This window comes from Rhizobium sp. P1_E1 (assembly GCF_056406015.1).
The window spans coordinates 1-43053 of record NZ_JBFUAY010000044.1 but is presented as its reverse complement, the minus strand read 5'-3'; the positions used below and the strand labels follow the sequence as shown (position 1 = coordinate 43053).

37 protein-coding genes, 1 tRNA gene and 1 pseudogene are annotated in these 43053 nt (G+C 61.9%); 26 read left to right on the top strand and 13 right to left on the bottom strand.

Features of this window, described 5'->3' with window-relative positions; translation table 11 throughout:
* From AC1D1Z_RS16890 to AC1D1Z_RS16830, 13 genes are all read left to right on the top strand, one after another.
* A partial coding sequence (locus AC1D1Z_RS16890) for a hypothetical protein (protein WP_477851305.1) occupies nt 1-285 on the top strand: 285 nt, incomplete at its 5' end.
* A gap of 139 nt (nt 286-424) precedes the next feature.
* Nucleotides 425-631, top strand: a complete 207-nt coding sequence (locus AC1D1Z_RS16885) for a hypothetical protein (RefSeq protein WP_003542611.1) — start codon at nt 425-427, stop codon at nt 629-631.
* 158 nt (nt 632-789) lie between these two features.
* Complete coding sequence (locus AC1D1Z_RS16880; protein ID WP_130652975.1) at nt 790-1596, top strand: pseudouridine synthase; 807 nt, start codon at nt 790-792, stop codon at nt 1594-1596.
* A 14-nt stretch (nt 1597-1610) separates the two neighbouring features.
* Nucleotides 1611-2297: a phosphoribosyltransferase gene (locus tag AC1D1Z_RS16875; RefSeq protein WP_130653565.1), complete on the top strand. Its 687-nt coding sequence runs from the start codon at nt 1611-1613 to the stop codon at nt 2295-2297.
* Between the two features lie 102 nt (nt 2298-2399).
* A complete protein-coding gene (locus AC1D1Z_RS16870) occupies nt 2400-4139 on the top strand; it encodes an SLC13 family permease (RefSeq protein ID WP_130652976.1) in 1740 nt (579 codons plus the stop codon).
* 83 nt (nt 4140-4222) lie between these two features.
* Nucleotides 4223-5167, top strand: coding sequence for a phosphoribosylaminoimidazolesuccinocarboxamide synthase (locus AC1D1Z_RS16865; RefSeq protein WP_018445869.1), 945 nt, complete (start codon nt 4223-4225; stop codon nt 5165-5167).
* Nucleotides 5168-5378: 211 nt separating this feature from the next.
* Nucleotides 5379-5981, top strand: coding sequence for a TetR/AcrR family transcriptional regulator (locus AC1D1Z_RS16860; protein WP_018243395.1), 603 nt, complete (start codon nt 5379-5381; stop codon nt 5979-5981).
* A gap of 169 nt (nt 5982-6150) precedes the next feature.
* On the top strand, nt 6151-7362 hold the full coding sequence (locus AC1D1Z_RS16855) for an efflux RND transporter periplasmic adaptor subunit (protein WP_018445871.1): 1212 nt from the start codon (nt 6151-6153) through the stop codon (nt 7360-7362).
* A 47-nt stretch (nt 7363-7409) separates the two neighbouring features.
* On the top strand, nt 7410-10520 hold the full coding sequence (locus AC1D1Z_RS16850; RefSeq protein ID WP_477851301.1) for an efflux RND transporter permease subunit: 3111 nt from the start codon (nt 7410-7412) through the stop codon (nt 10518-10520).
* Nucleotides 10521-10670: 150 nt separating this feature from the next.
* Nucleotides 10671-12095, top strand: a complete 1425-nt coding sequence (locus AC1D1Z_RS16845) for an efflux transporter outer membrane subunit (protein ID WP_018517646.1) — start codon at nt 10671-10673, stop codon at nt 12093-12095.
* Between the two features lie 171 nt (nt 12096-12266).
* On the top strand, nt 12267-13310 hold the full coding sequence (locus tag AC1D1Z_RS16840) for a LacI family DNA-binding transcriptional regulator (RefSeq protein WP_477851298.1): 1044 nt from the start codon (nt 12267-12269) through the stop codon (nt 13308-13310).
* A 107-nt stretch (nt 13311-13417) separates the two neighbouring features.
* Entirely contained in the window at nt 13418-14338 is a 921-nt protein-coding gene (locus AC1D1Z_RS16835) for a nucleoside hydrolase (protein WP_130652978.1), read from the top strand.
* The gene (locus AC1D1Z_RS16830) at nt 14335-16122 is read left to right on the top strand and encodes an adenine deaminase (protein WP_130652979.1); all 1788 of its coding nucleotides are present in this window, start codon (nt 14335-14337) and stop codon (nt 16120-16122) included. Before AC1D1Z_RS16835 ends, AC1D1Z_RS16830 begins: the two co-directional genes overlap by 4 nt.
* Before the next feature lie 58 nt (nt 16123-16180).
* Here AC1D1Z_RS16830 and AC1D1Z_RS16825 read toward each other — a convergent pair whose 3' ends face one another.
* From AC1D1Z_RS16825 to AC1D1Z_RS16800, 6 genes are all read right to left on the bottom strand, one after another.
* Nucleotides 16181-17350 carry a M20 aminoacylase family protein gene (locus tag AC1D1Z_RS16825; protein WP_130652980.1) on the bottom strand — a complete coding sequence of 390 codons (1170 nt, stop codon included), beginning with the start codon at nt 17348-17350 and terminating at the stop codon, nt 16181-16183.
* Between the two features lie 215 nt (nt 17351-17565).
* Nucleotides 17566-19071 (bottom strand): tripartite tricarboxylate transporter permease, encoded by a 1506-nt coding sequence (locus AC1D1Z_RS16820; protein ID WP_018243405.1) that lies wholly within the window; start codon nt 19069-19071, stop codon nt 17566-17568.
* 9 nt (nt 19072-19080) lie between these two features.
* Nucleotides 19081-19542: a tripartite tricarboxylate transporter TctB family protein gene (locus AC1D1Z_RS16815; protein WP_027683270.1), complete on the bottom strand. Its 462-nt coding sequence runs from the start codon at nt 19540-19542 to the stop codon at nt 19081-19083.
* Nucleotides 19543-19756: 214 nt separating this feature from the next.
* Complete coding sequence (locus AC1D1Z_RS16810) at nt 19757-20740, bottom strand: tripartite tricarboxylate transporter substrate-binding protein (RefSeq protein WP_130652981.1); 984 nt, start codon at nt 20738-20740, stop codon at nt 19757-19759.
* A gap of 325 nt (nt 20741-21065) precedes the next feature.
* The gene (locus tag AC1D1Z_RS16805; protein WP_011653327.1) at nt 21066-22400 is read right to left on the bottom strand and encodes a sigma-54-dependent transcriptional regulator; all 1335 of its coding nucleotides are present in this window, start codon (nt 22398-22400) and stop codon (nt 21066-21068) included.
* Entirely contained in the window at nt 22397-24193 is a 1797-nt protein-coding gene (locus AC1D1Z_RS16800) for a sensor histidine kinase (RefSeq protein ID WP_477851307.1), read from the bottom strand. Before AC1D1Z_RS16800 ends, AC1D1Z_RS16805 begins: the two co-directional genes overlap by 4 nt.
* A gap of 291 nt (nt 24194-24484) precedes the next feature.
* Here AC1D1Z_RS16800 and AC1D1Z_RS16795 point away from each other — a divergent pair, with 291 nt between their 5' ends.
* The gene (locus AC1D1Z_RS16795) at nt 24485-25147 is read left to right on the top strand and encodes a sulfite oxidase-like oxidoreductase (protein ID WP_166480871.1); all 663 of its coding nucleotides are present in this window, start codon (nt 24485-24487) and stop codon (nt 25145-25147) included.
* Here the strand turns inward: AC1D1Z_RS16795 and AC1D1Z_RS16790 are convergent.
* The 3 genes from AC1D1Z_RS16790 to AC1D1Z_RS16780 form a co-directional block, all read right to left on the bottom strand.
* The gene (locus AC1D1Z_RS16790) at nt 25132-25764 is read right to left on the bottom strand and encodes a hypothetical protein (RefSeq protein ID WP_130652982.1); all 633 of its coding nucleotides are present in this window, start codon (nt 25762-25764) and stop codon (nt 25132-25134) included. The genes AC1D1Z_RS16795 and AC1D1Z_RS16790 overlap by 16 nt on opposite strands.
* 69 nt (nt 25765-25833) lie before the next feature.
* On the bottom strand, nt 25834-26580 hold the full coding sequence (locus tag AC1D1Z_RS16785; RefSeq protein ID WP_028733472.1) for a CbtA family protein: 747 nt from the start codon (nt 26578-26580) through the stop codon (nt 25834-25836).
* Between the two features lie 117 nt (nt 26581-26697).
* Nucleotides 26698-26907, bottom strand: a complete 210-nt coding sequence (locus AC1D1Z_RS16780) for a CbtB domain-containing protein (RefSeq protein WP_003542661.1) — start codon at nt 26905-26907, stop codon at nt 26698-26700.
* 337 nt (nt 26908-27244) lie between these two features.
* Here AC1D1Z_RS16780 and AC1D1Z_RS16775 point away from each other — a divergent pair, with 337 nt between their 5' ends.
* Entirely contained in the window at nt 27245-27799 is a 555-nt protein-coding gene (locus AC1D1Z_RS16775; protein WP_130652983.1) for a histidine phosphatase family protein, read from the top strand.
* Between the two features lie 447 nt (nt 27800-28246).
* The gene (locus AC1D1Z_RS16770; RefSeq protein ID WP_130652984.1) at nt 28247-29818 is read left to right on the top strand and encodes a putative bifunctional diguanylate cyclase/phosphodiesterase; all 1572 of its coding nucleotides are present in this window, start codon (nt 28247-28249) and stop codon (nt 29816-29818) included.
* A 9-nt stretch (nt 29819-29827) separates the two neighbouring features.
* Here AC1D1Z_RS16770 and AC1D1Z_RS16765 read toward each other — a convergent pair whose 3' ends face one another.
* A complete protein-coding gene (locus AC1D1Z_RS16765; RefSeq protein ID WP_166480867.1) occupies nt 29828-31429 on the bottom strand; it encodes an inorganic phosphate transporter in 1602 nt (533 codons plus the stop codon).
* A gap of 290 nt (nt 31430-31719) precedes the next feature.
* On the opposite strand from AC1D1Z_RS16765, the gene AC1D1Z_RS16760 reads away from it, so the two are divergent.
* The 3 genes and pseudogenes from AC1D1Z_RS16760 (at nt 31720) to AC1D1Z_RS16750 (ending at nt 33681) form a co-directional block, all read left to right on the top strand.
* Complete coding sequence (locus AC1D1Z_RS16760; protein ID WP_130652986.1) at nt 31720-32898, top strand: acetate/propionate family kinase; 1179 nt, start codon at nt 31720-31722, stop codon at nt 32896-32898.
* Between the two features lie 71 nt (nt 32899-32969).
* Nucleotides 32970-33293: pseudogene (locus AC1D1Z_RS16755) on the top strand (phosphoketolase family protein); the annotation flags it as partial.
* Nucleotides 33294-33495: 202 nt separating this feature from the next.
* Complete coding sequence (locus AC1D1Z_RS16750) at nt 33496-33681, top strand: hypothetical protein (RefSeq protein ID WP_028733477.1); 186 nt, start codon at nt 33496-33498, stop codon at nt 33679-33681.
* Nucleotides 33682-33737: 56 nt separating this feature from the next.
* On the opposite strand, the gene AC1D1Z_RS16745 is transcribed toward AC1D1Z_RS16750, so the two are convergent.
* A complete protein-coding gene (locus AC1D1Z_RS16745) occupies nt 33738-34628 on the bottom strand; it encodes a helix-turn-helix domain-containing protein (protein WP_028733478.1) in 891 nt (296 codons plus the stop codon).
* A 117-nt stretch (nt 34629-34745) separates the two neighbouring features.
* On the opposite strand from AC1D1Z_RS16745, the gene pobA reads away from it, so the two are divergent.
* The 7 genes from pobA to AC1D1Z_RS16710 all read left to right on the top strand — a co-directional run bounded on the left by pobA (nt 34746) and on the right by AC1D1Z_RS16710 (nt 41933).
* Nucleotides 34746-35918, top strand: coding sequence for a 4-hydroxybenzoate 3-monooxygenase (pobA, locus tag AC1D1Z_RS16740; RefSeq protein ID WP_028733479.1), 1173 nt, complete (start codon nt 34746-34748; stop codon nt 35916-35918).
* A 162-nt stretch (nt 35919-36080) separates the two neighbouring features.
* The gene (locus AC1D1Z_RS16735; RefSeq protein ID WP_028733480.1) at nt 36081-37253 is read left to right on the top strand and encodes an ABC transporter substrate-binding protein; all 1173 of its coding nucleotides are present in this window, start codon (nt 36081-36083) and stop codon (nt 37251-37253) included.
* 111 nt (nt 37254-37364) lie between these two features.
* On the top strand, nt 37365-38228 hold the full coding sequence (locus tag AC1D1Z_RS16730; RefSeq protein ID WP_026230593.1) for a branched-chain amino acid ABC transporter permease: 864 nt from the start codon (nt 37365-37367) through the stop codon (nt 38226-38228).
* A gap of 1 nt (nt 38229) precedes the next feature.
* Nucleotides 38230-39234: a branched-chain amino acid ABC transporter permease gene (locus AC1D1Z_RS16725; protein WP_130652987.1), complete on the top strand. Its 1005-nt coding sequence runs from the start codon at nt 38230-38232 to the stop codon at nt 39232-39234.
* Nucleotides 39231-39995, top strand: a complete 765-nt coding sequence (locus tag AC1D1Z_RS16720) for an ABC transporter ATP-binding protein (RefSeq protein ID WP_130652988.1) — start codon at nt 39231-39233, stop codon at nt 39993-39995. The genes AC1D1Z_RS16725 and AC1D1Z_RS16720 overlap by 4 nt, the downstream gene beginning before the upstream one ends.
* Entirely contained in the window at nt 39976-40692 is a 717-nt protein-coding gene (locus AC1D1Z_RS16715; RefSeq protein ID WP_130652989.1) for an ABC transporter ATP-binding protein, read from the top strand. Before AC1D1Z_RS16720 ends, AC1D1Z_RS16715 begins: the two co-directional genes overlap by 20 nt.
* Before the next feature lie 407 nt (nt 40693-41099).
* Nucleotides 41100-41933 (top strand): VCBS domain-containing protein, encoded by an 834-nt coding sequence (locus AC1D1Z_RS16710; RefSeq protein WP_018243426.1) that lies wholly within the window; start codon nt 41100-41102, stop codon nt 41931-41933.
* A 444-nt stretch (nt 41934-42377) separates the two neighbouring features.
* Here the strand turns inward: AC1D1Z_RS16710 and AC1D1Z_RS16705 are convergent.
* Nucleotides 42378-42454, bottom strand: a tRNA-Met gene (locus tag AC1D1Z_RS16705).
* Between the two features lie 135 nt (nt 42455-42589).
* Nucleotides 42590-43053: aminomethyltransferase beta-barrel domain-containing protein (locus AC1D1Z_RS16700; protein ID WP_477851288.1), on the bottom strand; the 464-nt coding region annotated here is incomplete at its 5' end.

Here is a 43053-nt window from a genome sequence, read left to right as displayed (position 1 = left end):
CTCCAGCAGGAAGTCTCGCGCCTGCAGAAGATGATTTCCGCTCAGGGCGCCGAAGCCTATTACGAAGTGCGCGGCCGCGCCGGCAAGGCTTATGATGAAGCCCTGCCCCGGGCAAAGAATGCTGTCGCCCAGATCAGGGCCGAAGGCGTCGCTGCCGCCGACGCCGCCCGCGAGCATCCGGCCGCAACGACCACTGCGCTGGTGCTTGCAGGCGCCATCGGATTCCTCGCCGGATACCTGCTTTCCGGCAGCCCACAGCCCCAGCCACGCCAATGGTGGCGCTGAACACGCTATACCGACCCATAAACTGGTCTTTTACGCACCCGCCGAACGTTTTTCGGCAGGGTGCGTAAATGCTTATGTCTTACAAAAACCAATTTTTAATGTGAGCTATGGGAACATAAAAAACGAAGGGAGGACTACCATGGAAAACAAGCGAGCCAACTGCATAATCGAAGTCAGCGTCGACAGCGCCAATGGCCGCTATGCGGTCGGCATCATGAATATGCGCCAGGCACTCGATTTGCCGGAAATGCCTAGTCTGTCCTACACACATCCGGACCCGGTCAAGGCCGCCGCCGGTATCGTCGTCAGCCGTAAGGAACTGGCCGGCTTCATGGCCTGCCGCTGAGGCCGCGCCACCGTATCAAGCCGTGACGGCGCTTTACCCCAAAGCGCTGAGCCTCTTTTGCGACGCCTGTTATTCCTCCTCGTTTTTAATTTGCCTTGCTGGCATCCTTGCGCCGTTCATGCAAGAAAGCGGCACCAAAAGCAGGACAAGGATGGCAGATGAGGGAGCGGCGCCCACCGCACAAGACGCGTGAGCGGACAAAGCCCGCCGATAACGCCGCGGCTAAGCGGGTTACCCTTCCCCGCGCCCTGTCCAAGCTCGGTTATTGCTCCCGCACGCAGGCCGAACGTCTGATTGCCGAAAATCGCGTTGCGGTCGACGGCCGCACCGTCAGCGATACCTCCGCATGGGTCGATCTTGCCACGGCAAGGATCAGTATCGATGGCCTCGCCATCGCTGCCGAAGCGAAAATCTATCTGATGCTCAACAAGCCCCGCGGTCTCGTCACCACCCGCCACGATCCAGAAGGCAGGCCGACGGTCTATGATTGCCTCAGGGATTTCGACGTCCTGCATCTCTCTCCCGTCGGTCGGCTCGACAAAGCGAGCGAGGGCCTGCTGCTTTTCACCAACGACACCGAATTCGCCCAGATACTGCTCGATCCGGTCACGCATGTGACGAAGACCTATCATGTCCAGATCGACCGCATCATGGACGACGAGGACATTGCCGCCATGACATCGGGCATCCGCCACGACGGCGAGTTGCTGACGGCGACCGCCGCGCGGCACCTGCGCCAGGGCGACAGGAATTCATGGATCGAGGTCGAGCTCGACGAAGGCCGCAACCGCCAGATCCGCCGCATGCTGGAGGCGCTGGGAACCGAATGCCTGCGCCTCGTGCGCGTCGCAATTGGCGGGCTTGAACTCGGCGAACTGCCGAAAGGCGCCGTGCGTGCGCTGACCGAACCGGAATTGCAGGCGCTGCGCCGGAGAACCGGCATGGAAAGGACGAGACGCAATTGACTGCTGTGACGGAGATGGCGCCGCACGATTTCTGGCAGGAGATCCACCCGCCCGGCACCTTTGCCGGCGATGGCGAATTCACCTCTTTCTATGTCGCCGCGCTCGAAGACGGCCGTCAGCTTCGCCTGCCGATCCGTGAGCTGGCGGATGGCGATCACGCCCTCGCCTCGCTGATCGTCAACCAGGCGAGCTTCACCGTCCTCGATACGCTCGCCGAAAGCCTCGCCGAAAAGATCAGGCCCATGCGCATCGATGTCGTCGCCGGCCTGCCGACGCTCGGCCTGACGCTGGCCGCCGCCGTGGCGCAGAAGCTCGGCTATGACCGCTATGTTCCGCTCGGCACCTCACGCAAATTCTGGTATCGCGACGAACTCTCCGTTGCCCTGTCTTCGATCACCACGCCGACACAGCAGAAACGCCTCTATATCGATCCACGCATGCTGCCGCTGCTTCAGGGACGGCGCGTCGCACTCATCGATGACGTCATTTCCAGCGGCGCCTCGATCGTTGCCGGCCTGCATCTGCTGATGGCCTGTGGTATCGAACCCGTCGTCATCGGTGCGGCTATGCTGCAATCGGAGCGGTGGCGCGACAGCCTCGCAGCCGTCGGGCCACAATGGATCGCGCGTACCGTCAGCGTCTTCGCAACGCCCATTCTGGAGCGGAATGCCGCCGGCCGGTGGCAGGCACCACCAGCCTGACGCGAGATGTGAGGATTGTTCAATCCTGACCTGAAGGCGCCTCTGTACAGCGCATGAGGAACGATTACAGTCCGCCTGATCGATGAAACAACGGACCCGCCCATGTTCGAGCAAGCATCCCTGCTGATCCTTCTGCTGGCGATGCTCACTCTCTTCTCGCTCGATCGCATCCGCATCGAGGTGGTCTCGATCGCCGGCCTGCTTGCCGGCTATGCGCTCGGCCTTTATCCCGCCGACCAGATCTTCACGGGCTTCGCCAGTCCCGTCGTCATCACCGTCGTCGAGATCCTGCTGATCGTCCAGGTGCTCGCGCGCGCCAGGCTCTTCGACAGTCTCGCCGCCCGTTTCGTGGCCGCAAGACCCTCCGACTTCACCGTCATCGCCGGCACTTCCGCACTCGCCGGCTTCATGTCCATCTTCATGAACAATATCGGCGCCTTTGCGATCACCTTGCCGGTGGCGCTACGCCTCGGCGCGGCCCTGAAAATCCCCCGCCGCCAGCTCGCCATGCCGGTCTCGTTCGCAGCCCTGCTCGGCGGTCTCGTTTCGCTGATCGGCACCCCGGCCAACCTGCTCGTCAGCGATGGGCTCGCCAAGGCGACCGGAACCGGCTTTCGCTTCTTCGATTTCGCCTATGACGGCCTGCCGGTCGCCATCGCCGGAATTCTGCTCATCGCCTTTCGCGTGCAGCGCCTGTTTCCGGAACCCGACGAAACACCGGTGACGACCTCCCCGGCCGCGCGCCGCGTCGTCGTCGAGCGTTACATCCCTGATATCTCGCCACTGATCGGCGTGCGGCTTTCCGATTGCCCGGTGCGTTTCGGCATCAAGCCGCACGCGCTGATCCGCGGCGATAATTTCGTCTTCGGTCCGCTCGACCAGTCGGTGATCGAACCGGGCGACGTGCTGCTTGCCGAGGGCGCCGATGCGGTCTTTGCCGACCTTGCCGCCACGCAGGCGCTGATGGCCGATGCCCATCCGCATGGCCTGCAGCAGGATTTCACCCATGTCGAAGCCGTCGTCATGCCGGAAAGCACGTTGGTCGGTTCGCGCGTCCGCTCGCTCGAAATCTTCCACCGTCGCGGCATCGCGGTCACCGCCCTTTCCATGCGCGCGCCACGCATCGAGGGCCGCTTCCTCGACCTGCAATTGTCGATCGGCGATATATTGACACTGGAGGGGCCGCGCCCGGCGATTTCAGAAGCGTTGGAGGAAAGCGAGTGCCTGCCGCTCGCCTCGACAGCACCGGCCGAACCGGCGCTCCTTTCCTGGCGGCCCTTCGCGCTCTTTGCCTGTGGCGTCGCCGCCTCCGCGGCCGGCCTGCGTCCCGACGTCGCTTTTGCCGGCGTCGTACTCGTGCTCGCTCTGCTCAATCATCTGAACATCCGTCGGGCGATGGCCGATCTCAATTGGCCGATCATCATCATGCTCGCGGCGATGATCCCGATCGGCCAGGCGGTGGCGAGCACCGGAGCGGCCGAAACCATCGCCAGCTGGCTCAGCCTCGTCGTGCCGATCACCCATCCGCTCATCGGCATCGCCCTCATCCTCTTCCTCGCCATGGCATTGACGCCTTTTGTCAACAACGCGACGGTCGCGATCGTCCTGACCCCGATCGCTCTGGAATTCGCAAGAGCCGGCCGGCATGCGCCGGACGCCTATCTGATCGCGGTCGCCGCCGGCGCCTCCCTCGATTTCCTGACGCCCTTCGGCCATCACAACAACACACTGGCAATGGGCATCGGCGGCTACCGCTTCGGCGATTTCCTGCGCGCCGGCTGGCCGCTTGCCGTCACAAGTTACGGCCTCGCCCTGCTTCTTACCGCTCTGTTCTGGCTGTGATGCATTACCCGATCGGCTTGACTTCCCCAGCAATGAAACTAGAGCAGAAGTCTTCACCCAATAATTAAGGACAGTCGAGCGCCGTGCGAATTCTCTCCGAAGCCCATTTCCCGGAATTGCCGAACTATTATCGCGGCAAGGTGCGCGAGAATTACGATCTTCCGGACGGACGCCGCATCATTATCAGCACCGACCGGCTGAGCGCTTTCGACCGCATTCTCACCTGCATCCCCTATAAAGGCGAGGTACTGACGCAGACGGCGCGCTACTGGTTCGAGGCGACGAAGGACATCTGCCCGAACCACGTTCTCGACTATCCCGATCCGAATGTGGTCATCGGCAAGCGGCTCGACATCCTGCCGGTCGAGATCGTCGTGCGCGGTTATCTCGCCGGCACCACCGGCACCTCGATCCTGACGCTTTATAAAAAGGGCGAGCGCGAGATGTACGGCATGCGTCTGCCCGATGGCATGCGCGACAACCAGATCCTGCCCGAACCTGTCATCACGCCGACCAGCAAGGAATTCGACGGCGGCCACGATGAACCGCTGACGCCGGCCGAAATCGTCACGCGTGGCCTTCTGACGAAAGAGCAATGGCAGACGCTGTCGACATATGCGCTCGCCCTCTTTGCTCGGGGCCAGGAGATGGCGGCGAAAAACGGGCTGATCCTGGTCGATACCAAATACGAGTTCGGCACCGACGGTGACGGCAACATTATCCTCGCCGACGAGATCCATACGCCGGACAGCAGTCGCTACTGGCTTGCCGAAAGCTATCCGGCAAGCTTTGCCGCTGGAAAACGCCCGGAAAGTTTCGACAAGGATTTCGTCCGCGCCTGGGTGGCGGAGCGTTGCGATCCCTATAAGGACGAGATCCCGGAAATCCCCGCCGAACTGATCGAGCAGACCTCGGCCGTCTACATCAAAGCCTACGAGGCGATAACCGGTGAGCGCTTCGTTCCCGACAATAGCGGCGAGACGCCGCTTGCCCGTGTCCGAACCAACCTCGCCCGCTATTTCCCTTGAAATCGCGGCACACGAAAGCCGCCGGGCCGATCATCGGCTTGCAGCATTTCGTCCAATAGCGCTAGAGCGCCGCGCGCCCGAAAGGACGCGCTAAGGACGCTCTATCACTTTGAATCGGCGCATAATCCTTTCCGAAAATCGATTCCGATTTTCGGGCTTATGCGCTAGCATTGGCAAAAAGGGGTATCGGGCTCGGCCCGGCGGGGAACAGATGACAAGAAGGCCAAGACGCAAGGCCGAGGAAACGCGAGAGGACATTCTCTCCATGGCGGAGATGCTGTTTCGCGARCGCGGCTTCGTTGCTGTGTCGATCGCCGATATCGCCGGCGCGCTCCACATGTCGCCCGCCAATGTCTTCAAGCATTTCCGTTCCAAGGTCGCGCTCGTCGATGCGATCGCCGGACGCCATCTCGACGATGCTGCCGAGCGCTTCGCAGCCTTTGATGGGAACCTGCCGCCGAGGGAACAACTGCTCCGCTTCATCCTGCGCCTGCTGGAGAGCCACCTGCAGGACATCCAGAAGAACCCTTATATCTTCGAAATGGTACTCTCGACGATTGAAGCCAAACTCGAGGCCGGTAATCGCTATCGCGCCCGCATCGAAGCGAAGCTCGGCGAGATCATCCACGAAGGCATGGCGGAGGGACGTTATCATTGCCGCGATGCCGGGAGTGCGGCACATACCGTCGCAGACGTCCTGGCCTGCGTGCTGCACCCTGTCCTGATCGCCCGCGACGACAAGGAGACGCTCGTGCGCCGCGCCGAAAAAATCGTGTGTTTCGTCGATGCCGCACTGCAAAATAGCGCTTGCTAAGTGATGATTGCTGAATTACGTCACTTCGTAAAGCTTTTCTTAAATTCGGATAACGGCATTTGGAGCGAACTCAATCCTGACGCTTATATAAGCCTGCGCTTGGTCAAGCCGAGCCCGCAGGCCCGAGCTCGTAGATTGAACGGCGATTGCCACCGCACAGGAATTCAGCATGATACGGCGTGCCCTCCTCATCTCCTCGGCCCTGGCATTCGCAGCCCTTCTCGCCGCCTGCAGCGACAATGGCTCCAAGCCGGCCGGCAATGCGGGCGCAGGCGCGGCACAGCAGGCTGCCCCCGTCGGCGTGATTGCGCTGACGAAGGGCACGTTCCCAATCACCACGATCCTGCCAGGCCGCGCCGAGACATTTCAGACAGCCGATATCCGGCCGCAGGTCAGCGGCCTCATCCGTGAGATCGCCTTTAAGGAAGGCGGCGAAATCAAGAAGGGCGACCTTCTCTACCAGATCGAGGATGCACCCTATATCGCCATCGTCGAGCAGGCCAAGGCGGCTATCTCCAAGGCGCAAGCCAGCGTGCCGAGCGCTGAAAGCAATCTCGACCGTTATCAGCGCCTCGTCGGCAGCGGCGCCACCCAGATCGAATTCGAAACAGCCAAGACGACGCTGCTCCAGGCCAAGGCCGAAGTCGAGTCGGCGAAGGCCGCGCTTTCCGCGGCACAGATCGACCTCGACCACACCAGGATCGTCGCCCCTTTCGATGGCATCATCGACCAGACGGCCGTTAACGTCGGCAACGTCGTCTCTGCCAACCAGACGACGGCGCTGACGACGATCCGCCAGCTCGATCCGATCTACATCTCGCTGACGGAATCGAGCACCAACCTGCTGAAGCTGCGTGATGCGATGACCGCCGGGGACATCAAGGGCGAAGCCAATGTCGTCTTCCACCTGATCCTGGAAAACGGCAAGGAATACAACCAGCAGGGCAAGCTGGACATGTCGAAGCAGGTGGTCAGCGAGACCACAGGTACCTTCATCATCCGCGTGCTCTTTCCCAATCCCGACCGTATTGTCCTGCCCGGCATGTATGTCCGCGCAACCGTCGAGCTTGGCGCCGAGGCCGGTTATGCGCTCCCGCAGCTGGCGACAAGCCGTGACGCCAACGGCCGGCTGACGGCACAGTTCGTTTCCGCCGACGGCAAGGTCGAAACCCGCGCCTTCGAGAACAGCTCGCCCTCCAACAATTCCTGGCTCGTGACCGAAGGCATCAAGGACGGCGATCAGTTGATCGTCAGCGGCCTGCAATCGATCACCTCCGGCATGCCGGTGAAGCCGGTCCCGATGAAGATCAATGACAACGGCGTGGTCGTGCCTGCCGAGCAGCCCGCGGCCGGTGACGCACAGAAGCCTGCAGCGAAGTAATCGCTGAAGCCCCGCATCGTCACCGTCTCGTCGCACAGGAACAACCGATGGCCAAGTTTTTCATCCGACGTCCGATTTTCGCCTGGGTCATTGCGATCACCATCATGCTCGCCGGCCTGCTGGCGATCTTCACGCTGTCGATCTCGCAATATCCCGACATCGCCCCGACGACGGTTCGCATCAACGCCACCTATCGCGGCGCCAGCGCCGAGACTGTCGAGAAATCGGTGACGACGATCATCGAGGATGGCATGACCGGCCTCGACGATCTCACTTATATGACCTCGACCTCATCGACGGGTTCGGCCAGCATCCAGCTCACCTTCGGGACGAGCGCCGACCCCGATATCGCCCAGGTGCAGGTGCAGAACAAGCTGCAGCTGGTTCAGTCGCAGCTCCCAAGCGACGTCATCGATGCCGGCATCAGCGTCACCCGCTCGACCTCGAGCATCCTTCTCGTCGGCTCGCTTGTTTCGACCGACGGCAAACGCAACTCCGTCGACCTCGGCAACATCATGTCGACCTCGATCGAGGATCAGATCCAACGCCTGGAAGGCGTCGGCAGCATCAATGTCTTCGGTTCGGGATACGCCATGCGCGTCTGGCTCGATCCGTTCAAGCTGCTGAAATACCAATTGACGCCGAGCGACGTGACGTCAGCCATCCAGGCGCAGAACACCCAGGTCTCCGTTGGCTCGCTCGGTGCCCAGCCGACGATCCCCGGCCAGCAGATCAACGTCACCATCACCGCTCAAAGCCAGCTGACCACCGTCGCCGATTTCGAGCACATCATCCTGAAGGTCGAAAAGGACGGCGCGACGGTGCGCCTGAGCGACGTCTCGCGCATCGAGATCGGTCAGGAAAGCTACGGCGGTAGTTCGCGGTACAACGGCCAGCCATCGACCGGTTTTGCCGTCAACCTTGCGATCGGCGCCAACGCAATCGATACCGCTGCYCGTGTGCGCTCCGCCCTGGAGGTCATCGGCCGCGGCCTGCCGGCAGGTGTGGAGATCACCTATCCCTACGACACCACGCCCTTCGTGGAACTGTCGATCGAGAAGGTCGTGCACACGCTGATCGAGGCGATCGTGCTCGTCTTCGTGGTGCTGCTCGTCTTCCTGCAGAATCTCCGTGCGACGCTGATCCCGACGATTGCCGTTCCCGTGGTGCTGCTCGGCACCTTCGGGGTGCTGGCGGTCACCGGTTACTCGATCAATACCTTGACGATGTTCGCCATGGTGCTGGCGATCGGTCTTCTCGTCGACGACGCCATCGTCGTCGTCGAAAACGTCGAACGCATCATGTCCGAAGAAAAGCTCTCGCCGCTCGAGGCAACGGAAAAATCGATGGGCGAGATCACCGGCGCCATTGTCGGCATTGCGCTCGTCCTGACTGCCGTCTTCATTCCGATGGCCTTCTTCGGTGGTTCGACCGGCATCATCTATCGCCAGTTCTCGATCACCATCGTCTCGGCCATGCTGCTGTCGGCGCTCGTCGCCCTCGTGCTGACGCCCGCACTTTGCGCCACGATGCTGAAGCCGGTCGGCGAACACAGGAAGCACCGTGTCGGCGACTGGTTCAACCGCAACTTCACGCGCTCGACCAACGGCTATATCAGCGCCATCGGCTATCTGCTGAAGCGGCCGATCCGTGTCATGCTGGTCTTCCTTCTGGTCGGCGCCGGCTGCGCTTATCTCTTCACCCGCCYGCCGAGCTCCTTCCTGCCGCAGGAAGACCAGGGCGTGCTGCTGACCATCGTCACCACGCCGCCGGGTTCGACCACGCAGCAGACCCAGGCGGTCGTCGAGAAGGTCGAGAAATATTATCGTGAAAACGAGAAGGACGCCGTCGATTCCGTCTTCGGTGCGCTCGGCTTCGGCTTCAGCGGTTCCGGCCAGAACAGCGCCATCGTCTTCACCAAACTGAAGGATTTCGCACAGCGCACCGATCCGACGCTGAGCGCCCAATCGGTCGTCAACCGTGCGCTGCGCAGCTTCTTTGCGATCCGCGAGGCGCAGGTCTTCGCGCTGCTCCCGCCGGCGATCCAGGGGCTTGGCGTGTCGAGCGGCTTCTCGATGTATCTCGTCGATACCGGCGGCCACGGCAACGACGCCCTGACGGCAGCCTCCAAGCGGCTGATCCAGATGGGCAACACGTCGGGCAAGATCGTGGCGCTGCGCAGCAGCAACAAGGAAGTCGAGCCGCAGATGCGCATCGTGCTGGATCAGGAGAAGATCGGCGCCATGGGCGTCGACATCGCCTCGGTCAACTCGATGTTGTCGATCATCTTCACCGGCCGCGACGTCAACGACTTCACGCTGAATGGCGAGATCAAGCCGGTCTACGTCGAGGGCGATGCGCCCTTCCGCATGCAGCCGAGCGACCTCAACCACTGGTACGCCCGCAACAATGACGGCGAAATGGTGCCCTTCTCCGCCTTTACCCGCACGGAGTGGGTGAAGGGCGCGCCCTCGCTTGCCCGCTTCAATGCCGTCAGCGCCATTCCGCTCGACGGCGCGTCCGCTCCCGGAGTTTCCTCCGGCGATGCGATGAATGAAATGGAAGCCCTGACCAATGAGCTCGGCGGCGGTTATACGGTCGCCTGGCAGGGCATATCCTATCAGGAGCGCCTTTCCGGTTCGCAGGCACCGATGCTCTATGCGATCTCGGTTCTCGTCGTTTTCCTCTGCCTGGCGGCGCTTTACGAAAGCTGGTCGATCCCCTTCTCGGTGATCATGGCGGTGCCCGTCGGTATTCTCGGGGCGCTGACGGCGGCAACCCTCTTCGGCCAGGCGAACGACGTCTATTTCAAGGTCGGCCTGCTCACCACTATCGGGCTGGCGGCGAAGAACGCGATCCTGATCGTCGAATTCGCCAAGGATCGTATGGAAAGCGGCAAGGGGCTCTACGAGGCGACATTGGAAGCCGCGAGATTACGCCTGCGGCCGATCATCATGACCTCGCTTGCCTTTATTCTGGGCGTCGTGCCGCTGGCGATCGCGACAGGCGCGGGCTCGGCGGCGCAAAACGCCATCGGCATTGGCGTTCTCGGCGGCATGCTGGCGGCGACGATGCTCGGAATTTTCTTCGTGCCGTCGTTTTTCGTCGTCATTCGACGCATCTTTGCCACACGCGGCAAAAATGCGGCAGGACTGTGATATAAATGCACTGTGATAATGCAGTTGCCGTTGCTACATTGCGCCCGACTGCTTCGGAATGGTGTTTTTGGTAGAACGAGGCGCGGCGGCCGATAGTGAAGCATGAAGCTTTGGACAAGAATTGACTTGCTCGAGTACAGGATGAAATGAATGGTATCTCTTCGTTTTGCCACACCGGCATTATTGTTATTATTGTCGGGCTGCGTTGTGGGCCCGGATCATGTTCCTCCTGAGATGCCGCTGCCCGCCAAATTCGGAGAGGGTGGGACCAAGAGTGATGGCGATGTTGCTACTGCAGCATGGTGGACCGCCTTCAAGGATTCAAGACTGAACGGCTACGTCAAGGCCGGCCTCGATCAGAACCTGACAGTTCAGCAGGCGATCGAAAGAATCAATGCAGCTTCCGCAAACGTCACCACCGCCGGCGCCGGCGGCCTGCCGAGCCTGACGGTCGGCGCCTCGCAAACGGTCAGCGGCCAGAAGGGCGAGCTGCGCACGCAGCTCGACACGCGCAACACCAGTGCCGGCGACGTCCAGCTGAGCTGGCTGCTCGATCTATTCGGGCTTTACAAGCGCAATACGGAGAGCGCGCTTGCCTCGCTCGATTCCGCTTACGCATCGGCTGACGTTGCCAGGCTGACCCTCATTCAGGACCTTGTCTCGAGCTATATCGACGTTCGCTTCTATCAGCAGCGCCTGGCGCTTTCTAAGGCCAACTTGAAGTCTCGCCAGGAAACCTACGAACTTACCAAGTTCCAGCTTGAAGCCGGCGCCGCGTCGCGTCTTGATGTCGTTCAGGCCGAAGGTCTCGTCCAGTCGACGCTCGCCGAAATTCCGGGCCTTGAAACCAACATCCGCATATCAGCCCATCACATCGCCACGCTGCTCGGCCTGCCGGCTTCGGCTCTTGTCGATGAATTGCTGAAGGGCTCCGGTCAGCCGGTATTCCGCGGCGGCATCACCTCCGGCATCCCGGCCGACCTGATCCGCAATCGCCCGGACATCCGCGTCGCGGAACGTGATCTTGCCGCCGCAACAGCCAATATCGGCGTTGCCCAGGCGCAGCTTTATCCGAGCATCTCGCTTAGCGGCTCGATCTCGCCGTCCTACATCAATCAGCGTGGCATCCATGGCGGCCTGACGCCCTGGTCCTTCGGCCCGACGCTCAACCTGCCGATCTTCGATGGTGGCCGCCTTCGCGCCAACGTCAAGTCGGCACAGTCCGATGCCGCGACCGCCTATCTCAACTGGAAGTCGACGGTGTTGACCGCGGTCGAGCAGGTCGAAAACGCACTTTCGGCCGTCCGGCGTGACGCTCAAACGGTCGCGGCACTTCAGGCCCAGGTGAAGACCACGCAGGAAACGCTCGAACTTTCCACAGCGTCCTACAAGGACGGCGCCTCCTCGCTGCTCGACGTTCTTGACGCGCAGCGCCAGGTTTCGCTCGCCCAGGCAAGYCTTGCCGCATCCGTCCAGCAGATGGCCAAAGACTATGTCTCGCTGAACATCGCGATCGGCGGCGGTTTCGCCCCCGGCGGCAAAACCACCGCGCCAGTGAAGCCCGCCAAGAGCTGACCGGCGTTTGACCTTTCTGGAAATACTGAGCCCCGCGATCGTCTCGCGGGGCTTTTTCGTAGCCGCTGAATTCCGCCGCCAGATAATTGCGCAGAGGATGAATTTAGAATCGACAAGCAGAAAGAGCTGATGTATGGCCTTGATTAATCGTTTAATCAGAACGCCCCAAATATGCCTCCATCGCGCCCGGGACCGAACCTCAGCAGGATTGCGACGTCGCTCGGCGTCTCCGTCGCGACGGTCTCCAACGCGCTTTCCGGCAAGGGCCGGGTCTCCGGCCAACTGGTCGAACGAATCCGCGAGCACGCAGCCGAATTGGRTTACGTCCCGAGCCAGGCCGGCCGGGCGTTGCGGACCGGCCGCAGCGGCGTTCTCGGCCTGGTGCTGCCCGATATCGCTAACCCGCTATTCCCGAAGATCGCGCAGGCGATCGAATTCGCCGCCTCCGCCGCGGGATACGGCGTGCTGATCGCCGACTCCCGCGGCGATGTCGCCACCCAGACCGAGGCGATCAACCGGCTGGTCGAGCGCGGCGTCGACGGCATGGTCATCATTCCCCGTCGCGCCACCCGCATTTCAGCCGCTGCCTGTCCGGTCGCCATCATTGACACTCCCTCGACACCTGGAAACACCGTTGCTGCCGACCACTGGCAGGGCGGGCTCGAAATCKCCGGCCATCTCGCGGGCCTCGGCCATCGCCGTGTCCTCATCATCGGCAACAATCAGGAATCCAACGTCCAGAATGACCGCACCGGCGGCATCCGCTCCGGCATGCGCCCGGGCATGCATTCGGAAACCCTGTGGATCGACCGACTGGAGCAGGAGAACGGCAGTGGCTGCCCGCTCGGCCTCGCCGAAAAAGTCAGGCGGGGTTTCACCGCCTTTGCCGCCCTCTCCGACCTGCAGGCGTTGCGGGCACTGACGGAGTTGCAGCAGGCTGGCATCAACATTCCCGCCGATGTCAGTGTCACCGGCTTCGATGACCTCATCTGGTCGCCTGTTGTTACGCCGTCGCTGACGACGGTCCGGATGGATATGGATAGGATTGCCGAAATTGCCGTGTCGGCGCTGGTGGATACCATAAAAACAAGCGGCATCCGGGAGGGCGTGCTCGTTACCGCGAAGATTGAACGTGTCGCCATGCAGCTGATCGTCCGCCAATCATCCGGGCCTGCGAAACCGGCACAAAAGACTTCAGAGATGGAGAACATGTAAGATGAAAAAAGCTTTCATTGCTTCGGCAGCACTCCTCCTCGATACCACGCTCGCCTTCGATCTGCCGGTTGCCGGCGCGGCAACCCTCAAACGGTTCGGGTGAAATCATGGGCGTCTGGATCGACACAGACATGGGCTTCGACGATATCGCCGCCATTCTGGTGGTCGTGCAGTCTGAATTCGAGATCGACGGCGTATCACTGGTCTTCGGCAATACGCCGTTGCCGCAGGTGAGAATGAATGCCGCAGGTGCAGCCAGTGCCTTCGGCTGGAAATTCCCCATCCACACGGGTCGCGCCATGCCTGTTCTCGGCAAGCTCGAAACCGCTCAGGCGATCCTTGGCGAAACCGGCATCCCGACGTCAGGCAAGAGCCTGCCGCAGGCGGCTGCCCTTGCCGAAAGCGATGCCTTCGCAGCACTCTGCCGCTGGCTGGAGCGCAAAGGCCAGCACCGCATCCTGGCGCTCGGCCCGCTCACCAACATCGCTGCCGTGGCGCTTGCCCGACCCGATCTTGCCGCCCGTATCACCGAACTCGTCTGGATGGGCGGCGGCGTCACATCAGGCAACCATACGGCCTCCGCCGAATTCAATGCGCTCGCCGATCCCGAAGCCCTGTCGATCGTCATCGCCCACGGCGTGCCGCTGCGCATGGTCGATCTCGACCTCTGCCGCAAGGTGCTGGCAAGACCCGAGGATGCCGAGCCGGTGCGCCATGCCGGCGGTGTCAATGCCGAACTCATCGCCGATATGTTTTCGGGTTATATCCGCATCGGCACCAGCCGCGGCCGCTCTGCCATGGCGATCTACGACCCTTCCGCCGCGGTCGCCTTCGTCACTCCAGATATCGTCAGCTTCCGCCCCGCGCGTATTGACGTCGAGCTGCAGGGTGCCCTCACCCGTGGCCGCACCGTCGTCGAGACCCGCGCCACGCATGCGACCTTCAATGCCCAATTCGCCGCCGACATCGATGCCGACATGGCGCGTGTCATCATTCTCGCCGCTTTGGTCAACGAGGCCCGCAAATGACCGCCATCCCTCGTCAAGAACCCGCCGATCTCAATGATCCCGCCTTGCGCGCCCGCGCCGTCGCTGCTGCGCGCGGCGACGCCCCTTTCGACATGCTGATCACCGGTGGCCGGTTGCTCGATGCGGTGACAGGCCTGATCCGGGAAGCCGATGTCGGCCTCGTCGGCGCGCTGATATCAAGCGTCCATGCCCCGGCAAGCCGCACGGATGCCGTCGAGATCATCGATGCCTCGGGCAGCATCATGACGCCCGGCCTGATCGACACGCACATGCATGTCGAAAGTTCGATGGTGACACCGGCCGAATATGCAAGCGCCGTCCTGCCGCGCGGCGTCACCACGATCGTCTGGGATCCGCATGAATTCGGCAACGTCCACGGGCTCGACGGCGTGCGCTGGGCGATCGAGGCGGCGCGCTGCCTGCCGCTGCGCATGATCCTGCTCGCGCCCTCCTGCGTGCCCTCCGCACCGGGCCTGGAACTTGCCGGCGCCGATTTCGATGCCTCCGTCGTCGCCGAGATGCTGCGCTCCTCCGCCGTCGACGGCATCGCCGAAGTGATGAACATGCGCGGCGTCATCGACGGCGATCCGCGCATGGCGGCCATCGTCAATGCCGGCCTCGCCGCCGGCAAGCTCGTCTGCGGCCATGCCCGCGGCCTCGAAGGCGCCGATCTCAACGCCTTCATGGCATCGGGCATCACCTCCGACCACGAACTTACCTCCGGTGCCGATCTCCTCGCCAAGCTTACCGCCGGCCTGACGATCGAGCTGCGCGGCTCGCACGACCATCTGCTGAAGGAGTTCGTCGATGTGCTGAACGGTCTCGGTCACCTGCCTCCGACCGTCACGCTCTGCACTGACGACGTCTTTCCCGACGAACTCCAGGAAGATGGTGGCCTCGACGACGTCATCAGGCGCTTGGTGCGCTACGGCATGAAGCCGGAATGGGCCATCCGTGCCGCGACTTTCAATGCCGCACAACGTCTGAAGCGCACCGATCTCGGCCTCGTCGCCGCCGGCCGCCGCGCCGACATCGTGCTCTTCGACGACCTCATGGAATTCCGGGCACGACTGGTCATATCAGGTGGCCGCATCGCTGCCCGCAACGGCAGCATGCAGGCTGCCGTCCAGCAGATTGATACGGCGCCGCTTGTCAATTCGGTGAAGCTGCCGCCGCTGACTGAGAATGATTTCCGCATTCCGGCGAAGGGCGAGCGCGTCCGCGTCGCCACCATCGACCGCCCGCGCTTCACGCAATGGGGCGAGGCCGAAACCGAGGTCAGGGACGGTTTCGTCGTTCCGCCGGCGGGCAGCGCCATGATCGCCGTCGCCTATCGCCACGGCAAAGCCGATGGTACCCCGCGTATCGGCTTCCTCACCGGCTGGGGTGAATGGCGCGGCGCCTTCTGTAGCACTGTTTCGCATGACAGCCACAACCTCACCGTCTTTGGCGGCAACGCGCGCGACATGACGCTCGCCGCCAACGCCGTCATATCAGCCGGCGGTGGCATGGCGGTCGCCACGGACGGCCGAATCGAGGCGATCCTGCGGCTGCCGCTCTCCGGCCTGGTGACGGATGCATCGCTGAAGGAGACCGCCTTGGCCTTCGTCGGCATCCGCAAGGCCATGGAAAAGATTGTCGACTGGAAACCACCCTATCGGGTCTTCAAGGCCTGCTTCGGCGCAACGCTCGCCTGCAATGCCGGCCCGCACCAGACGGATCGGGGAATTGCCGATGTGGTGACGGGGAAAGTGCTTGAGAGTCCGGTGCTGGAGGTTATGTAAGCCGAGACGCACAGACCACATATAAAGGGGCGTGCGTCCCCGCCACCTCAAACTCCAGCTAGACCTTCAACTCCCGCTCGACCAACGCCACCCAGTAAGCCGCCCCATAACCAAGCGCTTCATCGTTGAAATCATAGGCCGTGTTGTGATGCAGCGCGCCGTCCACCGCCGGGCCGTTGCCGAGCCAGACGTAACAGCCCGGCGCATTCTGGGCGAAGAAGGCGAAATCGTCTCCCGCCGTCGACGGCGGAAAACTTGTCTGCACCTTCCCGCCAAACACCGAGCCGGCCGCCGCGAGCGCCCGCGTGGTCGCATCCGCATCATTGATGACAGGCGGAATCCGCCGTTCGAATGCATAGTCCACGGTGATGTCGTACATGGCTGCACTACCCTGCGCCAGTCGTCCGATCTCGGTCTCCAGCTGATTACGCACATCAGGCGAATAGGCCCGCGCCGTCCCGCCGATCTCGACGATATCAGGAATGACGTTCAGCGCCTTCGGGTCGCCCGCCCGCAGGAAACAGGCGCTGACGACGGCCGGCTGCAGCGGATCGACCACCCGTCCGACGATCGTCTGCAGCGATGACAGGAAGGTGCCGGCGGCCGTGATCGGATCGCGGCCGAGATGTGGCTTGGCGCCATGTGTGCCGGTCCCGCGGAAGGTCATGCGCCAGCTGTCGGAGGAGGCAAGCTGCGGTCCCTCGACCACGGCGATCTCATCGACCGCAAGCCCAGGCATGTTATGCAGCCCGTAGACGGCATCGCAGGGAAAAAGCGTGAACAGCCCCTCCTCGACCATGCGCCTTGCTCCGCCTCGCCCTTCTTCGGCCGGCTGGAAGATGAAATGCACCGTGCCGGAAAAATTCCGCGTCGCAGCAAGATGCCGCGCAGCGCCGAGGAGCATCGCCGTATGGCCGTCATGGCCGCAAGCATGCATCTTGCCGGGCGCGGTCGATTTATAAGGCCGCTCCACCATTTCAGGCATGGCAAGCGCATCCATATCGGCACGCAGCCCGATCCTGCGCGAGCCGTTGCCGAGCTGTAGTGTGCCGACCACGCCGGTGCCGCCGAGGCCGCGATGCACCGTGATACCAGCTTCTTCGAGAAGCCTCGCGACGATGCCGGCGGTACGCTCCTCCTCGAAACCGAGTTCGGGATGCGCGTGCAGGTCGCGGCGCAGGGAGGTCAGAAACGGCAGATCGTCCTTGATCCGGGCGGGAATGCTCATCGGGCAATGGTCCTGGGGCCTGGATATCCTGTCATGCGAAACGGGCGCCCAACCGGCGCCCGCATCAGATCATTCTTTGTTTATCAAACGGCCCACAAGTTCAACCCCAGAACAGGATGATTTTAGGCCGGGCCAAAAATCTGAATCCCGTTCTCAATTAAAGAGTTAGAGCATGATGTCGTCCGAAAACCGCTCACACTTTTCGGCATCATGCTCTACGCCTCCTCGACGAACACCTCCTCGCGCTTCTTCTTGACGCTCGGCAGGAAGACGACGATCAACACGGCAACCGCAATGGCCAGAAGAATGGCACTGATCGGCCGCGTGACGAAGGTCGTCGGATCACCACGCGACAGGATCATGGCGCGCCGCAGGTTCTCCTCGAGTAGCGGCCCAAGCACGAAGCCGAGCAAGAGCGGCGCCGGTTCGCAACGAAGCTTTGCCAACACATAGCCGATGAGCCCGAAGAAGGCGACGGCATAGAGATCATAGACGTTGGCGTTGACGCTGTAGACCCCGATCGAGCAGAAAGCCATGATGACGGGGAAGAGCACGTAGTAAGGCACGGTCAAGAGCTTCACCCAGAGCCCGATCAGCGGCAGGTTGAGGATGACCAGCATCAGGTTGCCGATCCACATCGAGGCGATGATGCCCCAGAACAGCGCCGGCTGCTCGGTGGCGACGTTCGGACCGGGCACGATGCCCTGGATGATCATCGCGCCGATCATCAGCGCCATGACGGGATTGGCCGGAATGCCGAGCGTCAGGAGCGGAATGAACGAGGTCTGCGCACCGGCATTGTTTGCCGATTCCGGCCCTGCGACGCCGGCAACCGCACCCTTGCCGAACTCCTCCGGCGTCTTCGACATCCGCTTTTCCACCGTATAGGAGGCGAAGGAGGCAAGGATGGCGCCACCTCCCGGCAGGATGCCGAGCGCTGAACCGATCGCCGTACCGCGAATGACCGGCGCGATCATCTCCTTGAATTCCTGGCGGGACGGCAAAAGGCCGGACACCTTGGCCATCAGCACCGTGCGTGTCGACTCGCCCTCGAGATTGCGCAGGATTTCCGCCACCCCGAAGACACCGACGGCGAGCGCTACGAAGTTCAGCCCATCGGCATATTCGCGGATGCCGAGCGTGAAGCGCGGCGTGCCGGTATAGATGTCGGTGCCGACGAGGCCGAGCAGCAGCCCGAGCGCCACCATCGCCAGCGCCTTGACGACAGAACCATGCGCAAGAGCGATCGAGGAAACGAGACCGACGATCATCAGCGAGAAATATTCCGCTGAACCGAATTGCAGCGCGATTGCGGTGAGCGGTGGCGCGAAGATCGCGACGAGAAAGGTCGACACGGTGCCGGCGAAGAACGAGCCGAGCGCCGCGATCGCAAGCGCTGCCCCCGCCCTGCCCTTGCGGGCCATCTGGTAACCGTCGATCGCGGTGACGGCCGAGGAGGATTCGCCCGGCATGTTGATCAGGATCGCCGTCGTCGAGCCACCATACTGCGCGCCGTAATAGATGCCGGCGAGCATGATGAGCGACGAAACCGGCTCGAGCTGGAAGGTGATCGGCAAGAGCATGGCGATCGTCGCCGTGGCGCCGATGCCGGGCAGCACGCCGATCAGCGTGCCGAGCAGCACGCCGATCAGGCAGAAGAACAGGTTCTCCGGAGTGCCGGCTGTTGCAAAGCCGAGCGCGAGATTGCTGAAAAGATCCATCATCGTCTCCTAGAACCGGACCCAGGGGCCGAAGCGCTCGAACGGCAGCCCGAGCCCGTAGCTGAAGACTGCCACCGAAAAGATAGTCAGCAGCAGCGAGAGGATGATGGCAAACACCACGTTCATCTTTTGCGATGCGAAGCAGGCGATGAAGGCGGTGAAGAACAGCGCCGGCGCAAATCCGAGCCCCCGCACCGTCAGCCCGAAGAACACCGGCGCCGGCAGGATGAAGAGCATGCCGCGCCAGGCAAACGGGTCGATCGGCTCGCCCTCGACGCGGAGTGCCTGAATGAAGATGATCGCGCCGAGAAGCACGAGCACACAGGCAAGCACGAGGGGAAAATAACCGGGCCCCATGCGCACTGCCGTGCCGAGGTCGAGCCCCAGCGACTGGATGGCGAAGAATGCACCGGTCGCGACGAAAAGCGCGCCGCAGATCGCATTGGTGGTATCGAAACTGATGGATTTCATGGTGTCTCCTGGGGTTGGAGATGGTTCGTGACGCGCTGCTGCTGTGGTTGCCCTCATCCGCCTGCCGGCTTCTCCCCGCATGCGGGGAGGAGGGAATATGCTGCAAACCCTTCGCCTCTTGCCGCCGTTGAGTGACGCAAGTCCCCTCTCCCCGTTCACGGGGAGAGGGTTAGGGTGAGGGGCTCATCCGGCATGTCCTGGATGAGGATAATCTTCAGTCGGCATATTCGCCGGCAGCCTCGATCACGGTTTTCCAGCGGACGATCTCGCTCTCTAGCTTGGCTTTCAGCGCAGCCGGCGTCGCGTCAGCGTCGGAGGATGGCGTCGTGCCGAGCTCGGCGAAGCGGGCGCCGACATTCGGATCCTTCAGCGCCACCTGCAGCGACTTCGACAGACGTTCGTTGATCTCAGCCGGCGTGCCCTTCGGCGTATAGATGCCGTGCCAGATACCGACTTCGAAACCCGGCAGGCCGGCTTCGACGGCAGTCGGAATGTCCTTCATCACGTCGAGGCGTTTGGGCGAGGTCACGGCATAGGCCTTGATCGTGCCGCCCTGGATCTGCTTCGTCGTGTTGGTCGTCTGGTCGCACATGACGTCGACCTGGCCGCCGAGCAGATCGGTCATGGCAGGGCCGGTGCCCTTGTAGGGAACGGTCGTCAGCGGCGTCTGGATGGCACTCATGAACATCATGCCGCAGAGATGCGAGGCCGCGCCGATGCCGGCATTGGCAACCGTTACCTTGTCCTTGTTGGCCTTGATGTAATCGATCAGCCCCTTGAGGTCGGCCGGCTCCATGTCCTTGCGGGCAACGATCGTCATCGGCACCTCGGTGACGAGGCCGACATAGTCGAAGGCGCCGAGCGTGTCATAGGCAAGCTTGCGGTAGAGCGTGGCGCTGGTCGCCATGCCGATATGGTGCAGCAGGATGGTATAACCGTCGGGATCGGCATTCGCCACGCGGCCGGCGCCGAGCGTGCCGCCCGCGCCACCGACATTTTCGACGACGATCTGCTGGCCGAGATCCTTCGACATGGATTCGGCGACCAGGCGCGCGACGGTATCGGTCGGGCCGCCGGCCGCAAAGGGCACGACCATGGTGATGGTGCGCTCGGGATAGGTCTGCGCCGAAGCGACGCTGGCGAGAACAGTGACCGCGGCAGCCGCGGTCAGGCCGAGCATGGCCTTCAGAATTTTCATAGTTTCCTCCCTGATGAAATAAGCAAGCCCGCCGACACATCCTCCGCGCCGGGGATGACCTATTTGCCGCCGGGAAAAATCGACCCGCAATCATTACAGCCGCTTTCGAAAGACGATTTTGCGACAGTGCGATGCAGCATGGGTCGATTCGGAAACAAACAGGCAGTGCGATGGGTGGAAATCCACCCATCGCACTATAGCCACACCCTTACTTTTCGGAGGCAGTACCACTTCGCCGGTCTCGATCAGCGCCTTGAGGTTGGAGAGAATGCGCGGCCAGCCGCCGGAATCGTCACTTCGAAAAGCATGCTCCTTCCGAAAATGGCTAACTTTCGGTGGTCAGCATCCGCTTGTCGAGACCATATTTCTGCATCTTTTCGTAGAGCGTCTTCCGGGAAATGCCGAGCGACTCATAGACCGGCCTGAGGCTGCCTCCATGGGCCACCAGCGCGCTGGCAATGACCCCTCGTTCGAATTCGGCGACACGCTCAGCAAGCCCGGTCGCCTCCTCGGCTTGGCGCCCGCCATTGTCGAGACCGAGGACCAGACGGTCTGCGGCGTTCCTCAATTCACGCACATTGCCGGGCCAGTCGCGCTGAGCGATATCGGAGATCACGTCCGGCGGCACGGCCATCTCGTCGCGGCCATAGCGGGCCGCCGCTTCCCGCACCAGCTGCAGGAAAAGCAGCGGAACATCCGCCCGCCGCTGCGACAGCGACGGCACGTGCAGCGTCGCGACATTCAGCCGATAGAAGAGGTCGGCGCGAAAACGCCCCGCCGCCACCTCCGCCTCCAGATCGACCTTGCTCGTCGCGATGAAGCGCACGTCGAGCGCCACCACTTCGTTCGATCCGAGCCGTGAGATTACCCGTTCCTGCAGCACCCGCAGAAACTTCGCCTGCAGGTCGAAGGGCATTGAGCCGATCTCATCGAGCAGGATCGTGCCGCCGCGCCCATGTTCGAATTTTCCGTAACGCGGCCTCACCGCACCCGGAAAGGCCCCCACCTCATGGCCGAAAAGCTCGCTCTCGATCAGGTTTGCCGGCAGTGCGGCGCAATTGATCGCGATAAACGGCCGGCTCGCCCGAGCGCTGATGTCGTGGAGCGCACGCGCCACAACCTCCTTGCCGGCACCCGTTTCTCCGACGATAAGCGTATCGGCATCGCTCGCCCCGATCGCCCGGATGCGGTAGCGCAAATCCACCATCACCTGCGTGCGACCCGGCAGCCGCGCCTCGATATCGTCGCGCTTGCCGGCGACCGCTTTCAACAGCCGGTTTTCGAGCACGAGGCCGCGCCGCTCCATCGCCCGGCGGATGACGCCGGCGAGCATCTCGGGCGTGAACGGCTTCTCGATGAAATCATAGGCGCCTTCGCGCATCGCCTTCACCGCAAGCTGCACATCGCCGTGCCCGGTGACGAGAATGACCGGCACCTCCGGGTCGAGCTCGCGGATCTTCTGCATCAGCGTCATGCCGTCGATGCCCGGCATGCGGATGTCACTGACGACCACGCCGGGGAAGCTGTAGCCGATCAGCTCCAGCACATGGTCGCCGTTCGAATAGGTCTCGACGCTGAAGCCGGAGAGCTCCAGCGCCTGCGCCGTCGAGCGGCGCAGTTCCTCCTCGTCGTCGACCAGCAGGATCTTCGCATCGTTCATTCCGCCGCCTCCGGCATCAGCCCTGCCGCCGATTGCAGCTCGATGCGGAACACCGCGCCCCCTTCGGGATGATTGGCAGCAGCAAGGCTGCCGCCGAAATCCTTGATGATGTTGTAGGAGATCGAAAGCCCGAGGCCGAGCCCCTTGCCGACACCCTTCGTCGTGAAGAAGGGATCGAAGATACGCTCGGCGATCGCCGCCGGCACGCCGGGCCCATGGTCCCGCACTGTCAGCACCACCTTGCCGGCCTCCTCGAAGGCCGAAACCTCGATGCGTCTGTCATCCAGCCCTTCCACCGCATCGGCCGCGTTGGATATCACATTCACCAGCACCTGCTGCAGACGCACCGAACCGGCGCGCACAACCGGCGGACGCGGCCCGAGATCCAGCAGGAGTTCGGCGTCCGCCGCCTTCAGCCGCCAGGCAATGATCTCGAGCGTATCATGCATCGCCTCGTCGAGAGACACCGACCCGAGCTTCTCGTTCGGCTTGCGGGCGAAGTTGCGCAGGTGCCGGCTGATCGCAGCCATGCGGTCGATCAGCCCACCGATCCGCCGGATATTATCCCGCGCCTCCTCCGTCCGCCCACGGTCGATGAGGACGGAGGCACTGTCCGTATAGGTCTTGGCGGCGGCGAGCGGCTGGTTGAACTCGTGCGAAAGGGCAGCCGACATCTGCCCGAGGCCGGCAAGCTTGCCCGCCTGGATGAGGTCGGCTTGTGTCTGGCGGAGCTGCTGTTCGGTCAGCCGCCGCTCGGCGATCTCCTCCTCGATGCGGCTGTTGACGCGAGCAAGATCGGCCGTGCGCTCCTCGACGCGCTGTTCGAGTTCGTTGCGGGCCTCCGCTTGCAACTGCATGCGCTCGGCAAGCCGCGCCCGCCGCTGGCGAAGGACGGCCACCGTAAGCCCTGCAATGCAGAGAATAAGAAACACGGCGGCAAGCGCCGTGCGCGCCTGGGCGCGGATGGAACTCGTCTCCATCAGCACGTTCACAGTCCAGTCCTCGGCCGGCATATAATGCGAGAGCACCAGATATTCGCTCGAGTCGCGCTCGCCGGCCAGCGTCATCAGCTCATGCTGCTCGAAGTGATGTCGCGTCACTGGCAGCGCCGCCAGCCTGGCATTGGCATAGCGCCGCGAGGCCTCCGTGCGTGCGATGCGGTCCGCCGTCAGCGGCAGGATCGCGCCGTAAAGCCATTCCGGGCTGCCGGACATGAAGATGATGCCCTCGGGATCGGAGACGAAGATCTTGTATTCGCCGCCGCCCCAGGAGGATTCGATCATATCAATATCGACCTTGAAGACGATGACGCCGCGAATATCCGCACCGGTCCGGATCGGCGCAGCGAAATAATAGCCGCGTTTCAACGAGGTGGTGCCGAGCGCGTAGAAGCGCGCCTGCCGGCCTTCGATCGCATCCTGGAAATAGGGCMTGTAGCTGAAATTCTGTCCAACGAAGCTTCCGGGCCCATCGTAATTGCTGGCAGCGATCGTCTCTCCATCCGGCTTGACCACATAGATGTCAGAGGATTTCAGCAGCCCGTTGATCTCCTTGAGATAGAGATTGGCCGCATCGCGCAGCGCCGCATCCTCGGGCGCGCTCACCAATTCCTTGATGTCGTCGTGATCAGCGATCAGCGCCGGCAGCGCCTCGTAGCGGTTGAGATGGCCGCTGAGTGCCGAAACGGCAAGCCGCAGCGCCGTTCCTGCCTGTGCCGAAGCCTCCTCCATATAGGCGCGCGTCGCAATCGCGCTCCCATAAGTGAAGAAGGCGAAGATGATCAGCGGCACCACCAGCAAAGCCGCTATCGCACGATATCTCGAAGACAGATCCGGCTCCTCCCCTTTCTGCCTCCACTCCCCAGCGAGGCATACCCGACGGCTCAAGTTAACGCATAACCCCGAAAATCGGAATCGATTTTCGGAAAGGATTATGCGCCAATTCAAAGTGATAGAGCGTCCTTAGCGCTCCCTGCCGGACGCGCCGCGCTCTATGGGGTGGACAGGGATTTCCAAGGGCCTGCCGAAACTTGACACCCGGCAGGGGCGGATGTCCTATTGCTGCACCGCAAGGAGGCCCCGCCCATGAGCGACGACCAGACGCCCGCCGACAGCAAGCTCACCACATCCAAGCGCCGTTGGGCGGCCGAGGGCAAGTTCCTGACCGGCCGCATCAGCCGTCCCGAAGCCGAGCGCCTGCCGCCCGGCCAGCACCTTGTCAAGAACTGGCCGGTGCTCGATCTCGGCCAGCAGCCTGTTGTCTCCACAGATTCCTGGCGGCTTGACGTGCGCGGCCTTATCGAAACGCCGCTCACCCTCACCTGGGCCGCCTTTCAGGCGATCGAGCAGAGCACCAAGGTCAGCGACATCCACTGCGTCACCACGTGGTCGCGCTACGACAACAAATGGAAGGGCGTTTCGACGCGCGATCTGCTTGATCTCGCCGTGCCCAAGCCCGAAGCGGCTTACGTCATGCTGACAAGTTATGACGGCTATACCACCAACCTGCCGCTTTCCGATTTCGCCGCCGAGGATGCGATCCTTGCCACCGCCTGGGAAGGCCTGCCGCTGACACCGGATCACGGCGGCCCGATGCGCCTCGTCGTGCCGCATCTCTATTTCTGGAAAAGCGCCAAATGGCTGCGCCGCATCGAGCTGATGCCCGCCGACCAGGCCGGCTTCTGGGAAAAGAACGGCTATCACATCTATGGCGATCCCTGGCGCGAGCAGCGCTATTCCGACGATTGAGCTTTCGGCCGCGAGAAACGGCGAAGCGCAAACACGCCAAAGCCGAACAAGGAGGCAAGCCCCGTCATCGACGCCATGCTGGCGGCATGGAATGGTATCCCGCTCCAGCGTGGCTTGATGATGTCAGCGGTGTTGAAGGCCTCGCCGCTGAATCGACAGGTGATGAGCGCAAGACCGCGCCGCACCATATCGGCATCGACCGCGGAAATGATTTCATCCGCCGCAGCTCTCTCCCGCGGCATCTCACGCATCGAAAGCAAGACCGCCTTGGCCGCCGCGAGATAGGCATGGGCGCATTCGTTGAACGGGCTTTGCTCATCGGTCACACTGCCCGGCATCCGGCCCCATAGGCAGTAGGAATACTGGATTTCGGCATAGTTCAGAAAGCGCCGGAACGGCTCGTTCGTATCGACTGCGCGGGATGCAAGGTCGATAATCCCACTGCGATAGTCAGACATGACAGCCATCTCGCCATGGGAAATCTCGGGGATATTGAGGCCCGCATGGCTGCCGCCATCGCTGCGGCTATGAGCAGAAGCGCTTCCGGCAACCACACACAAAAAGGCGGCCGTGATTAACGCCGCCGACAGGATTGGTGTGGTTCTGCTGCTTTTCATACTCGCTCGAAAAAGTCGGGCTAGCTCCCAAAGTTCAGGGCGCCGGCAAAGCGGCGCCCTTCGACGCTTTCAGTGAAATGCCGTTGCCGGCCGACCTCGTTGCCCGCCCTTAACTGCAAGCCGCTTTTCGGCAAGCGCTCCGAAGGCCAGCCCCAAGGCTGCCCAGAGGATCACATGCATGCCAAGCGAGGTCGTGCGGAACCGCCAGAGCACCATCGCCGAGAAGTTCTCCGGCACCTCGTTGATCGGCGGCAGCAGATAGAGCACGACGCCGATGAAGACGAGATAGACAATGCCGGCGATGATCGCGCCGTTCCAGAGACCGAAGCGCTCGGAAAGGCGGCGAGACAGCGCCACCGCGGCAATCAGGGCTGCGAGCGAGACGACGATCATCAGGAAGAACAACTCGGTCCTGACGCCGATCGTGTCGGGATTGCCGACCGCCGGCGGGTTGGCCGGATACTTGATACTGGGAACGATGACGATCGCCACGAAGGCGGCAATGGCGATGACGGCTGAGGTGCCACGCGCCGAAAGGCTGCTGAAACGGCCGTGTACGAAAGCGAAGGCAAGTGCGAAGAGCCCGCCGACAGCGACGCTGTAGGCCATGACGCCGGTGAAAAGGCCGAGACCGGCCTGCGTGGCGCGACTGACGATTTCAGGTTCGGCAGCTTCGCCGGCCGCCTGGGCGCTTGCCTCCTCGAAGGCGATCGCCGCATCGACCAGCGGCTCACCGAAAGTATGGGCGAAAGCGAAAACGAGGATGCCAGCAATCAGGCCCGCGAGCATGCCGCGAAGCAGAAGGTTTCCAACCATGTCAGGAACTCCCTTAAAGCATGTCGCGCAAAAGTGTGCAGCGGTTTTGCGATAACGACATGCGTAAAAACGAAAACCTAAAGCGCGACGAGCGAATCTGAAAGATCGCGACGCGCTTTAGTGGCAGGGAAAGCCGAGGAGATGACGGCCGTCATGCACGAATTCGTGCACATACATGCCGTTGAACAGCGCCATCGCGCCTTCCTCGGTGCCGACGAAATAGAGGACGATCAGCATCAGCAGGCCGCCAAAGATCGCCCAGGGCAGGATCTCGCCTACAGGGATCGGCGCCGGTACCGCAACGGGCGCGAAAGTGGTGTCAGACATATATTCCTCCGGGAATGACGCGTTCAGTCGAAAGAGTGCTTGTGCAGTAGGGTCTGACTTCCAGCGCGAAGAACTTTCGACACGCTGGTCACAGTGGCGCGACCGCGCCGGACTTACACCGGCTTCCAAACCCGCAACAGCACGGTTATATCTRCACGCCGAAGAGACTGTCAACGAAACTTCACAAGCCGGCAGAGAGGCGTCCTGCTGCATAATTCCTTAAATCGGAATTGATTCAGGGATAGATTATGGAGCCATTCAAACTGCTACAGCGTCCCTTGCGCCTCTCGAAAAGACGCGCGGCGCCGGAGCCGCATTCCGGGAGATCAGAACGACCGTGAACACGCGCCTCACCTGGATCTGCCACGGCGCGACGACGGCGAACCGCAAGGCGCTGTTTCCGCTCGACGAACCGCTGGAAGGCAAGGCGGCGGAAGAAGCCGGCAAAATGGCCGCCCCGCCGCGCGCCGACCGCATTGCCATGAGCCCCGCTTTGCGTGCCCGCCAGACAGCGGAAGCGCTCCACCTCGAAGCCAGGATAGACCTCGCACTTCGTGACTGCGACCATGGCCGGTGGGCCGGCAGGTCGATCGCGGCGATAGAGGCCGAAGAGCCGGAGAACCTCATGGCCTGGATGAGCGATCCGGAAGCGGCCCCGCATGGCGGCGAGAGCCTTGTTGATCTGCGCACCCGCGTCGCCGGCTGGATGAACAGTGAATCCGCCCTCGGCGGCCATGTGATCGCCGTCAGCCACGCGGCCGTCATCCGGGCGGCTGTCGCCCATGTGCTTCAGGCGCCGCTCTCCTCTTTCTGGCTGAGCGACGTCGAGCCGCTCGCCATCGTTCGCATGACCAGCAACGGACTGCGCTGGTCGCTGCGCTTCCAGCATTAGAAACTGCTGATTCTTATCCAGCCTTGCACAAGCAAATCGCGTCATCTCTGTTGAACCCGGTTTCGCGGGGACTACTTCCTTGTCCCAAGGAGATGGAAGAATGACATATGATTGGAGTGGCGAGCGCACGCGACGGCTGCGTTTCATGCGTCTCGCCACAGTCACGGTTCTGGTTGGTCTCATCGTCAGCGTTCCGCTGCTGATCGCCACCGCCTGAAGCACGAGAAAGGGCGAGCGATGCATTAGCACGCTCGCCTTCGTTCTTTCCCGCGTCGACTGGTCTCCTGAACCGGGATCGCCCACGACGACGCCCAGATTCCCCTAAGCCCGCCGGTCTCTCAGCGGCACAGCAACAGGCTGCTGCCTCCGATAATTCGCCTTCTGGTTTCAACAAACATTCAGACTTTCGTGATATCTCCGCGAATGGTGGGAGATGGAGAAGGCATAATGCCGGTGTTTTTCCAAAGCAGGGCCGGAAGGCAATGCGTGTCGATCGTCGGATTTGGGGTAACCCTCTGGCTCCTCGGCACGCTGTTGCAGCTCGACGACAGCCTGGTCTCCTTCATGATCGGCTTCGGCGAGTACGGCGCCGACAAGCTCGTTCTGGCGCTCGGCATCGCCGGCGCCATGAGCTTCATCTATTCGGTGCTGCGCATCGCCGATCTGCGTAAGGAAATGGAACTGCGCGCCACCGCCCAGTCGAAGGCCGATTGGACCGCAACCCACGACCATCTGACCAAGCTGCCGAACCGCTACGCCTTCGAGCGCAAGATCCTCTCACGGCCGATCAAGGACGACGAGGCGGAGATCGAGGAGTGGGACCGCAACGTCACCATCTTCTCCGTCGACCTCGACGGCTTCAAGAAGGTCAATGACCTCGTCGGCCACAAGGGCGGCGACATCCTGTTGATCGAGGTTGCCAGACGCATCTGCGCGCTCGGCAATGCCGATTGCGTCTACCGCTTCGGCGGCGACGAATTCATCATCGTCGCCTTCGCCCTGACGGCGCAGCGCGAGGAGCGTTTTGCCAGGCTGCTGATCCAGGCCGTCACCCGGCCGATCCATATCGATGGTTTTGCCGTCGAAGTCGGCGCCAGCGTCGGCTATGACCGCTGGGTCGAGGAAGCCGAACCGCTGGAAGATGCCGCCCACCGTGCCGACCTCGCCATGTACGAGGCGAAATCACGCGGGCCCAAACATTATTTCGTCTTCGAACCTTCGATGCAGGACAAAGTTACGGAACGCGCCGCGTTGGAAACCAGGCTGCGCGCCGCAATCTCCAACAAGGCGATCAAGCCCTTCTATCAGCCGCTGATCGACCTGAAGACCGGCCAGCTCTGCAGCTTCGAGGCGCTGGCGCGCTGGATCGGCGACGACGGCGTCAACATCCCGCCGCCGGTCTTCATCGATATCGCCGAGGAAACCGGCATGATCACCGCATTGTTCGAGGATCTTCTTGCCCAGGCCTGCAGCGACGCCCTCACCTGGCCGGAGCATGTGACGTTGTCCTTCAACGTCTCGCCGGTGCAGATGGAAGACAGATTGCTGACGTCGCGCATTCTGAAGGTGCTTTCGGCAAGCCGGCTGCCACCGCAGCGCCTGGAAGTGGAGATCACCGAAAACGCGCTGATCCAGGATCCCGCCGTCGCCGCCCTCATTCTCGACGAACTGCACGCCGCCGGCATCCAGATCGCACTCGACGATTTCGGCACGGGTTATTCGAGCCTCGCCCAGCTCGCCCGCTATCGTTTCGACAAGATCAAGATCGACAAAAGCTTCATCGCCACCTATCGCGACGAAGAACGCCAGGAAAAGATCGTCCGCGCCATGCTCGGCCTCGGCAGGAGCCTCAACATCAAGACGACTGCGGAAGGCATCGAGGAGCACGGCCAGCTCGCCTTCCTGCTGCAGCTCGGCTGCGACATCGGCCAGGGCTATCTCTTCGGCAAGGCGATGCCCGCCGCCGAGGCGGGCATCTTCATCAGCGATCGCAATGCCAGCCTGGCCTCCACGGCCTGACGGGACGCCCTAAAAAACCTGACGCATGATCACGAAGAGCACGAAGGCGATCGCGATCGAGGCCGGCAGCGTCAGCACCCAGGCCATCAGCATGTTGCGCACGGTCGACCATTGCAGGCCGGAGCCATTCGCCGCCATGGTGCCGGCAACGCCGGATGACAGCACATGCGTCGTCGAGACCGGCAAGCCGAGATGATCGGCCGAGGCGATGGTGACCATCGCCACGACTTCGGCTGCCGCACCCTGACCATAGGTCAGATGCGTCTTGCCGATCTTCTCGCCGACGGTGACGACGATGCGCTTCCAGCCCACCATCGTGCCGAGGCCGAGCGCGATCGCGACCGCCACTTTCACCCAGAGCGGGATGAACTTCGTCGCGTTGTCGACCGCCTTGTGGTAGTTCGTCACTGCGCCGAGGTCGCGGGCATCCATCGGCAGCAGCTTCTGCTTGTCGATCAGCTTCAGCGCCTCGCCGATCAGATAGATGTCGTTGCGGACGTTGCCGACGAGATTGGTCGGCACCGCTTCGAGCGTCGGGTAGCCGGCGACTTCGGCACTCGTCTGGTGGATATATTGCTGCAGGGCCGGCGTCGTCGCATCCGTCCATGTCTTGTTCTTGACGGCGTTGCTGACTTCGGCCTTGTAGTCTGCGACAGCAACACCCGGCTTCACATACTTGCCGAGCGCGGTTTCCACCTGAGCCGATGCCGTCTTGTAGGCTTCGAGATAGTTGACATCGGGGGTGCGGTTCAGCGCGAAAGCCGTCGGCACCAGGCCGATCAAAATCAGCATGATGAGGCCCATGCCCTTCTGGCCGTCGTTGGAGCCGTGGGCGAAGCTGACGCCGGTGCAGGTGAAGATCAGGATCGCACGGATCCAGAGCGGCGGCGGCTGGTTGCCCTTCGGTTCGGCATAGAGCGCCTTGTTGCGCACCAGAAGCTTCATGACCAGCAGGAGAACAGCGGAAAGACCGAAGCCGATCAGCGGCGAGATCAAAAGCGACAGGCCGATATTGGTCGCCTGCGACCAGTCGACGCCGCTGGTCGCAGTGCCTGCCGGCGCCAGGAACTGGTTGGCAAGGCCGACGCCGATGATCGAGCCGACCAGCGTATGCGAACTCGACGACGGCAGGCCGAGATACCAGGTGCCCAGGTTCCAGACGATCGCGGCAATCAGCAGCGCGAAAACCATGGCAAGGCCGGAGCCGGAGCCGACCTGCAGGATCAATTCCACCGGCAGCAGGGCCAGAATGCCGAAGGCGACGGCGCCGCTCGAGGTCAGCACGCCGAGGAAGTTGAAAAAGCCGGACCAGATGACGGCGAATTCCGCCGGCATGGAACGGGTGTAGATCACCGTGGCGACGGCATTGGCCGTATCATGGAAACCGTTGACGAATTCAAAGCCGAGCGCGATGAGCAGCGCAAGGCCTAGGAGAATCCAGGGAACGGCAACTGCGGTCGTCAGGTCGCGGCCGAGTGCATAGGCAACATATCCAAGGCCGCAGACCAGAACGAGCGCAAACAGCGGCAAGAACCACTTGCCGGCCGAATTCGAACTGTGGAGCGGGTGGGACGTGTCGCTATGAACCTGGCTGGGGGCAATATCGGCCATGGCATAGTTCCTTATTCCGTTTGCAAATTTGCCTTTTGTTAATAATTCCGCCGCGTGAAGCTCTCATGACGCCCCGACTGAACCGCCCGTAAGCCACTGATGCCGGGCGATATTGACGGTGATGCGCCTGGTACCGTCGCTTCCATAAAAGATGCCGCGTTGCGATCCCAAGCGGCGGACGATGGTTGTCTATGCAGCAACAAAGCGCGCCCCGGGCGAATAAATCCTTCCCGCCTGGACATCCGACGCTAAGTTCGGTCATCTCACACCCGCGCGGAGTCTTAGAAGACATGTCATCGACCGACCTGCTGCTGACCTTCAACACCGGCTCCTCGACCGTTAAGATCGGCATCTTCGCGTTAGACGGCGGCAAGGCACGGCGCATCGGCAAGGGCGTGATCGATTTCCGCGCCGAACCGCTGTCGCTCGGCCTGACGAAAGGGCCGCAGACCTTCGAGATTCCGATGAAGGCCGAGGTGACAGAAGATCTGCACGGCGTCATCGATGAGACTTTCGCGCTTCTCGCCGATCATTTCGACATGACCGCCGCGCACGCTGCCGGCCACCGCGTCGTCCATGGCGGCGACCGCTTCACCAGGGCGATCGCCCTCGACGCCACCGCAATCGATGCCGTCGATGCGCTGACCCCGCTTGCGCCCTTGCACCAACCGCAGGCGCTGCGTTTCATCCGCGCGCTCAAGCATCTGAAACCGCATCTTGCCCAGACCGCCTCCTTCGACACCGCCTTCCACGCCACGCAGGACGATCTCGTTCGCCGCTTCGCCATTCCCCGCGCGCTGCATGACGAGGGCATCAAGCGTTACGGCTTCCACGGCCTTTCCTATAAATTCATCGCCGGAGAGCTTCGCCGCAAGGCGCCGCGCGCGGCAAAGGTGGTCGTCGCCCATCTCGGCAGCGGCGCCAGCCTCTGCGCATTGGATGGCGGCATCAGCCGCGATTGCAGCATGGGCTTTTCGACGCTCGATGGCATCCCGATGGCGACGCGCCCCGGCTGGCTCGATCCCGGCGTCATCTTGCATCTGGCCGGTCAGAGGAAACAGTCCTTCGAGGAGATCGAAGACCTGCTCTATCACCGATCCGGCCTGCTTGGCGTCTCCGGCATCAGCGCCGATACACGCGAGCTGTTGAAGGACGGCCGGCCGCAGGCGCGCCAGGCGATCGACCTCTTCACGCTGCGCATTGCCGGCGAAATCGGCCGCATGGCGGCAACGCTGAACGGGCTTGACGCCATCGTCTTCACCGCCGGCATCGGCGAACATCAACCGGAGATCCGCGCCGGCGTGGCCAAGCGGCTGTCTTGGCTTGGCCTTGCAATCGACGAAAAGGCCAATGCCGCCAATGATTTTACGATCAGCACCAGGGAAAGCCGCATCGCCACCCATGTCATCGCCACCGATGAGGAACAGGTCATCGCTGACGAGGCGCTGTCTCTTCTTCGCGGCGGGTGATCCAGATCAACAGCTTGCCGGTATCCGCCGGTCGAATTGACGTTGAAGACGTTTTCGAACGGGAGAAACCCATGGAAAAGCATGTCTCGACCGCCGCTCTTACCGATGCCGAACTCACTCTGATCGACCGCTATTGGCGCGCCGCCAATTATCTCTCCATCGGCCAGATCTATCTGCTGGCCAATCCGCTGTTGCGCGAGCCGCTGAAACCAGAGCACATCAAGCCCCGCCTGCTCGGCCATTGGGGCACCACACCCGGCCTCAACTTCACCTATGCGCATCTGAACCGCCTGATCCGCGCCCGCGACCTCGATATCATCTACATGTGCGGCCCCGGCCATGGCGGGCCGGGCATGGTCGCCAACACCTATCTCGAAGGCATCTACAGCGAGATTGTGCGGAACTGGACATGGCCGACGGCGTGAAGCCAAAACCAAACAGAGTCGCGCGGACCTGGTCGGAGAAGATTATCCGGCGGGAGCAATCGTCAAGCGACGGTCTAAAGTTGGTGAAAACGATCAGGGCGCTGTTCCAGAATGGCCATATCGTAGGCTATGTGTCTTGGGAAAGCTCTAAGCCACTGACCGAGGAAACGACATGAAGGGTTTCGCTGCCACGCTCACCGCCGCCCGGCTGGAAAAGGCGCTCGCTTTCTACATGACGCCCGAAGCCCGGCCGGATGGCTCAGCCGATACCGTCAAGCCAGCTGGGGAACGCGAGGCATACGAGACCCGCACCGACGAACGCCCCCGCAACACGGAAGACGGCGTCGAAGCCTGGTAAGGCGATCCCCACCGGGCGACCCTCCGCGAACGCGTCGCACCCGGAATGCCGAAACCCTATGCACGTTCGAGCCGGACTTTTTCCTTCATGCGCCAGACCCGCGGCGTTTCTCCCGTATACTTAAAAAAGAAGCGCGAGAAATAGGCGGGATCGGCAAAGCCGAGCCGAAACCCGATCTCCTGAACGCTGCCCAGCGTAAAAACGAGCTGGCGTTTCGCCTCTTCGACGAGCTTACCGGCGATCAGTTCGTGGGGAGTGTTGCCGGTCATCGACCGGACGATGCGGGTGAGATGCGTCGGCGAAACCCCAAGCTCTCTGGCATAGAAAGACGCTGGCTTGTGCGATCGAAAATGCTGCTGAATGAGCTCGCTCAGTATTTCCATCCGCCGCTCGTTCTCGTTGAGCGGAAGTTCATGCGTATTCCCCTCATGGGAAATCCTTGCCGTCAGCCGTAGCGCCAGGGCGACATAGGCGGCCAACGCCTCATTGCGGCCGCTGCGGCGGTTTTCGAATTCGTCGCCCAGCCGCTTCAACGTCTGCATGACATAGACGGCCTCGGCATGATCGGGATCGAGCGGCGTAAGATGCGGCGCCGCCAGCCATTCGCCGAGCTGGCTTCGGTCGCCGGGCGGATGGCTGAGATGGGATCTCAACAGGGTGATCACCAGGCCGTCGATATCGCGTGAAAAACGAAAGCCGTGATTAAGCCCGGGCGGCACGGTGATGATGGCGGGCGGACGGATAGCGTGGCTTATTTCGCCGAAGATCGCATCACCCGAACCGCTTTCGATGTACAATATCTGAAAGAAACTCTCGTGGCGGTGCGGACGGATCTCCCAGTGATGCAAACTGCTGCGGGAGCGAATTGTTTCGCAATGCACCCAAAAATCCGGTTCTCGCCCGGTCTTTTCGCCGTAGAGTTCGTAGGTAGGGATATGTCTGCTCATGGGGCTCCTCCCGCACCAATGTTCGATTAGTGCAATTTTTAGGTTGGGATGTCCATTGCTGCGGCAAGCGCGGCACGGCAGAATCTGGCAAAACGCAAAAATGCAGGGAGGCAGCATTTGCGAACTCAGGTCGCCATCATCGGTTCGGGGCCATCCGGCCTGCTGCTCGGCCAGCTTCTGACCGAAGCCGGCATCGACAATGTCATCCTCGATCGTGTGAACAAGGATTACATCCTCGGCCGGGTTCGTGCCGGCGTTCTGGAGGAAGGCACCGTCGGGCTGCTGGATCAGGCCAAATCAGGCGCGAGGCTGCATGCCGAGGGGCTGCCGCATGACGGTTTCTCGCTGGCCTTCGACGGACGCGACCATCGCATCGACCTTCACGAATTGACCGGCGGCAGGCGCGTCACCGTCTACGGACAGACCGAAGTGACGCGCGATCTCATGGAGCGGCGCGAAGTAAGCGGCTCCTTATCGATCTACGATGCAGTCGATGTCGCGCCGCATGACTTCGACGGCCCTTCTCCCTTCGTCACCTATGTGAAAGACGGTGTTGCCAAGCGCATCGATTGTGACTTCATCGCCGGCTGCGACGGGTTTCACGGCGCCAGCCGCAAGGCCGTCCCGGAACGCGCGATCAGGAGTTTCGAGAAGGTCTATCCCTTCGGCTGGCTGGGGGTCCTGGCCGACGTGGCGCCCGTCAGCCATGAACTGATCTACGCCAACCATCCAAGGGGCTTTGCGCTCTGTTCGATGCGCTCGGCCACCCGCAGCCGCTACTACATCCAATGTACGCTCGACGAGAAGATCGAGGACTGGAGCGACGATCGCTTCTGGGACGAATTGAGACGGCGGCTGCCGACGCATCATGCCGAGGCATTGGCGACCGCGCCGTCCTTCGAGAAATCGATTGCGCCGCTGCGCTCCTTCGTTGCCGAACCGATGCGTTTCGGCCGGCTTTTCCTGGTCGGCGACGCTGCCCATATCGTCCCGCCGACCGGGGCCAAGGGATTGAACCTTGCCGCCAGCGACGTCCATTACCTTTTCTCCGGGCTGATCGAGCATTACCGCGAAGGCTCGAATAGTGGCATTGACGCTTACTCGCAGAAGGCGCTCGCCCGTGTGTGGAAAGCCGTGCGGTTTTCCTGGTGGATGACGACGATGATGCATCGTTTTCCCGATACCGGTGATTTCGACCAGAAAATCCAGGAGGCGGAGCTCGACTATCTCACCCATTCCCGCGCCGCCTCGACGGCGCTCGCGGAGAATTATGTGGGATTACCATTCTGAGACGAGGATAATTCCGCATCTTCGATGCACAATCATAATCGCTAGGTCATGGATTACGGCATTTATTTCATTTTACATCACCATTTCGCATGACAAGCTAACGCTCAATTTTGGGCGGCTAGCGAATACGGCGCGGGAGTGCGCCAAAAAGGGAGAGAGAGAATGAAGAAGCTATTTCTGGCCGCCGTTGCGGCCGTCGTGCTCAGCGGCACGGCCTATGCAGACACCATCAAAGTCGGCGTCATCGGCCCGTTCTCCGGTCCGTTCGCGCTGCAGGGCAAGAACTTCAAGGCCGGCATCGACGCCTATATGGCGGTCAACGGCAACAAGGTCGGCAGCGACACGGTCGAGATCGTCTATCGCGACGTGCCGCAGGCCGATCCCGCCCAATCCAAGGCCCTGGCGCAGGAACTGATCGTCAAGGAGAAGGTCCAGTATCTGGCCGGCTTCTATTTCACCCCCGATGCGATGGCGGTGACGCCAATCCTGAAGCAGGGCAACGTGCCGATGGTCATCATGAACGCCGCCACCTCGGCGATCGTCACCAAGAGCCCGCTTGTCGTCCGCACCTCGTTTACCACCTGGCAGACCTCGACGCCGATCGCCAAGGTCGCCTTCGATGCCGGCGTCAAGAAGGTGATTTCGGTCGTCAGCGATTACGGCCCCGGCATCGACGCCGAGAATGCCTTCAAGGCCGGCTTCGAAAAGGCCGGAGGTCAGGTGGTCGAGGCAATCCGCATGCCGCTTGCGACCAACGATTTCAGCCCGATCATGCAGCGCATCAAGGATTCCGGCGCTGAGGGCGTCTTCGCCTTCCTGCCGTCAGGTCCGACGACACTCGGCTTCGTCAAGGCTTACAACGACAATGGCCTGAAGACGGCCGGCATCAAGTTCTTCGCGCCGGGCGATCTGACCCAGGAATCCGATCTGCCGGCGCTCGGCGATGCGGCACTCGGCATCCAGACGACCTTCCACTATGCCGTGTCGCACGATTCTCCGGAGAACAAGGCTTTCGTCGAGGCGGCGACCAAAGCGATCGGCAACAAGGCCGAACTCTCCTTCCCCGCGGTCAGCTCCTATGACGGCATGTATGTCATCTACAAGATGATCGAGGCGACGGGCGGCAAGCAGGATGCTGAAAAGGCCGTCGATGCGGTCAAGGGCCTTGCCTGGACCAGCCCGCGCGGGCCGGTTTCGATTGATCCCGAAAGCCGCCACATCACACAGAACATCTATCTGCGCGAAGTCACCAAGGCGGATGACGGGACCTACATCAACAAGGAAGTCCAGACCTTCGAGAAGCAGGGCGATCCGGGCCTGGCGGCCGTCAAGTAACATCGAGCATCACAGCATGCGACGGGCTTGGGCAGTGCTTCGGGCAGACTTCCGATCTCTCCGGAGCTGCCCGAAGGCGTCGAGCCCGTCGCATCGAAGCAAGGTATCCCCATGCAGACAGTCTTCAGCATAGCCGTCGATGCCTTTGCCTATGGCATGGTGCTCTTCGTCATATCGATCGGCCTTTCGGTGACCATGGGGCTGATGCGTGTCGTTAACCTCGCTCACGGCGCTTTCGCGATGATCGGCGGCTATATCGCCTCCTATGTCGCCCGCGACCTCGGCCTTGGTTATGCCACGGCAGTCATCGCCGCCGTTGTCATCACCATCATCGTCGCCATTCCGATCGAGCGTTTTCTCTTCCGCCGGATCTATGGCGCGCCGGAACTGACCCAGGTGCTGATGACGATCGGCATCACCTTCTGCGTCATCGGCATCGCCAATTATATGATGGGGCCAACGCTGAAGACCATACCGCTTGCCGGTGCGCTGCAGGGATCGGCCGATCTCGGCTTCCGCACCATTCCCGTTCACCGGCTTTTCGTCATCCTCTGCGGCCTGGCTGTGGCGCTCGCCCTCTGGTTCGCGATCGACAGGACCAGCTTCGGCGTCAAGCTGCGCGCCTCCGTCGATGATGCGGCAATGGCTGCGGCACTCGGCGTGCGCACCGAGATCATCTATGCGGTGAGCTTTGCCGTTGCCGTCGGGCTTGCCGCCTTCGGTGGCGTGGTCGGCGCCGAACTCCTGCCCGTCGAACCCTATTATGCGCTGCGCTACATGGTCACCTTCCTGGTCGTCGTCTCCGTCGGCGGCGCGGGTTCCATTCCGGGCGCGCTGATTGCCTGTCTGCTGCTGGGCGCGATCGATACGACCGGGCGGTATCTGATGCCGGAATTCGGCGAATTCTTCTTCTATCTCGCCGTGATCGCAATCATCTGCGTCTTCCCACGCGGCCTTGCCGGAAGGGCGAAATAAGATGGCGCTTGTCATGAACGACGAAAACCAACGTCTCCAGCATCGGCGCGGATTCATCAGCCGCGATCTCGCCGGAATAGCGGTCATCATAGCCATTGCCGCGATCGGCTATTTTGCCTTCCCCGACAATCTCGCCCTTTTGACACGGATGATCACGATCGCGCTGCTCGTCCTGTCGCTCGATCTGGTGACCGGTTATTGCGGCGTCGCAACGCTCGGCCATGCCGCACTTTTCGGCTCCGGCGCCTATGCCGCCGGGATCCTGTCGGCGCATTACGGCATCAATGACCCGCTGCTGATGATGCTGGCCGGCATCACAGGCGGCGCGCTTGCCGGGCTGCTCTGCGGCGCCGTCATCCTGCGTGCACATGGATTGCCGCAGCTGGTGCTGTCGATTGCCCTGATCAACCTCTTCCATGAATTCGCCAACAAGGCCTCGTCTTGGACAGGCGGCAGCGATGGACTTTCCGGCATCGCGCCGGACCCGGTCTTCGGCCTCTTCGAATTCGATCTCTACGGTCACACCGCCTTCTTCTTCGGAATGGCGCTGCTGCTGATCGTCTTTGTGCTGCTACGATTCCTGGTCCGCTCGCCCTTCGGCATGCTCTGCCACGCTATCAAGCAGGATCCGCTGCGCATCCGCGCCATGGGCGCTTCGCCGAAGGCAGCTCTGATCAGAATGTACGCGATCTCCGGCGCCGTTGCCGGTGTCGGCGGCGCCTTGAATGCGATTTCGACACAGGTCGTCGGCCTCGACAGCCTGTCTTTCACCCAATCGGCCGAAGCGCTTGTTATGCTGGTGCTCGGCGGCACCGGTTCTCTCTTCGGGGCGCTCTCCGGCACTGTCATCTTCATGCTCTTCGAGGACTACGTCTCCGCCGCCAATCCCTTCCATTGGCTGACCATGGTCGGCGCGCTGCTGATCGCCGTCGTGCTCTTTGCGCCGAAAGGTCTCTATGGCACATCAGCAGCCTTCGTTAGCCGCCGCAGGGAGCAACGCTCATGAGCCCGGTCTTCGAAGTCGCCAATCTCAAGAAAGCCTTCGGCGGCCTTGCCGTCACCAATGATGTCTCGCTCACGATGTCGCCTGGCGATCGCATCGCGTTGATCGGCCCGAACGGCGCCGGCAAGACCACCTTCGTCAACCTCGTGACCGGTAATCTCTCTCCCGATTCCGGCGAGGTTCGCCTCGGCGGCGAGGTGGTGACGAAGGTCAACGCGATCGGCAGGGTCAGACGCGGCCTTGTGCGCTCCTTTCAGGTGACGCGGCTCTTCCAGGACATGACGCCGGCCGAACATGTGGGACTTGCCGTCCTTCAACGCGACGGGAAGACCGGGCGCATGTTCGGCAATTTCCTGCGTATGCCCGACGTCATGGCAGAGGTCGACGATCTCCTTGGAAAGCTCGGACTGGCTTTCCTGATGCATCGCAAGGTCAGCGAGATCGCCTATGGCCAGCAGCGGCTTCTCGAGATCGCCGTAGCGCTTGCGCTGAAGCCGAAGGTGCTGCTGCTCGACGAGCCGGCAGCCGGCGTGCCGCAAAGCGATACCGGCCGCATCGAGCAGGCGCTGGCCGATCTGCCTGCCGATCTCGCCGTGCTGATGATCGAACACGACATGGAACTCGTCTTCCGTTTTGCCAAACGCGTCATCGTGCTTGCATCAGGCGCGATCATTTTCGACGGCCTGCCTCAAGACGTCACCAAGGATGCGCGCGTGCGCGAGGCCTATCTCGGGAGCTATGCCAATGCCAGCCATATCGCTTGAGGTCGAAAATCTGTCGGCCGGATATGGGCCGACAAGAGTGCTCGAAGGCATTTCCTTCTCCGTGCCAGCAGGCGCCCGGCTTGCCGTGCTCGGCCGCAACGGCATGGGCAAGACCACGCTGCTCGCAACGCTTGCCGGCCAGACCAGGCGATACGAGGGCAGCATCCGCCTCGGCGGTTCGGATGTCAGCGCAACACCGAGCGCCACGCGCGCGCATAAGGGCCTCGGATATGTGCCGCAGGCACGTTGCATCTTCCCGACGCTGACAGTCGAAGAAAACCTTTTCGTCGGCTTGAAGGCGCGACCGAAGACGGCACTGGAGGAAGCCTATGCGATGTTCCCGCGCCTGAAGGAGCGCCGCCGCAATCTCGGCAGCCAGCTCTCCGGCGGCGAGCAGCAGATGCTCTCCACGGCCCGCACCATTCTCGGCCGCCCCTCCGTCCTGTTGCTCGACGAACCGCTGGAAGGCCTCGCCCCCGTTATCTGCGAGGAATTGATGGCTGCCTTCGCCGACCTCGCCAAGACAGGAGACATGACCATCGTGCTGGTCGAACAGCGCATCCAGAGCGCGCTCGATTTCGCCGATCAGGTCGTCATTCTCGAACGCGGCAGACTGGCCTGGACCGGAACGCCGCAGAGCCTCACCAGCGATCACACGGCTGTCGAGAGCCTGCTCGGGGTCGGCGGCCTGCATTGATGGGATGATCGGCAGAAGCTCGTGCTCTGCTAATTGCTCCCCTTTCGTTTTCAAGATTGCTCTTGGCGCGCCGAGCAATTCATGCAGTATATCGTCATGACGACGTCATGATTGACCTGTCATTATTATCCTGCCTGAAAGATTTCCGCTGGCCGAATTGATGGATCGCCTGAAAAGGCGAGAAACACCATGATCGATGAAGCGGCAGCAACGTAAGATCAGACGTAAATCCTGGTTCATAATCGGGATCGACGTTTTTGCCGCTCCCTTTACTTGTGCGGTTGAGCTGTAATCGACCGGAATGTGTGGCGTTGACGGGCGGAATTGCTCTGACGCTCCCTCAATTTTGGTTGCCAGATACCCGATAGGATTGCATAGTCGAGCAGAAAATCACACGGGAGGTAGAAATGGCAAACCACAAGCCGGTCGCAGGTGATGTATACCAGCCTATTTTCAACATCGACAACCCGATCGACGGCAACATCCTGGACAATACCAGTTCGGTGGATGCCGACGGAGATCAGGTGCGTCTCAACTTCGTCAATGGACAACGCATTCCGCAACCGGCCGATCCGAACGGGCCCGCCACGACCACCACAGTCGAGGGAAAATACGGCACGCTGACCGTCTATTCCAACGGCAACTACACGTATGAACTCGATCACTCCAACCCGGTGGTATCAGCGCTCGGCCCGGGAGACCAACTCGTCGACCAGTTCAATTTCAAGATCTCGGATGGCAAAGGCGCCACCGATTTCGGCTTGCTCAACATCGCGGTCGACTTGCCGGAACATGGCGACGTATTCGTCAATTTCGAGGATGTCGGCAAATACGACTTCCCGACGGGCTACAAGGGCTTTGATTGGGGTGCTTGGCACGATGGTGACGACGCAACGGTACAGAAGGAAGCCGACGGCAACCATTATCTGTCAGGCGGCGTGTTCTGGACACCCATCCAAGCCGCCGATGGCGGTCACTTTCAGATCGAGCAATTCAGTGTCGCAAACGGCACATCGGACTATGACAACGTTCTGACGATCGAAGGTAAGCTGAACGGCGATACCGTATTCTTGGTCACGGTCAACGTCACCGCCGACAGCATTCATGACCCGCAAGTGATCGATCTCAGCGCCTACGGCGACATCGACTATCTCGTGCTCGACACGGAGCCCGTCATCACAGAGACGAGCGGCCCGGATTATTATGGCGCGCGATACGACAACTTTCATTTCATCGTTTGACGGAGGGGGAAAGGGGCGTCGTATCGCCGAAATCTTTGCATCTCGCCAAGCGCTCTCTGCTGTGGCTATCTGATACCAATATCTTGCGATAGCTGACCGGGTTGCGTCTTGCTAGCATGGTATCGTGCGAGGAGGCACGGTTATGCTGGGATGGAGGAAATGATGCAACCAGTCGGGATGAGGTTAGCGGCGGTCATGTTCTCGCTTGCCGTATGGGCTATTATTATCGCTGTCGCATCCCACCTTTGGGCGACGAAGATGCCTGTATTGCTTTTGACGCTCTACAGATAGGCCTGTCCTCGGCGTTGGCGGAAATGCTGCAGGAGGTCGAACTGCTTTTGTCCCCTCACCGCGACGTTTGACGCTGCGATCAATGTGCTACCACGGCCTTCGGAACCGGCTCAAAATCGAGCCGAAAAAATCGCTAATTCTGCAATAAGGAAATGGTAGCGGAGGAGGGATTTGAACCCCCGACACAAGGATTATGATTCCTCTGCTCTGACCTACTGAGCTACTCCGCCACTGGTCAACGATACCCGCTCGCGAAGCGATGCCGGTTCGTAGGATGAGCGGCTTATAAGGTGCGCTTCGGCTTTGTGTCAAGCGCATGATCGAGAAAAACGGTGGGCTTTGCCGGCCGTCGTTACCTATGGGTTTCAGGCGGCGACCGGGCTGGCCAACAGAGCCTTCAGGCAAGCTTCCGCCGAAGGTTCACGCTCCGAGCGTTCGATAAAACCGCCGCCGAAGACGCGGGCGTTGTCGCCGGGGGCGGAATAAAGCGCGCAGGCCTGGCCGGGCGCGATGCCCGCCTCGCCGACCGTCAGATCGACATAGGTGCCTGTTGCATCGACATGCAGCACGGCGGGTGCCGGCGCCCGTGTCGAGCGGACCTTGGCGTAGCAGGCAAAGCCCTTGCCGGAGGCGGCTTCCGCAAGCGTCTCGTCGCCCAGCCAGTTGACGTCGCGCAGGTAGACGCGGTGCGTTTCCAGCGCCTCCTTCGGTCCGACGATGACGCGGCGCGAGCGGGCGTCGAGAAAGACGACGTAGAGCGGCTCGCCGGTGGCAATGCCGATGCCGCGGCGCTGGCCGATCGTGAAGTGCAGGATGCCCTCATGGGTGC

What these genes read in the sequence shown, in the direction of transcription:
- AC1D1Z_RS16735 (WP_028733480.1), top strand. Translation starts at nt 36,081, where the DNA reads ATGAAGAAGCTATTTCTGGCCGCCGTTGCGGCCGTCGTGCTCAGCGGC.
- AC1D1Z_RS16725 (WP_130652987.1), top strand. Translation starts at nt 38,230, where the DNA reads ATGGCGCTTGTCATGAACGACGAAAACCAACGTCTCCAGCATCGGCGC.
- AC1D1Z_RS16760 (WP_130652986.1), top strand. Translation starts at nt 31,720, where the DNA reads ATGTCATCGACCGACCTGCTGCTGACCTTCAACACCGGCTCCTCGACC.
- AC1D1Z_RS16795 (WP_166480871.1), top strand. Translation starts at nt 24,485, where the DNA reads ATGAGCGACGACCAGACGCCCGCCGACAGCAAGCTCACCACATCCAAG.
- AC1D1Z_RS16750 (WP_028733477.1), top strand. Translation starts at nt 33,496, where the DNA reads ATGAAGGGTTTCGCTGCCACGCTCACCGCCGCCCGGCTGGAAAAGGCG.
- AC1D1Z_RS16745 (WP_028733478.1), bottom strand. Translation starts at nt 34,628, where the DNA reads ATGAGCAGACATATCCCTACCTACGAACTCTACGGCGAAAAGACCGGG.
- AC1D1Z_RS16765 (WP_166480867.1), bottom strand. Translation starts at nt 31,429, where the DNA reads ATGGCCGATATTGCCCCCAGCCAGGTTCATAGCGACACGTCCCACCCG.
- AC1D1Z_RS16835 (WP_130652978.1), top strand. Translation starts at nt 13,418, where the DNA reads ATGGGCGTCTGGATCGACACAGACATGGGCTTCGACGATATCGCCGCC.
- AC1D1Z_RS16885 (WP_003542611.1), top strand. Translation starts at nt 425, where the DNA reads ATGGAAAACAAGCGAGCCAACTGCATAATCGAAGTCAGCGTCGACAGC.
- AC1D1Z_RS16780 (WP_003542661.1), bottom strand. Translation starts at nt 26,907, where the DNA reads ATGTCTGACACCACTTTCGCGCCCGTTGCGGTACCGGCGCCGATCCCT.
- AC1D1Z_RS16855 (WP_018445871.1), top strand. Translation starts at nt 6,151, where the DNA reads ATGATACGGCGTGCCCTCCTCATCTCCTCGGCCCTGGCATTCGCAGCC.
- AC1D1Z_RS16770 (WP_130652984.1), top strand. Translation starts at nt 28,247, where the DNA reads ATGCCGGTGTTTTTCCAAAGCAGGGCCGGAAGGCAATGCGTGTCGATC.
- AC1D1Z_RS16830 (WP_130652979.1), top strand. Translation starts at nt 14,335, where the DNA reads ATGACCGCCATCCCTCGTCAAGAACCCGCCGATCTCAATGATCCCGCC.
- AC1D1Z_RS16875 (WP_130653565.1), top strand. Translation starts at nt 1,611, where the DNA reads ATGGCGCCGCACGATTTCTGGCAGGAGATCCACCCGCCCGGCACCTTT.
- AC1D1Z_RS16825 (WP_130652980.1), bottom strand. Translation starts at nt 17,350, where the DNA reads ATGAGCATTCCCGCCCGGATCAAGGACGATCTGCCGTTTCTGACCTCC.
- AC1D1Z_RS16815 (WP_027683270.1), bottom strand. Translation starts at nt 19,542, where the DNA reads ATGAAATCCATCAGTTTCGATACCACCAATGCGATCTGCGGCGCGCTT.
- AC1D1Z_RS16820 (WP_018243405.1), bottom strand. Translation starts at nt 19,071, where the DNA reads ATGGATCTTTTCAGCAATCTCGCGCTCGGCTTTGCAACAGCCGGCACT.
- AC1D1Z_RS16715 (WP_130652989.1), top strand. Translation starts at nt 39,976, where the DNA reads ATGCCAGCCATATCGCTTGAGGTCGAAAATCTGTCGGCCGGATATGGG.
- AC1D1Z_RS16880 (WP_130652975.1), top strand. Translation starts at nt 790, where the DNA reads ATGAGGGAGCGGCGCCCACCGCACAAGACGCGTGAGCGGACAAAGCCC.
- AC1D1Z_RS16720 (WP_130652988.1), top strand. Translation starts at nt 39,231, where the DNA reads ATGAGCCCGGTCTTCGAAGTCGCCAATCTCAAGAAAGCCTTCGGCGGC.
- AC1D1Z_RS16805 (WP_011653327.1), bottom strand. Translation starts at nt 22,400, where the DNA reads ATGAACGATGCGAAGATCCTGCTGGTCGACGACGAGGAGGAACTGCGC.
- AC1D1Z_RS16710 (WP_018243426.1), top strand. Translation starts at nt 41,100, where the DNA reads ATGGCAAACCACAAGCCGGTCGCAGGTGATGTATACCAGCCTATTTTC.
- AC1D1Z_RS16810 (WP_130652981.1), bottom strand. Translation starts at nt 20,740, where the DNA reads ATGAAAATTCTGAAGGCCATGCTCGGCCTGACCGCGGCTGCCGCGGTC.
- AC1D1Z_RS16870 (WP_130652976.1), top strand. Translation starts at nt 2,400, where the DNA reads ATGTTCGAGCAAGCATCCCTGCTGATCCTTCTGCTGGCGATGCTCACT.
- AC1D1Z_RS16785 (WP_028733472.1), bottom strand. Translation starts at nt 26,580, where the DNA reads ATGGTTGGAAACCTTCTGCTTCGCGGCATGCTCGCGGGCCTGATTGCT.
- AC1D1Z_RS16790 (WP_130652982.1), bottom strand. Translation starts at nt 25,764, where the DNA reads ATGAAAAGCAGCAGAACCACACCAATCCTGTCGGCGGCGTTAATCACG.
- AC1D1Z_RS16730 (WP_026230593.1), top strand. Translation starts at nt 37,365, where the DNA reads ATGCAGACAGTCTTCAGCATAGCCGTCGATGCCTTTGCCTATGGCATG.